Origin of the sequence: Pseudomonas sp. RL_5y_Pfl2_73, from assembly GCF_963970515.1 — a bacterium.
GTDB lineage: Bacteria > Pseudomonadota > Gammaproteobacteria > Pseudomonadales > Pseudomonadaceae > Aquipseudomonas.
The window spans coordinates 282,081-338,606 of record NZ_CAXAPD010000001.1 but is presented as its reverse complement, the minus strand read 5'-3'; the positions used below and the strand labels follow the sequence as shown (position 1 = coordinate 338,606).

The following is a 56,526-nucleotide window of genomic DNA, read 5'->3' as shown; positions in this document are numbered from 1 at the left end:
GGTTTCGCCGCGGATCAACACGTTGACCGGCAGTGCCGCCAAGTCCAGCACCTGGCGCCGCAGGTTTTGCAGCGCGCGGGAAACCCCCAGCAGCGTGCCATCGAGGCGGGCGCGGGCGTCGGCCTGTTCATGCAGACGACGGTTTTCCAGGACCAGGGTGCGCTTGTCCAAAGCCCGGCGCAGGCTGCCGAGCAGGGCCTCGGGGCTGAAGGGTTTCTCCAGGAAATCGTAGGCGCCGTCGCGCATGGCTTCCACGGCCATCGGTACGTCGCCGTGGCCGGTCAATAGAATCACCGGCAGGTCGGGATCGCGGCGGCGCACTTCGGCCAGCAGATCCAGGCCGCTGAGGCCGGGCATGCGCACATCGCTGAGGATCACCCCGGGGAAATGCTCCGGCAATCGGGCCAGACATTCGTCGGCGCGGCTGAACAACTGCACCTGGAACCCCGACAGGCTCAGCCACTGCTCGACGGCACTGCGAATGCTGCCTTCGTCATCCACGACCATGACTGAATCAAGCATGCAGTTGCGCCTCCTGATCGATGGGCAAGGTCACGCAGAATACCGCGCCGTGCTCATGGTTGTCCGCCGTCAGCCGTCCACCGGATTCATGGATGATGGCGAACGAAACCGCCAGCCCCAGGCCCAGGCCGTCGCCTACCGCCTTGGTGGTGAAAAACGGATCGAACACCTGGGCCAGATGCTCCTCGGCGATCCCGGTGCCGCTGTCGCTGATGGTCAGGCGCCACAATTGATCATCGGCCTCCAGGCGCACTTCCAGGCGCTTGATGGGGGTGTCGGCCGTGGCGTCGAGAGCGTTGCGCAGCAGGTTGATCAACACCTGTTCGAGTCGAATCGCATCGCCGCGCACCCATGCCGGTCGCGTCAGGTGCAGCACGGTACTGATCTGCTCGTCGCGCAGGCGCGTGTCCAGCAGTTGCAGCGCCTGGTCCACCACCGCCGCCAAGTCCAGACGTTCGCGCAGGCCGCTGGGGCTTTTGCGGGCAAACGTCTTCAGGTGACCGGTGAGGGCGGCCATGCGGGTCAGCATGTCGTCCAGCGGCTTGAGGGCCTTGTAGGCGTCATCGACCCGACCGTGATCGAGCAGCAAGCGTAGAGTCGCCAATTGCATACGCTGGGCGGTCAAGGGCTGGTTGATTTCATGGGCCAGGGCCGCCGACATCTGCCCCAGAGCCGCCAGCTTGGCCGATTGCACCAGCCCGTCCTGGGCTGTGTGCAGGTCCCGGGTACGTTCTTCGACCAACCGTTCAAGCTCTTCGCGACTGCGCTGGCGCAACTTTGCCAGGCGCCAGCGCTGGTTGAGAAACAGCAACAGGAACACCAGCGCCAGCCACGACCCGGCGGCCGCGAACCCAGCGTTGCGACGGTCTTCGAAGGCGATCTGCGGCCGACGCAGCAAGTGCAGCGTCCAGCCTTCGGCGGTCAGTGGCAAGGACTCCCACAAGTAGTCCGCCGAGCCATCAGGCGTCTCGACCCGGGCCAGATGGCTATTGTCGTCAAAGCGTCGCCGGGGCTCATAGGTCAGCGGTTGCAACGGTTGTTTGTCGTATTGACGGGTGGCCTTGAGTTCGGCACGGTCGCTGTCGCTCAGCGGCTGCAAGTGGCGATAACGCCAACCCGGGCGGTTGGCGATGAAGATGATGCCCCGGGCATCGCTGACCAGCAGGGTGTCGTTGCCCTGGCGCCATTCGCGCTCCAGCTCCGGAAACTCCAGCTTTACCACCATCGCGCCGAGGAACTCGCCGTTGTCATCGGTTACGGCGCTGGAGAGAAAATACCCCGGGATGCCGCTGGTCACGCCCACCGCATAAAAACGTCCGGTGCCCTGGGTGCGGGTCTGGAGGAAATAGGGCCGAAAGCCATAGTTGTGCCCGACATAGCTGCTGGGCAGGCGCCAGTTGCTGGCCGCGACGGCCAAGCCTGTGTGGTCGAGCAATTCCAAGGTGGATGACTGGGCGGCGCCATTGATCTGTTCCAGCTTGCGGTTCAACGCATCCTGCTGCGCCGCGCTGACCGGCCCCTTGAGGGCCGAGCGCAATTGCGGGTCCAGCGCCAGCACGGCAGGCAGGGCGCGGTAGCGTTCGATCAGGGTGTGCAGCGAAGTGGCATACAGCGCCAATTGCTGGTTGGCACGGCTGGCCTCTTCTTCCAGCGCCGCACGTTCGGCATGGCGCACGGCGAGGGTGGCGGCAACCGCGGCGCCGGTGAGGATCAGCAGGGTGTACAACGACAGACGCAAGGTACGGGAAGTCGGCAGCATGCTGGCGTAAACCAGTGGAAAGTCGGGCGGGCACGATAGCATGGCGGTTGCGTCAAGCCATCATGTACTTCGAGCCTGCCGCAGATCCTGTGGGAGCGAGCCTGCTCCCACAGGTTTGGCTGTGGCATCACTGTATAAAAAAAGGCCAGTGAGCTTGTCGCCCACCGGCCTTTTTTACCGCGCCAAAATGCCTGTTACTGCACTTCGACCGCCAGGCTGTCACTGATCTTCTTCTGCCAGATGGCGGGACCTGTGATGTGCACCGACTCGCCTTGGCTATCGACCGCAACGGTCACCGGCATGTCCTTGACCTCGAACTCGTAGATCGCTTCCATCCCCAGTTCGGCGAACGCCAGGACCTTGGATTTCTTGATCGCCTGGGCCACCAGGTAAGCGGCGCCGCCGACGGCCATCAGGTAGACCGCCTTGTTGTCCTTGATCGCTTCGATAGCGGTCGGGCCGCGCTCGGATTTGCCGATCATGCCCAACAGGCCGGTTTGCTCGAGGATCTGGCGGGTGAACTTGTCCATCCGCGTGGCGGTGGTCGGGCCGGCTGGGCCGACGACTTCGTCGCCTACCGGGTCGACTGGGCCGACGTAGTAGATGAAGCGGCCCTTGAGGTCCACTGGCAAGGTTTCACCCTTGTTCAGCATTTCCACCATGCGCTTGTGCGCCGCATCACGACCGGTGAGCATCTTGCCGTTGAGCAGCACGGTTTCACCCGGTTTCCAGCTCTGCACGTCTTCCGGGGTCAGGGTGTCGAGGTTGACGCGACGGGCCGATGGGCCGGCTTCCCAGACGATTTCCGGGTAGGCGTCCAACGGCGGCGCTTCCAGCGACGCCGGACCGCTGCCGTCGAGCACGAAGTGGGCGTGACGGGTGGCGGCGCAGTTGGGGATCATGCAGACCGGCAGGGAGGCGGCGTGGGTCGGGTAGTCCATGATCTTCACGTCGAGCACGGTGGTCAGGCCACCCAGGCCCTGGGCGCCGATGCCCAGTTGGTTGACCTTCTCGAACAGCTCCAGGCGCATCTCTTCGATACGGTTCTGCGGGCCGCGGGCCTTGAGCTCGTGGATGTCGATGGATTCCATCAACACTTCCTTGGCCATGACCGCGGCTTTCTCGGCGGTGCCACCGATGCCGATGCCGAGCATGCCCGGTGGGCACCAGCCGGCACCCATGGTCGGAACGGTTTTCAGCACCCAGTCAACGATGGAGTCGGACGGGTTGAGCATGGCCATCTTCGACTTGTTCTCGGAGCCGCCGCCCTTGGCCGCCACGTCCACTTCCACGGTGTTGCCCGGGACGATGGAGTAGTGGATGACCGCCGGGGTGTTGTCCTTGGTGTTTTTACGTGCGCCTGCCGGGTCGGCGAGGATGGAGGCACGCAGGACGTTTTCCGGCAGGTTGTAGGCGCGACGCACGCCCTCGTTGATCATGTCGTCCAGGCCCATGGTCGCGCCATCCCAACGCACGTCCATGCCCACGCGCACGAACACGGTCACGATGCCGGTGTCCTGGCAGATCGGCCGATGGCCGGTGGCGCACATGCGCGAGTTGATCAGGATCTGCGCCATGGAGTCACGGGCCGCCGGCGATTCTTCGCGCAGGTAGGCTTCGTGCATCGCCTGGATGAAATCCACGGGGTGGTAGTAGGAAATGAACTGCAAAGCGTCGGCAACGCTCTGTATCAGGTCATTTTGCTTGATCACGGTCATGAGTCGCGCTCCTCTCTAAAGACGGGAACATTCAATAAGGTGCCGGCCGCTTGGGTGCATCGGTCGACGGGCGGCACCTCTATAAGGCACGCCGGGCATGCTGGCGCGACGCTAAAAAGGCGCGGCAGTATATCGCAGGCCGACCCCCTGTGGGAGCGAGCTTGCTCGCGATAGCGATGTGAGCTTGTGGGCGCACGGTTTGCCCGCGATGAAAATAACGCGCTCTCCCAGGAAATCGAGGCGTCTGCATCGCGAGCAAGCTTTGCTTTCACAGCCCAGCAGGGCGGTGTACAGGCCATGTGTAAGGCATCAAACAACTGCGTCAATCTGGGCCATTGCTTTGACGCCATTTTTCTGCTCCAGAATTGAATGGTCATTTGTCCTACACGCCACTAAAGTGGCGTCTGGCCTGTAGCGTAGGACGCCTCCTGTCAGTTTCCTTTCCCATGGTGAGTCAACGATTGACCCATAACGCCATTCAACGTCTTTTGCTGAAACGCTTCGCTTTGGCGGCCGCGACGTACGCGCTGGCACTGGTTTTGTTGTGGCTGGCATTTTTCAGTGGTCATTACCTCGATTCGTTGCGCGATGTCATCATCGGCAGCGTGTTGGTGGTGCTGTGCCAGGCCGGCCTGTTCGCGCTGTTTATCACCGACCGTAACCTGCGCTTCGCCGACCCGAGCCTCACCGAAGCGCAGGTGTTGATCGGCCTGGGTTGGCAGACCTGGATGATGGCGCACCTGGACCAGGCTCGGGGCGTGTTCCTGGTGTTTTACGTATTGATCCTGCTGTTCGGGCTGTTTCACCTGTCACGCCGGGCCTTCGTGCGCTGCGCGGCGCTGGTGTTCATCAGCTTCACCGCTATTACCCTGTGGGACGGCTACTTCTTCAGGCTTCCCGATCCCACCCTGGCTGGATTGCAGGTGGCCGTGCTGTTTCTCGTGCTGGTGTGGCTGGTGTTTTACGCCCGCTACGTCCAGATATCACGTCAGCGCATGCGCCAGCGGCGGTTTGCCTTGCAGGCGCACCAGGAAACCTTGCGCGGGATGATGCGCCAGCTCGAAGACCTGGTGGCCACCGATGAGCTGACCGGGTTGTTCAATCGCCGGCACTTCCTGCGCCTCGCTTCGCGTGAACTCAACACCCTCAGGCCCGGCATCGCCCATGGCCTGGCCCTGATCGACCTCGACCATTTCAAACGCATCAACGACCTGCACGGCCACGCTGCTGGTGATCAGGTGCTGCAGGCATTTGCCGCGGTCGCCACGGCGTGCCTGCGCGAGGGCGATGTATTGGCCCGTTATGGCGGCGAGGAATTCGTCATGCTGCTGCCCGCCTGCGATCCCCAGCGCCTGACGGCCTGCTGCGAGCGGCTGCGGCTGGCGTTCACCGAAGTCGAGCTGATCGGCCTGCAGGTCGGCACCCTCAGCTTGTCGGCGGGCTTGACGATGCTGGAAATGGGCGACGACCTGGACAACGCGTTGCAGCGTGCCGACCAGGCCCTGTACCGTGCCAAGCGAGACGGCCGCAACCGTTGCGCCGCCGCCTGGGAGAGCGTCGATGCCTGAACTGACAGTCGCCGGTCGGCAATGGACGGTGGCGGCGGGCAGTAATCTGCTGGACGCGTTGAACGGTGCCGGTGTGGCGGTGCCCTACAGTTGTCGCGCCGGTAGCTGCCACGCCTGCCTGGTGCAGTGTGTGGGCGGCGATGTGCGCGACAGTCGTCCCGATGCCTTGAACCCAGTGCAACGCGACCAGGGTTGGCGGCTGGCCTGCCAATGCCAGGTGGTCGAGGATGTGCAGATCCACACCTTCGACCCGCAACGCGACGGCCAGGCCGCTCATGTGGCGGCGGTGGATTGGCTCGGTGGCGAGGTGCTGCGCCTGCGCATCACCCCCGAGCGGTCGCTGCGGTATCAGGCCGGGCAGCACCTGGTGCTGTGGGCCGGCGACGTGGCCCGGCCCTATTCCCTGGCGAGCCTGCCGGAGGAGGACCGTTTCCTGGAGTTCCACCTCGATTGCCGCGAGCCCGGCCAATTCATTGATGCCGCCCGGCAGATGAAGGCCAGTGATCCGATCCGCCTGGGCGAGTTGCGCGGCGGTGCCCTGCATTACGACCCCGACTGGCACGACAGGCCGCTGTGGCTGTTCGCGGCCGGCACTGGCCTGGCGCCGTTGTTTGGCTTGCTGCGCGAAGCTTTGCGTCAGCATCACCAAGGTGCGATTCGCCTTATTCACGTGGCCCATGATGCGACCGGGCATTACCTGGCCAAACCCCTGGCGGCGCTGGCAGCCAAGCATAAAAACCTCAGCGTGGAGCTGCTGACCGCCGTCGAGGCACCGTCCGCCTTGGCGCAACTGCGGCTTGTTTCGCGGCAAACCCAAGCCTTACTCTGCGGCCATCCCGACCGGGTCGAGGCCTTTGCCAAGCGCTTGTACCTGGCCGGCTTGCCGCGCAATCAACTGCTGGCCGACGTTTTCCTGCCCCGTGGTTGAGCGTTTCCAGGCCGGGAACAGTTGCGCAAGGTGATTGAAGAAGTGGGCTGGCAGTTCACCCAGCGCTTGCGCTCGCCCGAGGCGCCACATTTCTGGCAGGCAAAAACCAAAAAGCCCCGCCATTCACATGGCAGGGCTTTTGTTTTTCAGCTCGGTCACTCAGACCATCGGGTCGCCCACATGCAGGATCTTCATCCCGTTGGTACCGCCGATGGTGTGGTAGCTGTCGCCTTTGGTCAAGATGACCCAGTCGCCGGTCTGCACCACGCCACGCTTGACCAGTTCATCCACCGCCGCCTGGCTGACTTCGCCCGGTTGCAGGGCGGCTGGGTCGAACGGCACGGTGTAGACGCCACGGAACATCGATGCGCGGGCCTGGGTTTCACGGTGCGGGGAGAACGCGTAGATCGGCACCGAGGAGCGGATGCGCGACATGATCAGCGGCGTGTAGCCACTTTCGGTCAGGGCGATGATCGCCTTCACGCCCGGGAAGTGGTTGGCGGTGTACATCGTCGCCAGGGCGATGCTTTCGTCGCAGCGCTCGAAGGTCTTGCCGATGCGGTGGCTGGAGGTCTTGCTGGTCGGGTGCTTTTCAGCGCCGATGCAGATGCGTGCCATGGCCTGTACCGCTTCGAGCGGGTAGAGGCCGGCGGCGCTTTCGGCCGAAAGCATCACGGCGTCGGTGTAGTCGAGTACGGCGTTGGCTACGTCGGACACTTCGGCGCGGGTCGGCATCGGGTTCTGGATCATCGACTCCATCATCTGGGTCGCGACAATCACGGCTTTATTGTGGCGGCGTGCGTGCAGAATGATCTTCTTCTGGATACCCACCAGCTCGGCGTCGCCAATTTCCACGCCCAGGTCACCACGGGCCACCATCACGGCGTCGGACGCCTTGATCAGGCCATCAAGGGTTTCGTCGTTGGCCACGGCTTCGGCGCGTTCGATCTTGGCCACCAGCCAGGCCGTACCGCCGGCTTCGTCGCGCAGTTGACGGGCGTATTCCATGTCGGCGGCGTCACGGGGGAAGGACACGGCGAGGTAGTCGACTTCCATTTCCGCGGCCAGCTTGATGTCGGCTTTGTCTTTTTCGGTCAGGGCCGGTGCGGTCAGGCCACCACCGCGTCGGTTGATGCCTTTGTGGTCCGACAACGGGCCACCGATGGTCACGACGCAGTTCAGTTCAGTGGCGGTGGCGGTCTCGACGCGCATCACCACGCGACCGTCGTCGAGCAGCAGTTCGTCGCCGACGCCGCAGTCCTTGACCAGGTCCGGGTAGTCGATGCCGACCACTTGCTGGTTGCCTTCGGTCAGCGGATGGCTGGTGGAGAAGGTGAAGGCGTCACCGATCTTCAGCTCGATGCGCTTGTTGGCGAATTTGGCGATACGGATCTTCGGGCCTTGCAGGTCACCCAGCAGGGCCACGAAGCGGCCGTGCTTGGCGGCGAGGTCGCGCACCAGCTTGGCACGAGCCTTGTGCTCGTCGGGGGTGCCGTGGGAGAAATTCAGGCGGGCAACGTCCAGGCCAGCCAGAATCAGCTGTTCGAGAACTTCCGGCGAATTACTGGCCGGGCCAAGGGTAGCGACGATTTTGGTGCGACGGACGGACATGCAAGACTCCTCAAGTTCAAGCGCCAGCGAAGGCTACTATGCTCTTTGGGTGTAGTCATTGTTCATATGCACTACTTTTTCGTTTGTTTTTCGAAATGAACATTCCTGAAAATTTTTGCGCCTTGTGAAAGGGTGCCCCCCTTTGCAATGTGAACTCATCCTGTAGGAGCTGCCGAGTGCAACGAGGCTGCGATCTTTCCCCAGACAATTGAGTTTCAAGCGAAAGATCAAAAGATCGTCCGAACGCGGCCCGAGCCTTCGGCATCTCCTACAGATTTTCCCACCCAGGTCGATACAGAGCTCAAGACAGGAGAACCTCCCATGCGATTCGTGCTTTTTGTTGCCCTGGCCCTGAGCGTCACGGGCTGTACCCGTTGGTCGATGAACCATCACATGAACCTGGCCTACAAGGCCTATGACCGCGGCAATTGCGAGCAGGTCATGCTCGAACTGTCCCAGGTCGACCGCGCCAGCCGTGCCCGCCGCTATATACAGCCGGAAGTCTCGATGCTGCGCGGCCAGTGCCTGGAACGGCAGAAGCTGTTTATCGATGCGGCGCAAACCTACCAGTTCATCATCACCCAATACCCCAACAGCGAATACGCTTTCCGCGCCCGTGCCCGGCTCGAGACCCTGCAGAGCCTGGGCCATTACCCTACCCGTAGCGCCTCGGCGATCCGTCCTACTGCGTCTTGACCCCTCCCCCCGGCCAGGCGTCATCCCTGGCCACCGCTTCTATCTGTCTTGTTTATGAAATTTAATTCATGAGGCTGGTCGTCATTCCACCTTGGGCTATATTTGTACAAGTCGTAGTTAGAGCTAGATCTCTACTTTCTAGAAGCACCTGAGACCGGCAGAAACAGGCTCAAGACGATTGACAGCGTCTGGCACCGGTATTGGGGAGAGCGGGCTCGTTTGGGTTCGTTCCGAAGTGATCGGTAGGCCCGGTATGTGGCCGCTAAGAAAGCGATACAAGACATGTACAAGGAACGCCGAATCGAACGGCATCAGTTGCCGTATTTTCTCAGAGTGTTCAACGGTATCAACGACAGGCCCATCGGCTTTTTGGGCAATGTTTCTGACAATGGGCTGATGCTGATCAGCCCGTTGCCGTTGATGATCGGTGCGGATTTTGACCTGCACCTGAAAATCCCCGCCGACGAAGGGCCACAGCAAAACATCAAGTTGAAAGCCAGGTGCCTGTGGTGTCATGAAGATGTGACCCCGCAGCATTTCGACGCCGGTTTCAGCCTGCTGTGGGCACCACCGGACTACGGGGAGCTGGTGAGCGCGTTGCGGCAGTATTTCAGTTTTTATCCGTTGTCGGCCTCGGCCTGAGCGCCCATTTGATTGTTGTTGGGGCACCACTTGTGGGAGCGAGCCTGCTCGCGATGGCGATTTCAAGTACGCCATCGCGAGCAGGCTCGCTCCCACAGGTTGCGCATTAACTACTAGATATTATTCAGTCGCCTGCACTTGCGCAGCCTTCAGCGCTGAACCCTCGCTTCGTTATCCAGCATCCTCTCCAGCAACAACACCCCCATCTCGCCCATCTCGCCCATCTGGTGAATCGCCAGCGCCAGGTTGCGCGGGGCGCCTTCCAGGTCTTCCGATAGATCCAGGATCAGCGTGCTCACCGAACAGAAGGTTTCGTAGGTGTGCGCGAGCATGCCTTCGGGGTCGGCGTCGGGGGCGACGATGAAGTAATCCGGTTGTGTGTAAGGTTTTTTGTCGGGTTGGCCGTGGTTGGGCTTGAGGTAGTAGTCGAGGGCTCTTTGAGCCGCTTCGTCGAGCTTTTCGGGGTCGGGGGTTTCGTGGGGTGGATTTGGGGTCGGCTTGATCATTTACTGCTCCTTTAGAAATGGAGCCGTCACTTTTTCGCGACTAAACGAAGGGGGTGGCGGCTGTACGCAGGTTAGTCGACCGGGAGGAGTAGCAAAACCGGCGCGCCCGAGAGCGCCCTGCGTACAGTCACCATCAAGTGCAGGGATAGGGAGGCCTGACTGGATGACGCTTGTGCACACGCTACTACTGCCCGGGCGACTAAACCCGATCGCTGGGTATCAGCGACGCGAATCAAGTTACGGGGCAAGGCCAAGGTGCACAAGCCGGCGGATTCTGGCGGATCTGTAGTCCGTTGCGCAAGGCGCTGTAGTTAATCGGACTTTTGCTGGCTCGCTGTAGGACCAATGCGGTCCCGCATGACCGGACGGGCGCTCCAGTGCGAAGCGCTCCCCAAAAGGGGGGGCTGCGCAGCCCGGCGGGAGCAAGCTCCCTCGCCACGCGTTCATCGTTTTTCTTAAGGGATCAGCTTCAGGCGGTCCCGGCCTTTTTCCAGGCCAGGTATTGGCTCACCAGGTCCGCGCCCAACTCACTGGGGCGCGAATCCAGGGTTGGCACACCATGGGCGGCCAGTTGCTTGTGCAGCTCGGCCCGTGCGTTCAAATAGTCCACCGTCCCGCAGTAAGCCAAGGCTTGCGGCAGGGTTTGCACCGGCGTCTGGCGCAACCGGTCTAGGGCCTCTTCCCGCAGGCTGGCCACCAGCACCCGATGCTGCTGGCCCAACCGTTTGACGGCCGCGAGCAGATCCGCGTCGTCCTCATCCCGCAAGTTGGTCACCAGCACCACCAGGGCCCGGCGTTTTTGCCGGGCCAACAATTGAGTGACGGCGGCCTGGTAATCGGCGGGGCGTTGGCTGCTGTCGAGGTCGTACACGGTGTTGAGCAGGACGTTGAGCTGGCCGGTGCCTTTGACTGGGGCAAGGTAGCGGTTTTGCTCGCTGGCGAAGGTACTCAAGCCCACGGCATCGCCCTGGCGCAGGGCGGTGTAGCTGAGCAGCAGGCACGCATTGAGGGCGTGGTCGAAATGCGCCAGCTCGCCGTCCTGGCTGCGCATGCGCCGGCCGCAGTCGAGCATAAAGATGATCTGCTGGTCGCGCTCGTCTTCGTATTCCCGGGCAATCGGCGTGCGATGGCGGGCCGTGGCTTTCCAGTCGATCTGGCGCAGGCTGTCGCCCTCGCGAAATTCGCGCAGTTGATGGAATTCCTGCCCCTGGCCACGGCGTTGACGCTGGCGGATGCCGAGTTGGCTGAGCCAGTTGTCCACCGCCAGCAGTTGACCGTCGTAGAGCCTGGCGAAATCCGGGTAGACGCGGGTGTGGTCGACGGCGTCCAGCAGGCGTTTGTCGGCCCACAGGCCCAGCGGGCTTGGCAGGTTGGTTTCGCAGTGGGCGAAGGTGAAATGACCGCGCTTGAGCGGGCGCAGGCGGTAGCCGACCTGGCTGCGCTGGCCGGGTTGCAGTTCGACCGACAGCGGCAGGTTTTCGAAGTCCAGGCCGTCGGGTACATGGTCGAAAAGCTGCACGTGCAGCGGTTGGGCAAAGTCATGGCTGATGTCCAAGCGGATTTCACCCCAGCGGCCCAGGGCCAGGCTGCCGGGCATTTGCCGTTGCACCCGGGGCGAGGGCAGGCGCCGGACGCGCACCGCGTCGAGCAGCGCCAGGGCCAGCACAGCCAGCAGCAACCCCCAGTTGATCGACAGCAGCGTCGATGGCACCGCCATGCCCAAGGCCCGTAGCGCGCCGAGCACGATGCTCACGGCCAGCAGCACGGCGAGCCAGGTCAGCAGCAGGCGTGAGGGTTTCATGGGTGCATTTCCATGACAGGGCAGCAACCCATTGTGGTGAGGGGATTTATGTGGGAGCAAAGCTTGCTCGCGAAACAGGCACCTCGATTTCTGCGAGAGCGCCTCGCTTTCATCGCGGGCAAGCTTTGCTCCCCCATAGATTCCCTTGCCATCACAGGTATCTGCGGCATGGTGTTACTCACAGCCGCGGCGCCGGCACTTGATCGAGCAGTTGCTCCAGCACCTGGTCCACCGACAGCCCTTCGATGTCCAGTTCCGGCGCCAGACGTACGCGATGGCGCAGCACGGCCAGGGCGCAGCCCTTGATGTCATCCGGTACCACGAACTCGCCTGCGCGCAACAACGCCCGCGCCCGGGCGCAACGTACCAGTGCGATCGAGGCGCGAGGCCCGGCGCCGAGGGTCAAGCCCGGCCAGCTACGGGTGGTGCGGGCCAGGCGCACGGCGTAATCGAGTACCTGGTCGTCCATCGGCAGGTCGCTTGCGATGCGTTGCAGCGCTTGCACGTCCTTGGCCTGCAACACCACGCGCAGCGGCTGTACGTCGAGCATGTCGGCGCGGGTCGAGCGGCTGACCTGACGCACCATGTCCAGTTCCTGGTCGGCGTCCGGGTAGTCCATGCGTACCTTGAGCATGAAGCGGTCGAGCTCGGCCTCCGGCAGCGGGTAGGTGCCTTCCTGTTCGATGGGGTTCTGGGTGGCGAGCACCATGAACGGCTGGCTAATGGGCAATGCGCGGCCTTCGAGGGTGACCTGGCGTTCCTGCATGGCTTCGAGCAGCGCGGCCTGGGTCTTGGCCGGCGCGCGGTTGATCTCGTCGGCCAGCAGCAGGTTGGTGAACACCGGGCCCTTGCGCAGCTTGAACTGCTCGGTCTGCAAGTCGTACACCGCGTGCCCAGTAACATCGCTGGGCATCAGGTCCGGGGTGAACTGGATGCGCGCGAACTCGCCGTTGAAACACCGGGCCAAGGCCCGCACTAGCAAGGTCTTGCCCAGCCCGGGAACGCCTTCGAGCAGCACGTGCCCGCCGGCGATCAGTGCCGTGAGCACATCGTCGATCACGCTGGCCTGGCCGACCACCGCCTTGCGTAGCTCGGTGCGGATGGCCTGGGCCAACTGACTGGCGCGCTGGCGCTGTTGGGCGGCGTGGGCCTGGCCGTCGACAGGTTCGTTTTGTTCAGTCGTCAATTCTGGCGTTCTCCTAACGGTTAAATCCTATGACTAGCGACATGATGTCGTTACATGATCTGGCGCTTTCATGCCTTGCAGTGCTGGGCGGTGACAACTGAGTCGCCGGCACACCTTAGCCCATCTGGAAATGCAGGTTTGGAAAGATCAACCCGGCGAAGCGTGCCGGTAAACCCGCTTCCACCGTGCGGGATCTGGGGGTATTGCTGACCACGATTCCCGCTTCGATCAAGCGGCCCAGTTCTTCTGTCGCAAGTCGGTCCTTCAGGCCTGTGAACACCTTGAACTCCGCACGCGGCATAGCCCCTTGGGTGAGAAGCGCCAACACAGCCGCTGCACTGGTGGGCCGGAGGCCGACCCGGCGAAGCTCAGGATCGGTTGAAAACACATGAACAACCTGCTCGCGCAGCTTGGCCGGGTTTAGCGAGGTGGTCATGTACTCGATCTGGTCGTGGCAGACATCGAGCATGAATTCAATGAAGTTGAAGTAGTGACGCTGTGAGAGTTGGCCGCGCCCGTCGTAGTCACCTTCGCGAGGGCGATCAGCCAAGGCCAGGAAGCGATAGTACTCATCTTGCCTGCGCGCCAGGCCACGAGACAGTGACCAGAGGAAAGGTTTTAGCCCGAGATGAACCAGTTGCAGGTGGGTGAGCATCCGAATCACTCGACCATTGCCGTCAAGGAAGGGGTGAACAAGCGCCACTCGATGATGGCCTGCCAGGGCAGCAATCAATTGGCGCCGCGGATCCCTGATTCGTCCGTAGTGCAACTGCAGATGCTCAAGCATGGGCAATACAGCGGCAGCTGCTGGAGCGATATGCGCGCCAGCCTGGACCTGCTCGTTCTCTTCGGCCCGCAGCCTGCCGGGCTCCATCATGCGACCATCGCCCAGGGTCAATTCCTGCTTGGAGGCGTCCTTGAACAGTCGACGATGGATGGCCGCGATCAACTTGGGATCGAACAGGGCGGAGAAACTGTCCGTTGGCCGCATGCGCAGCAGCCGTTCCGTCACCTCCTGCTGCGTCATGTGTTGCACGGCCAGCTCTTTGAGCTCTTTTCTTTCCCGCTTTGGTGTCGTGCGAGCAGCCTGGAGGTCGGCGATTTCGGTCCGATGCCCTTCGATCAGGTTCGAATAGTAGGTATTGGTGATGCGTAACAGGCCCGCCAGTTGCCTGGATGTCTCGTCGGCCAGCCGTCCGGCCAGAAAGGCTGCCTTGCGTGGCAACTGATCTGCGGCCTGAATGATCGAGTCGGGCAGATTTTCTGGCAGTACGGGGTCAAGGTACGTTTTCGAAGTGATCATCGTTTTGCTTCCAGCGAACACAAACGGCTATTTCTTGGTTATGCCTGCGGAAATTTCTGCGGAAAATAAAGCGGCCTATAACGCTTGTTATTACTAGCTGTAGCGATACCGTACGATAGGGTATCTCGAGTCTTTTTGCGGATTTTTCTGCGAAAAAAATCTATAAGGCATTCCTAAGAGTTTGCAAATGGGCGACCTGGCGGCAGAACTCGGCGCTGGAGAGGCGCTGTTTCGGCCGTGGGCTCAATGCCTGGCTGATGGCCCGCGTGGGTTGCCGGGTCAGGCGGGCGAGTACCTGCCATTGTTCGGCGACGGCCAGTTGTTCGAAACCTGGGTGAAGCTGGCGTGCCCGGCGCACCACGTCTTGCTGCAAGGCATGCAACAGGTGCTGCTGGCCGTTGTGGCGCAGGTGGAAACCGGCGCTGGCCTGCACGTGCTCTTCCAACTGGCGCCGCGCCTGGGAGGCGGGTAGTTGCAGCGGGCCATGACGCACCGCCGAACGCCAGAACCACAGGGCGATCAAGGCCAGCAATGCCACCAATGCCTGGGGAAAATAGCGCAGCAACAGGGTCAGCAGGTCGTCGTGGTCGGTGTTGAACAACAGTGTGACGTCCGTGTCGGCGCTCAGATACCAGAGCAGCCAGGCGTTGTCGTACTGGTCGATGGCGTCGTTCTTCCACAGCTCGGCGTCGGTGATCACGGTGATCGAACCCAGGCCGAGGTTCAATTGCATCATGTGGGTCGCGAGCGCGCTGTTGGCCCAGGCCTGCGCCAGGTTATGCGGGTCTTCGAGGTGAAAGTCGGTGTCGAAGCCGACATAGGCGGGCGCTTGCTCATCCTCCAGGTAAAGCTTGGTCAGTTCCGGGTAACGGTCCTTGATCAGTTCGGGCGCGGGCTCCTTGAGGTCCTTGCTCAGAAATTGGCGCAGGCGCACGCGGTCGAGCAGCAGGTCGCCGCTGCTGCCGGTGCTGTCGTCCCACAAGGCTTCGGCCACGAAGAGCAAGCGCCCGCCGGCCCGGGTCCAGTTCATCAATTGCTCGACTTCCCGTGGCGTCATGTGGGTTCGTTCGCCCAGTAACAGCAGGCTGTGCTGGCGAGGCTCCAGGGTGGGCAGCACATTCAGGCTGTTGGCGTGCTCGACGGCGATGCCCTGCTGGCGCAGGAAATGCTCGGCGGCCAGGTAAGGATTGGCCTGGGCTTCAGGGGAGGGACCGTGCTCGATGACCTCTTCATAGGGCTCGGCCTTGGTGTAGAGGTAGAGGCCGAATGCGCACACCAGCGCGGCCAGCACGGCGCCGATCAGCCACCCCGCGTGCCGGCTCATCGAGACGCTCCTGGACCGAACAGCTGGCGCCAGCCGTCACACAGTTCCTGTTGCAGGTGTGTCGGCGGGGGGCGATGTCCATAGGCAATGTTTTGCCAATGCAAGGTCAGGCTTTTGCTGAAGCCCAGCAGGTTGTCCTGCTTGAGCTGTTCGACGCGTTGCAGCACCTGGCCTTCGGTGTCGGCCGGTTTCAAGGGGATCTTGAAGTCATGATGCAACCGGCTGAGCAGCGCCCGGTACAGCAGACCCAGGGCTTCACGGGGCTGAGTGGCCCATAGTTGTTCAACGCTGGCGGCGACGTCGGCGGGCAGGCTCTCTTCGCGAATATCCAGGCCAAAACTGCGCGCAGGTACGGCGCGTTCCACCGGCAGGCGCTGCCTCGGTCGGCGATTGACCAGGGTCTTGAGTCTTTCACGGTAGCGCCAGGCCAGCCAGACGATCGCCGCCACCAGGCAGGCCCACAGCACCACCTGGATCAACGTGGCGGCGATGTCGAAGCGTTGGCTGCCGAGCCATTTGAGCAATGGCTTGAGCCAGCTCGGTTTGGTCTCGGCTTCGCTCTCGGGGGATTTGGCCGTTTCTTTGCTGAAACGATAACGGGTGACGGTCTCGGGGTTCTTGAACGGCGGGGTGTCGAGGATTGCCTTGATACCGTCCCGGGAGGCTTGGCTGGTGAGGGGCTGCTTGAGCAGCCGCGGGCTGTCGGGGCCGCCGCTGTCCTCGGCGGCAAACGCCGGGGGCGCCAGCGGCAGCAGCATCAGGGCCAGCAGCATCAACGCCGGGGCCACGCCGCTCAGGCGTTGGCGCAGGCGTCGGAATACCAGTTCGATGTCCCACGCCTCGAGGATCGTGCGCCGGTTCAGGTAGAGGCTGAAGCCGCAGGCGACATACACCGGCTCCCATAAGATCAGCAGCAGTGGGTACAGGAAGTTGACCAGGTGTTCGAACCACAACCAGTCGTGCTCGGCCGCTGACACCAGCGTTTCCCAATCCCATTGCAGTTCGACTTGTTGCGGCACGAACAGATAGAAAAGGGCCAACAGGCCGAACCACAAGGCGGTTTCCAGGTGCACGCCGATGATGGTCAACCATTGCGCCGCGCCGCGGTTGCGTTGCTGCAATACCCGCAAGCGCTGCGCCCGCGCCTCACCGCTAAGCCCCTCGAGTTGCACCACGGGCATCAGGAAGCTGCGGCTCAGGCTCAGCCTGCGCCAGGTCAGGCTGGCCAGCAACTGCGGCTTGAGCAGCGCCGGCCACTGGCGTAACGCCTGCCGCAAGGTGGGGGTTTCGCCAAACAGTGCCTTGGACAGAATGTACAGCGGCAGCCGGTCGAAGGCCGGCTTCAACCACCAGAACAGCATCACCACCAGTGACGGTGAGTCCCACAGCAGCAGGGTCAGCAACAGGTACACCGGCAATGTGCTGATCGCCCAACTGGTCATCAGCAGGCGTCGATGCCGCTGGCTCATCAACACCCCAAGGTCCATGGCTTCCCAGGTGGTGCGTGGGCGGATGACGACGGTGGCGTCACTCAGGCGCATGGCGGCCCCGTCCGGCAAGCGACAGATAGCTGATCACCAACAGCCACAACAAGGCACCCACGGTGTATTTGGTGGCGGGTGTCACGGCGCTGGAAGACCAGTAGGCCTCGATGAACGCGGCAATGAGCAGGAGCAGCATCACACCGCCGATCATCAGCACGCTTTTGCCCGCCGCGAGCCGCAAGGCCTCGCCTCGGGTCAGGCGTCCCGGCGCAATCAAGGCCCAGCCCAGTTGCAGGCCCGCGGCCCCAGCCAGGGCGATGGCGGTGAGTTCGAAGGCGCCGTGGCCAATCACGAACGACCAGAACGTTCCCCCAGAGCCGATCTGGGTCAGGTGCCCGGCCACGGCGCCAATGGTCAGGCCATTGAAAAACAGGAAAAACGCGCTCCCCAGGCCAAACATCAAGCCACTGGCAAAGGTCTGAAAGGCAATGCCGATGTTGTGCATGATGTAGTAACCGAACATGACCCAGTCTTCGCTGGCGGCCCGCTCGATCGAGCGCCCCAGGTGTCCGGACGTCGGGTCATACATGCTGCGGATCTGGCTGATTTCGTCGGCGCCGAGCACGCTGTAGACCAGTTCCGGGAACAGATAGACCAGCAGCCCGATGCCCACCAGGCTGCCCAGGAACATCAGGCTGGCGGCCAGTACGAATCGCCATTGTTCACGGACCAGTCGGGGAAAACCGACCAGGATAAAGGCCGAGAGGCTGGCCGAGGGGCGGCTGCGGTCCCGGTAGAGTTGCTGGTGACCGCGCAGCGCCAGTTGTTGCAGGGTGTCGACCAGCAAGCTGCTGTAGCCCCGGGCCTGGGCCAGTGCCAGGTGATGGCAAAGCCGTCGGTAGGTCGCAGGGAAGTCGCTGCTCTGGGGGACGTTGCGGCTGCGCTCCAGTTGGTCGAGTTGCAGGGACAGGTGCGCCCATTCCCCTTGGTGACGGTTTTCGAACAGGCTTTGCTTCATGTTGGCCCCAGCAGACCGCGGGCGAGGCCATTGAGTTCGGCCGCGGCGTTTGGCACCTGGACGTTCAGCGGCGCGGCCAGGATGGCAGCCAGTTCGTTGACCCGCGCCGGGGAAAGTTCTGCCTGGCGTTCGGCGAAGCCCAGCACGGCACGTTGTTCATGCAGGCTCAGGGTGAAAGGTGTTCGTATGGGCGGTGCCATTGGCAAGGCGGGGCGTTTGACTGGCTGTTCGCGATACACCACCAGCGTGCCGGCCGCGAGGTCGCCCAGGCGCTTGAACGCCGGATGCTGCAGGCAACTGATGGCTCCGAAGGTGTAGCCGAAGGGCAGCATGTCGACGAAACGCAGCAGGTTTCGGATCAACGACGCCGACCAGTCGATAGGCCGGCCATCGTCCTGCACCACGCGCAGCCCCATGATCTGCTTGCCGGGAGAGCGCCCCTGATTGAGTACCTCGAACAGCACCATGTACCACCAACTGACGACAAACAGCAGGATGGACCCCAGGCCCATCCCCAGTTCGCCGAAAAACGCCAGGGCCAGGAAGAAAAGCCCCAGGATCAACCCGCGTATGCCCAGATCGATGGCGAATGCGATTGCACGCGGCATCAGTCCCGCCGGGCGCAGCGGCAGGTCGATGCCTTCGGGCGTTTCAACCTGATAGCGCGTGTCCAGGGGCGTGGGCAGCGTCGCGTTCCTTTGCAGTGCTGGTGTCTCGAGCATGGGCAACCTGTGATGGGCCAGACCGAATGTTCAATCTCGGTCCCGATGCTAGCAGTCTTCGCGCGGGCAAACGATACAACTGTGTGGCGCATTCATGGATTGCAACAGGATTGATGCAACAGGATTGAGAGCGTGGGCCGGGCATTGCCTTCGCGGACACCGGAGTTCGACTATGGGGGCGGACTTGCTCGCGAAAGCGGTGGGACAGTTTGCATCGAGGTCGAATGTAGCGCGGTCTTCGCGAGCAAGCCCGCTCCCACATGGGCTCTCGGGTGTTTACAGATCCAATATCCACCCCCGCATTGGCATTCAAAAGTTACAGGACGGCTGGTCGCAGGTGGGTTCGAGCGCCTAGACTTCGCCTGTCTTCAGTTCAGGAACAGCCCGTGACTTCCATTTTCTGGTACGACTACGAAACCACCGGCATCAACCCGCGTTGCGACCGGCCCTTGCAGGTGGCGGGTATCCGTACCGATTTCGAACTTAATGAAATCGACGAACCGGTGAACCTGTATTGCCGGCCGAGCGATGACATCCTGCCTCATCCGGCGGCCTGTGCAATTACTGGCATTACTCCGACATGCCTGGCCGAAAAAGGCTTGAGCGAAGCCGATTTCATGACCCGTGTCCACGGCCACCTGGGCGCGCCCGGTACCTGTGGCGCCGGCTATAACACCCTGCGCTTCGACGATGAAATGACCCGTTACAGCCTCTATCGGAATTTCTTCGACCCGTACGCACGCGAATGGCAGGGCGGCAATAGTCGTTGGGATTTGATCGACCTGGTGCGTGCGGCCTATGCGCTGCGCCCGCAAGGCATTGTCTGGCCGCAAGAGGACGGTCGCGTGACCCTCAAGCTCGAGCGCCTGACTGCCGCCAACGGCATCGACCATGGCCAGGCCCACGATGCGTTGTCGGACGTGCGCGCGACCATCGCCTTGGCCCGCCTGATCCGTCAGCAGCAGCCCCGGCTCTACGACTGGCTGTTCCAGTTGCGCAGTAAACAGAAGGTGATGGACCAGATCCGCCTGTTGCAGCCCATGGTGCATATTTCCGGTCGCTTCTCGGCGGCGCGCAACTACGTCGGCGTGGTCTTGCCGCTGGCCTGGCACCCGAAAAACCGCAACGCCCTGATCGTCTGCGACCTGCACCTGGACCCCCAGGGGCTGCTGGACGACGATGCGCAAAGCCTGCGCCAGCGTTTGTATACCCGCCGTGAAGAATTGCCCGAAGGTGAGCTGCCGGTGCCGCTCAAACTTATCCATATCAACAAATGCCCGGTGATCGCGCCATTGTCGGTGCTGCGTGCCGAGGACCTGCAGCGACTGGAACTGGACATGGAGGGCTATCAGCAACGGGCATTGCGGCTAACTGACGCACAGAAAGTTTGGCAGGATAAACTTCAGGTTATTTATGGTCGGGAGGATTTCACCGCCAGCGAGGATCCCGAGCAACAGTTATACGCGGGTTTCCTGGGGGATCGCGATCGACGTTTATGTGAACAAGTCCGCATGGCTGACCCTGCGCAATTGGCTCAAGAACGCTGGCCTTTCGATGATGAGCGTTTGCCAGAACTATTGTTCCGATATCGCGCGCGCAACTTTCCAGATACGTTGAATCCTGAAGAGCAGGGGCGTTGGAGACTTTTCTGTCAGCAACGGCTGTCATCCCCAGAGTGGGGCGCGCCTAATACCTTGGAAAGTTTTGATGCGGCGATGGGGGAGTGGATGGTCCTGTCAACGCCAGTGCAGCAAGAAGTACTCATGGAGTGGCAGGGTTACAGCCAGCAATTGCGCAACCGTTTAAGTCTGGAGCCGCAATGAACTGAAAAGATGACAGGCATAAAAAAACGCCAGCAATCGCTGGCGTTTTTTTGTTCGCAAAGAAGCTTGCGCAGTGGTGAGGCTTAGCCCAGCAGGGTTGCCCAGCCTTCCACCACGTCACCGCCCCACTTGGCTTTCCACTCTTTCAGAGTTTTGTGGTTGCCACCTTTGGTTTCGATGACTTCGCCGTTGTGCGGGTTCTTGTATTGCTTAACTTTGCGAGCGCGTTTGGTGCCGGTAGTTTTCACGGCGCCACGTGGTGCTTTGCTCGACTTGGCTTCTGGATCCAGCAGGGCAATGATGTCGCGCAGCGATTTGGAGTATTCGCCCATCAGCGTGCGCAGTTTGCCTTCGAATTCAAGCTCGGTTTGCAGTTTGTCGTCTTGGGACAGGTTTTTCAGGCGAGCTTGCAGTTCTTTGATGGCTTCTTCTGTGGCGCGGTATTCATTGATCAAGGACATGTGGACTACCTTATGTAGGATGCGGGTGACAAGGACACAGTGCGGCAATAGTAATCAGACAGTTTCATCAAGTAAACATTTAACCGGTGTTTTATTTAATTAATTAGTGCTGTGCCACAAAAACGCCTGATGCAGTTAAATACCGTGACAGAGTCTTCACCGCTGTTCGCACGTATAGCCTGCTTTTGCGGGGCACGCCGGTCGTGGCTTGGGGCTGTCGTCGAGATTTGGCCTGTCATCGATACTGCAGTTTTGCCGCGCAATGGCTAGAATGGCCGCCTTTGCGAAGTTCTGGAGTTTCCCTAATGCGCACTTTTCGTCTGGTGATTGCTTGCCCGGACCGCGTCGGCATCGTTGCTAAAGTCAGTAACTTTCTGGCGGCCCATAATGGTTGGATCACCGAAGCAAGCCATCACTCGGACAATCAAAGTGGTTGGTTTTTCATGCGTCACGAAATTCGTGCCGACTCGCTGCCCTTCGGTATCGAAGCCTTTCGTGAAGCGTTCGCCCCCATTGCCGAAGCGTTCTCGATGGACTGGCGTATCACCGACACCGCGCAGAAAAAACGCGTGGTGCTGATGGCCAGTCGTGAGTCTCACTGCCTGGCCGACCTGTTGCACCGCTGGCACAGCGATGAGCTTGATTGCGATATTGCCTGTGTGATTTCCAACCATGACGACTTGCGCAGCATGGTGGAATGGCACGGCATCCCGTATTACCACGTACCGGTCGACCCCCAGGACAAACAGCCGGCGTTCGCCGAAGTCTCGCGACTGGTCAAGCAGCACGATGCTGAGGTGGTGGTACTGGCCCGCTACATGCAGATCCTGCCGCCGGCCTTGTGCCGCGAATACGCCCATAAGGTCATCAACATTCACCACAGTTTCCTGCCGTCGTTCGTGGGTGCCAAGCCGTACCATCAGGCGTCGATGCGCGGTGTGAAGCTGATTGGCGCTACCTGTCACTACGTGACCGAAGAACTGGATGCCGGCCCGATCATCGAGCAGGACGTGGTGCGCGTCAGCCACAGCGACAGCATCGAAGACATGGTGCGTTTGGGCCGTGACGTAGAGAAGATGGTGTTGGCCCGGGGGCTGCGTTATCACCTGGAAGATCGGGTGCTGGTGCATGGCAACAAGACGGTGGTGTTCTGACTGGATTTGGGCTCTTGCAGGCGCTGCCGAAGGCTGTGATCTTTCGATTTTAATCTTTCGCTCGAGACTCAAGCGGTAGGGGAAAGATCGCAGCCTCGCTTCGCTCGTCAGCGGCTACAGGCGCAGCCGAGCGGGAACAATCTCTGGCCACAATGATTCAGGCCACCTTCTTGCGGGAGCAGCATTGCGCCATGACCGATCCGTTGGACAAAGCCACCTCCAAGGCGCCAGCGACCCTGGGCGAGGGTTGCCTCAGCCGCTATGACCCAGATGCGTTGGGCCCGGAGGACGGCACTGAGTTTCCTGATGCCGCGCAATTGTGGGAGCAACTGCATTCCCAGGACGAGCCCGAACAGAAACCGTGATGTGTCAGGCCTGCCTGAGCCTGATCAGTTTCTTGAGCAACGGCCGCCCGACCATCAGGAAGAACACCGGCCCACCGGCCACCAGATAAAAGTAATAGGTCACCGCCCGCCAGATCAGAATTGCCGCCGCTGCGGTGGATTTGCCCACCATGGGGGCCAGCAGCGCCGTAGAGGTCAATTCGGCCGCCCCGGCGCCGCCCGGCAGCAGGCTGAACTGCCCCGCACTCAGGGACAGCATCTGGACCAGGAAACTCCAGGCCCACTGCAAGTCTGCCCCCAGCCCCTTCAATACCAGGTACAACACGCTGTAGCGCAGCACCCAATGCAGGCAGGTCAGGCCGAAGACCTGGAACAGTGTCTGTCGTGGCAACTTCAAGGTGTCGGTGAATGCTGCCAGAAAGCTCAATATCTTGCGGGCCCAGCGTCGACGGGTGACGGCTTTTACGCGCAGGTGGTGCAGCAGGCGAGCGCCCAGTAGAATCAATCGGCGGTGATACCGGGCCACCAGCACGCAGCCGAACAGCCCGCCAAACAATGAAATCGCGCTTAACGCCAGCATCCATTCCATGCGCTGGCTGAGATTCTGGAACAGCGCGTAAAACACGATGCCCACCAAAGCGCAGAGGAAGAACAGCAAGTCGCTCAACTGATCCATGGCGAATACCGCGCTGCCATGGGCCGGGCGCACGCCGTTGCGTGCCAGCAGGGCCATCAGCGTCAGCGGGCCGCCACTACCACCGGGCGTCGCGCACATGGCGAACTCGCTGGACATCACCACGCCGATGCTTTTGAGCCTGCCGATGCGCCCACTGTGTTCCCCCAGCAGTAGGCGCAAGCGCACGGCGTTCAAACCCCAGCACAGCACGATCATGCCGAGCATGGCCAGCAGTAGCGACACGGGAAAGCGCTGCACCCGTGACCACATTTCCCCGCCACCGACCAGTAGCGGCACCAGTAGTGCCGTGAGCAGGGCGACGCCCAGCCAGATCAGCCGTTTCATGCGGCGCTGCTGAGTTGCAGCCCCTGGGTCGCCAGCCAGCCGACTTTGGTCATTGGCACGCGACCGTCGTTGAGCAGGCGTTCGAGGGTGCGCAGCCAATAGTCCCGGGAAAAGGTATGGCGCATGTCCACCGGGTGCAGGCCCAGGCGAATCACCGGGGCCTGGCGCCAGCGCTGTTCGCGTTGGTCGCTGATGACTTTCGACAGGCCGCGGCGCCAGGCGCTGCGGGCGCTCCAGACCAGCCCTGGCGCGTCGATGGCGGTGAAGTCGGGCAAGCGATAAAGGTGTTGGGTATCACTGGTGTAGCTCAGGGGCAACTGGCGCAAGGCCTGGCGCGTGCCTTCGCTCATCAGCCAGGCGGGGGCGACGAAACCCTCCAGCGGCCAGTGGTAGCGTTCAAAGGTTTCGATACCGGCACGCAGGCGGGCGAGGGCGGCGGCCTTGGACAGGTTGTAGAACTCGCCCTCGTGGGTATAGACCCGGCGCATGAACCAGTCCTTGGGGTGGCGGGCGACAGGGCCATCGTCGCAATGGTAGTAGCCATGCAGCACCAGTTCGTCGCCGCGCTCGACCCGGTTGTCAAGCTGGCGCCGAAAGCCGGGGTGAGCCTCCAAGGCATTGTTGCGATGAAAGTCTGGCACTACCAACCAGGTCATTGGCACTGGGCCGAGGGCGTCGACGGCGTCGACGAACGGTTGGTAGTCGGGCCAGGTTTGCGGTGCCACGTCGTGCAGCACCAGGAGCACGTTGGGTGAGTGATTCATCGACACCGACCTCGCTTCAACCATTGGCCAGCAGTGGCATCTGCTCGCCGAGTACGGCGTAGTAGTGCCCCAGCAAGCTGTTGACCACGGTATTCCAGGCGTAATGACGCTCCACGTGCCGGCGTGCCAATCCCCCCCGGCGTTGACAGCCTTCGTAAAACAGTTGGCGCACGGCATTGGCCATGGCCTGTGGGTTGTTGGGTGTGCACAGCAGGCCGCAGTCTTCGTCGACGATTTCGGTGAAGGCCCCCGCTGCCACCGCCACCACGGGAATGCCGCTGGCCATGGCCTCGAGGATCACCAGGCCGAAGGTCTCTTGGTCGCCAGCGTGCAGCAGGGCATCGGCGCTGGCCATGAGTCGGGCGACTTGCGATGCCGGACAGAATTCATCGACCACCGTGACGTTGCTCGGCACCACGGCGGGCATGGACGAGCCCACCAACAGCAGGTGGTAGCGTTCGCCCAGGCGTTTCATGCATTTGAGCAGCACCGGCAGGTTTTTTTCCTTGGAGCCGCGACCGGCAAAAATCAGCAGGCGCGTGTCTTCGGCGATGCCCAGCTCGGCGCGCAACTCCGGGTCACGGGCGGCCGGGTTGAAGGTTTGCAGGTCGACGCCCAACGGTTGCACGTAGACGTTCTTGACCCCCAGTCCGGTGAGTTTGTCGGCCATGACCTGGCTCGGTGCCAGGACCCGGTCGAAATTGCCGTACAACTTGCTGACATAGGCTTCGATGTTGGGGGTGAACCAGTTGCCCATGCGATTGCTCACCAACAGCGGCAGGTCGGAGTGATAGAAACCGATGACGGGGACGTCGAGTTGGCGACGGGCGTCCAGCGCGGCCCAGGCCGTGAGGTAAGGGTCGCCGACCTCGATCAGGTCCGGTTGCAGGTCGCGCAGGACATTGCGCCAGGGCGCCAGGCGAAGGGGAAAGCGATAGCCCTTGCCGAACGGCAGCGCAGGGGCCGGAACCTGGTAGATCCCATCGTGCTCGCTCAAATGCGCGCCGGGAATCAGCAGGCTGTGGCGAATACCGGGTCGATTACCCAGGCGCCGGTGCTTGGCATCCAGATAAGTGCGCACGCCACCGCTGGCAGGGGCGTAGAACATGGTTATGTCCGCTATATGCACGATGAACGTCCCTCCGGTCAGTGTTCTCCTGTGTTGACCTTTAGTAAGAATAGATGTTCGGTTGGGGTTGTGGGGGTGGAGTGTCAGTGGAGTATTGCCGGGTTTGACAGGGCCTCATCGCGAGCAAGCTATTATTCCTGGCGCCGGGGCCTTAATGCGCCAGGCATGCTTTTATATAAGCGTGCAAAATGGCGTCATATCGCAAACACCACAGGTGACCACATGCCTGACTCATCGCAACTCGTTATCGGGGCTGACCTTAGCGGCCAACCCATTGCCCAGGCCATGCGCCTGGCGAACCGTCATGGTCTGGTGGCGGGTGCCACCGGTACCGGCAAGACCGTCACTTTGCAACGCCTGGCCGAAATGTTCAGCGATGCCGGCGTGGCGGTGTTCGCGGCGGACATCAAGGGTGACCTGTGCGGCCTCGGCGCCGCCGGCCACCCCCAGGGCAAGATCGCCGAGCGCATCGCCGGCATGCCTTGGCTCAATCACAAGCCCCAGGCTTATCCGGTGACCTTGTGGGATATCCACGGCCAGTCCGGTCATCCACTGCGCACCACCCTGAGTGAAATGGGCCCGTTGTTGATCGGCAGTCTGCTGGAATTGACGGACAGCCAGCAGTCGGCGCTCTACGCCGCGTTCAAGGTGGCTGATCGCGAAGGCCTGTTGCTGCTGGACCTCAAGGACCTGAAGGCGCTGCTCAACCACCTCAAGGATAACCCTGAGTTGCTGAGGGACGATGCGGCCTTGATGACCACCGGTTCCAGCCAGGCGTTGTTGCGACGTTTGTCCACCCTGGAACAGCAGGGGGCGGAGGCGTTGTTCGGCGAGCCGGCCTTGCAGCTCGAAGACATCCTGCAACCGGCCAGTGATGGCCGTGGTCGCATTCATTTACTTGACGCCACTCGTCTGGTTCATGAAGCGCCGAAGGTCTACGCGACGTTCCTGCTGTGGCTGTTGGCCGAGCTGTTCGAACAGTTGCCTGAGCGCGGTGATGCAGAGAAACCGCTGCTGGCACTGTTCTTCGATGAGGCGCATTTGCTCTTCGCCGACACGCCCAAGGCCTTGCAGGAACGCCTCGAGCAAGTGGTACGGCTGATTCGTTCCAAGGGCGTGGGGGTGTATTTCGTGACCCAGTCGCCGGGCGACTTGCCGGACGCTGTGCTGGCGCAGTTGGGCTTGCGCATCCAGCACGGACTGCGGGCCTTTACCACCAAGGAGCAGAAATCCCTGCGGGCGGTGGCCGACGGTTTCCGACCCAACCCACAGTTCGATGCCCTGGCGGTGCTGACCGAACTCGGCATCGGTGAAGCCCTGGTGGGCACCTTGCAGGAAAAAGGCACGCCGCAAGTGGTCCAGCGCGTGCTGGTGGCACCACCGCAATCGCGCATCGGACCACTGAGCGAAGCCGAGCGCGCCGGGTTGATCGCAAGTTCACCGTTGCAAGGGCGCTACGACAAACCCATTGACCGCGAATCGGCCTATGAAGTGCTGATGGACCGCAAAGGGCTGGAGCCGCAGGCTGAAGTGGCACCGAGCAAGCCGGCGGCTGAAGCGCCAAGCTTCACCGAAAAGGCCGGGGAATTGCTCGGCACCGCGGCCGGTCAGGCGCTTAAATCGGCCATGCGCCAGGCGGCCAATCAGTTGGGGCGGCAACTGGTGCGTGGGTTGATGGGGTCGTTGCTCGGTGGCAGCAAGCGTCGGTAGTTAGAGCCGGCTCGCCGCCTTCGCGAGCGGGCTCGCACACAAGGGCTTGGCGTCGTACACGAAAGAGGTGTTCGCTGCAGATCCAGTGTGGGGGCGAGCTTACTCGCGATAGCGATTGAACAGGCGCCGAAAATCTCAGCCCTTGGGCCTGGCATGTGCCGCCAACCGCTCCAGCGCCGCCCGCAGGTTGGGATCGCTGATGCCGTCGGCGGTGGCTTGAATGGTCTCGGCGGCGTCGGTAGACAAGTCCAGCGTGTGCCCCTTGGCGCCGACCTGGACGGTGGGTGGTTGTACCTTGAACAGGATCCGCGTCAGGTTGGCGAATTCTTCGAACGCCTGGAGCTGGCGCAGCAGGCGTTTTTGCTGGTAGCGCAGACGCGTCGCCCAGTGGCCGTCGGTGACGATCAGTAACAAGTTGCCTTCGCGCCAGGACGCCACGTGGCAATGCTCGCGCGCGGCCGGTTGCAACTGGCTGTCCAGCAGGCGTTGCAGGTGACCCAGGCGTCTGGCGTGGCCGAAGATGGCTTTCAGCGGCTTGGCTTCGCGCAGCAGAACGGCGGGTGCCTTGGCTGGAAGAGGGCGAAAGGCCATGAATGAATACCGCAAGTGACAGAGGCGCCATGGTAGCAGAAAGCGCCGGATGCGCCTCGACCCTCTCGCCCAGCGGCTTTTTGGTTGCACAATCAATGAGTAACTTCTGCGCCGGGTGGGTTGAAGTTCGCGCAAAAGCCCTTATTTTAAGCGAGCCCCGTCACAGCGCTGTGCCAGCATCGTGGAATAACGCCACTTTCCTCTCCATCGTTTCCGGGTAGAATGCTCGTTCGCATGCGGCCATGAGGGCTGCACGGGCGACTCACGGGGCCGCCCTCCATCCCTTTAGTGTGGAAGATCCTGCCGATATGTTTGCGCCTTTGTTAAAGAAACTTTTTGGAAGCAAGAACGAGCGTGAAGTCAAACGCATGCTCAAGACGGTACAGACTGTCAATGCCTTCGAAGAGCAAATGGTGGCCCTTTCGGACGATCAGTTACGCGCCAAGACTGCCGAATTCAAGGACCGCATTGCCAAGGGGGAAACCCTCGATCAGCTCCTGCCCGAAGCCTTCGCGGTCGCCCGTGAAGCCGGCAAGCGGATCATGGGCATGCGCCACTTTGACGTTCAGTTGATCGGCGGCATGACCTTGCACGAAGGCAAGATCGCCGAAATGCGTACCGGTGAGGGCAAGACTCTCGTGGCTACCTTGGGCGTGTACCTCAACGCGCTGTCCGGCAAGGGCGTACACGTGGTGACGGTCAACGATTACCTGGCCCGCCGCGACGCCAACTGGATGCGCCCGCTCTACGAATTCCTCGGCCTGAGCGTCGGCGTCGTCACGCCGTTCCAGCCGCCGGAAGAGAAGCGCGCCGCCTACGCCGCCGACATCACCTACGGCACCAACAACGAATTCGGTTTCGATTACCTGCGCGACAACATGGCGTTCAGCATGGAAGAAAAATTCCAGCGTGAACTCAACTTTGCCGTGATCGACGAAGTCGACTCCATCCTCATCGATGAAGCCCGTACCCCGCTGATCATTTCCGGTCAAGCCGAGGACAGCTCCAAGCTGTACATCGAGATCAACAAGCTGATCCCGCAGCTCAAGTTGCACGTCGAGGAAGTCGAAGGCGAAGTGACCCAGGCTGGGCACTACACCGTTGACGAGAAGACCCGTCAGGTCGAGCTCAACGAAGCGGGTCACCAGTTCGTCGAGGAAATGCTCACCCGCGTCGGCTTGCTGGCCGAAGGCGAGAGCTTGTACTCGGCCCACAACCTGGGCCTGCTGACCCACGTTTATGCTGGCCTGCGTGCGCACAAGCTGTTCCAACGCAACGTCGAGTACATCGTGCAGGACGGCCAGGTCGTATTGGTGGACGAACACACCGGCCGTACCATGCCGGGCCGTCGCCTGTCCGAAGGCCTGCACCAGGCCATCGAAGCCAAGGAAGGCCTGAATATCCAGGCCGAGAGCCAGACTCTGGCCTCGACCACCTTCCAGAACTATTTCCGCCTGTACAACAAGCTGTCCGGCATGACCGGTACCGCGGACACCGAAGCGTTCGAGTTCCACCAGATCTACGGCCTGCAAGTGATGGTGATTCCACCGAACAAGCCGCTGGCCCGTAAAGACTACAACGACCTGGTGTTCCTGACTGCCGATGAGAAATACGCGGCGATCATCAACGACATCAAGGAATGCATGACCCAGGGCCGTCCGATCCTGGTGGGTACCGCCACCATTGAGACCTCCGAGCACATGTCCGCCCTGCTCAACAAGGAAGGCATCGAGCACAAGGTCCTCAACGCCAAGTTCCACGAGAAGGAAGCCGAGATCATCGCCCAGGCCGGTCGCCCGGGTGCGCTGACCATCGCCACCAACATGGCTGGCCGTGGTACCGACATCCTGCTGGGCGGCAACTGGGAAGTGGAAGTCGCCAGCCTGGAGAGCCCGACCCCAGAGCAGATCGCGCAGATCAAGGCCGACTGGCAGAAACGTCACCAGCAGGTACTCGAGTCTGGCGGTTTGCAGGTGATCGCTTCCGAGCGTCACGAGTCGCGCCGTATCGACAACCAGTTGCGTGGCCGTGCCGGTCGCCAGGGCGACGCCGGTTCCAGCCGTTTCTACCTGTCCCTGGAAGACAGCCTGATGCGTATCTTCGCCTCTGACCGGGTGAAGAACTTCATGAAGGCCCTGGGCATGCAACCGGGCGAGGCGATCGAGCACCGGATGGTGACCAACGCCATCGAGAAAGCCCAACGCAAGGTCGAAGGCCGCAACTTCGATATCCGTAAGCAATTGCTCGAGTTCGACGACGTCAACAACGAACAGCGTAAAGTGATCTATCACATGCGTAACAGTTTGTTGGCCGCCGACAACATCGGTGAAACCATCGCCGATTTCCGCCAGGACGTGCTCAACGCCACCATCAGCGCCCACATCCCGCCGCAATCGTTGCCGGAGCAGTGGGACGTCGCCGGCCTGGAGGCCGCTCTGCAGAGCGACTTCGGCGTGGCATTGCCGATCCAGCAATGGCTCGACGAAGACGATCACCTGTATGAAGAAACCTTGCGCGAGAAACTGCTGGCCGAACTGATCGCCGCCTATAACGAGAAGGAAGACCAGGCCGGCGCCGAGGCGCTGCGCTCCTTCGAGAAGCAGATTGTGCTGCGAGTGCTGGACGACTTGTGGAAAGACCACCTGTCGACCATGGATCACTTGCGTCACGGTATCCATTTGCGCGGCTACGCCCAGAAGAACCCGAAGCAGGAGTACAAGCGCGAGTCCTACACGCTGTTCTCCGAATTGCTCGACTCGATCAAGCGCGACTCGATCCGTGTGCTGTCCCACGTTCAGGTCCGCCGCGAAGACCCGGCCGAGGAGGAAGCCCGCCTGCGTCAGGAAGCCGAAGCCCTGGCCGCGCGCATGCAGTTCGAACACGCCCAAGTCTCTGGCCTGGAAGCGGATGCCGAAGAGGGCGTCGATGTAGATGTCGCCCTGGCGGCCGCACCCGTGCGCAACGAGCCGAAGCTGGGCCGCAACGAACTGTGCTATTGCGGTTCGGGCAAGAAATACAAGCATTGCCACGGGCAGATCCAATAAACCCGTTTCATCGCTGAACGACCCGCGCCGCGACCGGTTAGTGGCCTGTGTGGCCAGTGCTGTTAGTCAACTTCTGCATCCGGAGTTGACTAACCGCACTGGCCACACAGGCCACCTTCCGTCGCGGCGTTTTGCCATTTTGATTCGCCGTTCCGATGAGGGCGGCGTCGATTTATCTACTAAGGAGCGCATTCATGGCTGTTGGTCTTGGTCCGTTGCCAACGTTGCACCCGGTTGCCGGTTTTGAACTCGGTATTGCTTCGGCGGGCATCAAGCGCCCCGGGCGCAAGGACGTCGTGGTCATGCGTTGCGCCGAAGGCTCGACGGTGGCAGGCGTCTTTACGCTCAACGCCTTTTGCGCAGCGCCGGTCATCTTGGCCAAGCAACGTGTGCAGGGGGCGGTACGTTACCTGCTGACCAACACCGGTAACGCCAATGCCGGCACTGGCGCGCCAGGCCTGGCCGCCGCCGAGCGCACCTGCGCCAAGCTGGCGGAACTGACAGGTGTAGAGGCCAACCAAGTACTGCCGTATTCCACCGGCGTGATCGGCGAGCCACTGCCGGTCGAGAAGATCGAAGGCGCGTTGCAGGCCGCCCTCGACGATCTGTCGGAAAACAACTGGGCTGCCGCCGCCACCGGCATCATGACCACTGACACGTTGCCCAAGGGCGCGAGCCGCCAGTTCGAGCATGATGGCGTGACCGTCACCGTGACCGGTATCAGCAAAGGCGCCGGCATGATCCGCCCGAACATGGCGACCATGCTCGGCTACATCGCCACCGACGCCAAAGTCTCGCGCCAAGTGCTGCAAGACCTGATGCTCGACGGTGCCAACAAGTCGTTCAACCGCATCACCATCGACGGCGACACGTCCACCAACGACTGCTGCATGTTGATCGCCACCGGCAAGGCCAACCTGCCGCAGATCACCGAGGCCAGCGGCCCGATGTTCGCCGCTTTGAAGCAGGCTGTTTACGAAGTGTGCATGGACGTGGCTCAGGCCATCGTGCGTGACGGCGAAGGTGCGACCAAGTTCGTGACCGTGCAGGTCAACGGCGGTGGCAATCACCAGGAATGCCTGGATGTTGGCTACACCGTGGCCCACTCGCCGCTGATCAAGACCGCACTGTTTGCCTCCGACCCGAACTGGGGCCGGATCCTTGCCGCCGTTGGCCGTGCCGGTGTGCCTGAGTTGGACGTGAGCAAGATCGATGTGTTCCTCGGTGACGTCTGCATCGCCAGCCAAGGTGCCCGCGCTGCGACCTACACCGAAGCCCAGGGCGCGGCAGTGATGCAACAGGAAGAAATCAGCATCCGTATCGAACTGGGGCGTGGGGATTGCAGCGAAACCATCTGGACGACCGATTTGTCCCACGAGTACGTCAAGATCAACGCTGAGTACCGGACTTAAACCGAGCAAGCCCGCTCCCACAGGGGATTGGTGGTGTGAGCACTTTCTCAGTCACCCAGCAAATCTCCTGTGGGAACGGACTTGCGCTCGCGAAGGCGCCAGAACAGACAACCTCAGAACCATAAGAAAGGAGTCCACATGAGCCTGCACCTGATCATCGGCGACAAAGATCTCTCTTCCTGGTCCCTGCGCGGCGCGCTGGCCCTGGCGCTGACCGGCGCGAAGTACACCGAAGAGCTGGTCAGGCTTGACCAACCCGACACCCGCGAGAAGCTGCTCAAGTATTCGGCCACGGCCAAGGTCCCGTTGCTCAAGACCGAGTTTGGCGTGATCGCCGATTCCCTGGCGATTGCCGAATACCTGGCTGAACAGTTTCCGGATGCCAGTCTCTGGCCCAAGGATGTAGCCGCCCGGGCCCAGGCACGGTCGGCCTGTGCACAAATGCACAGCGGCTTTTTCGCCATCCGCAGCAACATGCCCTTTGACCTGCTACGCGATGCACCGTTGTCGCCCATGCCGGCTGACGTCCAGGTGGAAATCGAGCGGATGTTGGCGCTGTGGGCCGAATGCCGTGCCGCGGCGACCGAAACCGGTCCCTACCTGTTTGGCCGCGCGAGCCTGGCCGACGCATTTTTTGCCCCTGTTGCCGTGCGCTTGCGCACTTTCCAGGTGAAACTGTCGGAGGTCGATGAGGCCTACGTCGAAACCCTTTATCAATGGCCGGCGTTCAAGGCGTGGCAACAAGCTGGCCTGGAGGACACTGCGCGGTGAAACGAGTCCATGTGGCGGCAGCGGTCATCCGCGATGCCGCCGGTAGAATCCTGATCGCCCGACGGGCCGACACCCAGCACCAGGGCGGCTTGTGGGAGTTTCCTGGCGGTAAGGTCGAGGCCGACGAATCCGTCGAAACCGCCCTGGCCCGCGAACTTCACGAAGAGCTGGGCATTGTCGTCGACGCCGCTCGGCCGTTGATCAAGGTGCGTCACGATTACCCGGACAAACAGGTACTGCTGGATGTCTGGGAAGTCTCGGCGTTCACCGGCGAGCCCCACGGCGCCGAAGGTCAGCCGTTGGCCTGGGTGACGGCACGTGATCTGACGAACCATGAATTTCCGGCGGCCAATCAGCCGATCGTTGCGGCGGCTCGTTTGCCGGGTGAATACCTGATCACCCCTGAAGGCCTTGAGGCGCCGGCCTTGCTGCGCGGCATGCAGAAGGCGATTGCCGGCGGGATCAAGTTGGTCCAGCTACGTGCCCCCAACGGTTACGACCCGCAATACCGCGATCTGGCGGTGGATGCGGCGGGGCTGTGTGCCGGCAAGGCCCAGCTGATGCTCAAGGGGCCGTTCGAATGGCTGGGGGATTTCCCTTCCGCTGGCTGGCACATCACCGCCGCGCAATTGCGCAAGCATGCAGCGGCCGGTCGACCGTTCGGCAAAGACCGCTGGTTGGCGGCCTCCTGCCATAACGCCGAAGAACTGACCCTGGCGCAGCAGATGGACGTGGATTTCGTGACACTCTCGCCGGTGCAACCGACCCAGACCCATCCCGACGCACAGCCGTTGGGGTGGGTAGAGGCAGCGCGGTTGATCGAGGGCTTCGATAGGCCGGTTTACCTATTGGGTGGGGTCGGGCCTGGCGAGCGGCAAAAAGCCTGGGAGGCCGGGGCGCAGGGTGTGGCGGGGATTCGGGCGTTTTGGCCTGAAGCTTGAAAATGGGGTGCACCAGCTGACGCCATCGCGAGCAGACTCGCTCCCACAGGGGGAGTGTGTGGCATCAATAGTGATCACACCGCAGCCTACTGTGGGAGCGAGCCTGCTCGCGATGGCGACCTGACAGGCAATACAGTTATCTGATCAATCCGCGGGCTTGGCCGCCGCCACCCATAGCACTTCCGCCACCCCCTGCCGCCGGGCAATGACCCGCGCGGCCACGAACAGCAGATCCGACAATCGATTGATATAGGCCAGCCCCGGCCCGGCCAGCGGTTCCATGGCGTTCAATTGCTGGCAACGCCGCTCGGCGCTGCGGGCCAGGCTGCGGCAGACATGGGCCTGGGCGATCAGCGTCGAGCCACCGGGCAGGATGAAGTTTTCCAGGGGGCCCAATTCCTCGTTCCACCCATCGATCGCCGCTTCCAGCCGCTCGATTTCCGCGACGTTCAAGGCCTGATAAGCCGGCATCGCCAGTTCCCCGCCGAGGTCGAACAGACGGTGCTGACAAGGCCCCAGCACGTCACTGACCTCCTTTAGCCCCGGATGTCGGGCCGTCTCAGTGGCGAGCCCGGCCAGCAATAAACCCAGCTGGCTATTCAGCGTATCCACTTCGCCGATGGCTTCGACCCGTGGGTGGTCCTTCGCCACGCGGCGACCATCGCCCAACCCGGTTTCACCTTTGTCGCCGGTGCGGGTGTAAATCTTCGACAGGCGAAAACCCATGCTCAGCGCTCCAGTTGTTTGTTTTCCTGCGGCACCATCGAAGTGCTCGCCAGGGGCAGGCGCAAGGTGAAGCAGGTGCCTTGACCCGGCGCCGACTGCACTTCCATCTGGCCCTTGTGGTTGTTGGTGATGATGAAATACGAGACCGAAAGCCCAAGGCCCGTGCCCTGGCCGATCTCCTTTGTGGTGAAGAAAGGCTCGAAGGTGCGTTTGCGCACGTTCTCGCTCATGCCGATGCCGTTGTCCTCGACCTGGATTTCCGCCCACGGTGGATTCAACCGCGTGCGCAGGATAATGCGCCCCGGTTCGCTGTCGTCCTGGCGTTGGTGGATCGCCTGGGCGGCGTTTTTCAGCAGGTTGAGCAGCACCTGTTCCAGCTCGTTGGCCGTGCCAGGCACCGGGCCCAGGTTCGGGTCGAACTGACGAGTGATCGCCTGGCCCTTGAAGTCGAAACCGATTGCCAGGTCGAAGTCGTTGCCGGCGATATCCACCGCTTGGTCGATCAGCGCCGGCAGGTCGCAAGGCGCCATCTGTCGGGTGCTGCGACGGCTGAAGCTGAGCATGTGGGTGACGATTTTCGCTGCCCGGGCGCCGGCCTGCTGGATGCCGTCGAGCAGCAGCGGAATCTCCCGGCTCTGCAGGTAACGATTGACCACCGGCAGGTCGATACCCAGTTGCTCGGCCTGTTCGAGGTTCTTGGGCAGATCCGGCGACAGGCGTCGGCGGATGTTCTGCACGTTGTGCAGGATCGCGCCCAGGGGGTTGTTGATTTCATGGGCCATGCCCGCCGCGAGGCCGCCGACCGAAAGCATTTTCTCCGATTGCACCATCATTTCTTCCAGCGACAGGCGCTGGGTGATGTCGTCGATCCGGATGACCACGCCACGTCCGGTGCCCCCCATCAGTGGGTAGAAGGTGAGGGCGTAATGCCGGGCTTCGTCGTCCTTGGTCCAGGTGACGCGTTCGATCTTGGCCACCGTGTGTTGCTCGACGGTCTGCTTGAGCTGGGGCAGATAGGGTTTGAGCGGTTCGAAGGCGAGGAAAATCGGCTGGTTCAGCGCCTCGTCCAGCCGGGTGCCGGAGAGAGCGCTGGCTTCCTGGTTCCATTGGGTGACGTAGAGTTGCTCGTCGAGGGCGATCAGCGCCGACGGCATGGAGTCGATGATGCTGTTGAGGTAGTTCTGAAAGCCGGTGAGCTTTTTCTCGATCTTGCTGCGCACCTGGACTTCCAGCTCCAGCTTGCGATTGGTATGACGGGTTTCTTCCGCCAGGCCCTGGGCCTGGTCGTAGGCGGCCTGGGAGTCGTCCCGTGCACGTTTGAGTTGCTGCTCCCGGGCTTCGATCCGCGACAACATGGTATTGAACGCCTCGGCCAGGCTGCCGATCTCGTCGTGGTTGCCGCGTGCGGCACGCAGGGCATAGTTCTCTTCACGGGTGACTTGGCGTGACAGTTCTTCAAGTTGATGGATCGGCTGGGTGATCAGGCGCTTGATCTGGCGGGCAATGATCAGCCACAGCAACACGCTGAAAATCAGGATGCCGAGGCTGGCGGTCAGGGTGCCGGTGTAGAACGCGGTCGGCAACTCGCTGCTGGCCACCAGTAGCAGATGGCCGGGCGCCGTGCCGGGACGGGGCAGGGTAATGACTTGGTTGCTGCGAAATTCGCCCGCCTGCCAGGCTTGTATGTTGCGGTATTGGTCCGGCAGCTTGAGCTTTTCGCCCTGTTGCAGTTGTGCCAGGCGTTCGCCCTGGCCGTCGTACAGTGCCGCCGCCCGTAGCGGTGCGTAGCTGTTGAGCTCATCGAGCAGGCGTTGGGCACTTTGTGGCGAACGCAGGGCGTCGGAGATCAGGCTCGGATTGGCCACCAGCCGGCCAATGGTCTGCAGGGCCTGGGGCGCCATGCTTTCCTGGGAGATATAGTAGGCGGCGCTGATAAAGGTCAGGTTGGCCACCAGCAGGACGGTGGTCAGCAACACCAACAGGGCGGCCAGCAGTTTCTGGCCGACCGGGAGGTTTTCAAGGTGCTGGCGCAATGGCATCAGACTCGTCGCTAAAAAGGAACACGAGGGCCAGCGTAGCCGCTGCTCAGTCGCTGGGCAATCCGAGGTTGTGCAAGTGGACAATCAGTCGCTGACGCAGTTGTTCCAGGTGCGGCACGGTCAGCTCATGGCGTTGGGCGATCTTGCAGGCATAACCGAGCAAGTAGCTGATTTCAGTGCGGCGCCGATTGGCGACATCCTGGTACATCGAGGAGTAATTGGCGGCCGTGGCCTGGATCACCCGTTCGACTTCCGGCTGCAAATCTTCGGCCGCCGCGGGCTGGCCGCAACGTTTGAGCAGGTCGGTGAGCTCCGCGCACAGGGTCGCCACTTCGCAGCGGTGTTCCTGCAAACCGCCGTTCTTGCAGTGATGCAGCACGGTCAGCGGGTTGATTGCGCAGTTGAGCGCCAGCTTGCGCCAGAGCCGGGTGAGGATGTCGGCACTCCATTCGTGGGGAATGCCGGCAGCGGTCAGGTCGTCGAGCCAGAACGGCGCCACTGGGTGAGCTGCGTCGCCCAGCCAGGTGTAGCCGTGGCCGGCGAACACCACGCGCCAGTCACCGTCGCGGAACGCGCCTTCGGTGCTGGAGGCGCTGACGCATCGGGCTTGGGGCACGCAATTGGCCACCGCGTCCTGGCTGCCGAGGCCGTTCTGCAGCAGGATCAGTTCCGATTCGGCGTCCAGGCGGTGGGCCACCGAGGCCACGGCGGCTTCCGCGTCGTAGGCTTTGCAGGCCAACAACAGGCGCCTGATCGGCGCCTGGCTGTCCGCCGTTTCGCCGGGTATGGGGTAACACTGCGCCTGGCCCTGTTCCACCAGCGTCAGGCCGCCGGCGCTGCGGTAGGCCTGCAAGCGGGCTTCGTTGCGCAGCACCAGCCGCACCGGCAACCCGGCCCGGGCCAGGCGCGTGGCCCACAACGTGCCGAGACTGCCGGCCCCCAGGACATGCCAGGTGGTGGGCATCAGTTTTTTACTCGGATTGGCGCAGGCATCTGAGGGCTCGCAGTGTCGACAGGAAAAGAGCCGTTATAATGAGCCCGATTTTAACCACAAGCCAAGCGCGCGCCGTTGATACTGGCGCGCCTTTTATTTGGAGAACACTACATGCCGTCATTCGACGTGGTATCCGAACTGGACAAACACGAAGTCACCAACGCGGTTGAAAACGCCGTCAAGGAACTCGACCGTCGTTATGACCTCAAGGGCAAGGGCAGTTTCGAGTTCAAGGAAAAAGACCTGACCGTGAACCTGACCGCCGAGGCCGATTTCCAGCTCGAGGCGATGATCGAGATCCTCAAGCTGGCGCTGGTCAAGCGCAAGATCGACGTGCAGTGCCTTGAGGTCAAGGACGCCTATGCCTCCGGCAAGCTGATGAAACAGGAAGCCGTGCTCAAGGAAGGTATCGACAAGGAACTGGCGAAGAAGATCGTGGCTCATATCAAGGACGCCAAGCTCAAGGTGCAAGCCGCCATCCAAGGCGAGCAGGTGAGGGTCACCGGCAAAAAGCGTGACGACTTGCAGGAAGCCATTGCGGCCCTGCGCGGCAAGGAATTCGGCATGCCGCTGCAATTCAATAATTTCCGCGACTGATACTTCGGTTGTATGGAAATTCTGTGACGGGGGGCTTGTGTAGGAGCTGCCGAAGGCTGCGATCTTTTGATCTTTTGATTGTTCGCTTGAGACTCAAGTGTCTGGGGGAGGATCGCAGCCTCGTTGCACTCGACAGCTCCTACACAGCTCCTACAGGGCTTCTATATGGGGCTTCTACGCAGCTCCCAGGTTTCTTCGTCAGAGATGCCGCGTGCAACAGAAATAAGGAGAGTTAGATGGACTTGAATGCTGAAGTGGACAACCTGGTCAGGGCTTCCCAGGCCTGGGTCCCCATGATCATGGAATACGGCAGCCGCGTGCTGCTGGCGGTCATCACCCTGGCCATTGGCTGGTGGTTGATCAACAAAGTGACACGCAAACTGGGCGCGCTGCTGGCCCTGCGTAACGCCGACCTGGCACTGCAAGGGTTTATCAGTACCTTGGCCAACGTCATCCTGAAAATATTGCTGATGGTCAGCGTCGCTTCGATGATCGGTGTGGAAACCACCTCGTTCGTCGCCGCCATCGGTGCCGCCGGCCTGGCGATTGGCCTGGCCTTGCAGGGCAGCCTGGCGAACTTCGCCGGCGGCGTGCTGATCCTGCTGTTCCGTCCGTTCCGCATCGGTGACTGGATCGAAGCCCAGGGTGTGGCCGGTACGGTGGACAGCATCCAGATCTTCCACACCGTGATTCGCACCGGTGATAACAAAACCGTCATCGTGCCCAACGGCAATCTCTCGAACGGCATCATCACCAACACCAATCGCCAGCCGACCCGCAAGGTGGTGTTTGATGTCGGCGTGGATTACCAGGCCGACCTGCAAAAAGCCCGGGAAGTGTTGCTGGCGCTGGCCAAGGATGAGCGTGTGCTGGCTGATCCGGCCCCGCAAGCGGTGATTTCTACCTTGGGTGACAGCTCTATCACGGTGTCACTGCGGATATGGGTCAAGACGGCTGATTATTGGGATGTCATGTTCATGCTCAATGAGCAGGCGCGGGATTGCTTGAAAGAGGTCGGTATTGATATTCCGTTTCCACAGCGCGTGATTCGGGTGGTTCAGGAAGGGGCGGCGCAGTAACGATTTGAATATAACCTGGCATTGGGATCAGGTTGTATTTAGTTAGCTTGCTAAATAAGCGCTTGTGTAAAGACTGAAATTCAGTCGAAAAAAAACCGCTCACCTGGATCAGGTGAGCGGTTTTTGTTTGTTACGGTGCAGCTATCGAATTAGCACTGAATTACAAGATGCTCAGTGGGTATTCGACGATGAAGCGGAAGTCGTTGACGTTACCACCATCATAGGCATTGTTCGAACGAGCGATTGCGCTACGAATGCGGAGGGACAGGTCTTTCGCTGGGCCGCTTTGCAGAACGTACTTGGTCTCGAAGTCGAACTCATGTTCCTTACCTTCACCGGAAGCAGTGGTGATGTTGTCGCCTTTGATGTAGCGAGTCATGAAGCTCAGGCCAGGAACGCCGTAGGACTTCATGTTCAGGTCGTAGCGAGCTTGCCAGGAGCGCTCGTCTTCACCGTTGAAGTCGGAGTATTGGACGGAGTTGGCGAGGAAGATAGTACCACCGCCGTCTACGCCATACTTATAGCCGCTATCACCCGAGGAGCGTTGGTGCGCCAAGGTAAACTTGTGAGCGCCGACGCTATAGGCTGCCGCGAGGGACCAGATGCGGTTGTCAACGTCACCGTCCAGTTCCTGACCTTGGCTTTTGCTGTCATAGCCGTTGAAGTCGAAGTTCAGGGACTGATCTTCGCTGATCGGCATGGTGTAGTTCAGGTTCAGGTACTTTTTCTTGTAGTAGTCTTCGATGTCGGAAGCAGCTACACCGGCTACAAAGTTGTCGGTGAACTGGTAGGTTGCACCGGCAATGTCAGCCGACTTCAAACCGAGGCTGTCGCGGCCCATGTGGTTCTGCGCACGCATGGAAGTGAAGCGACCGGCGCTCAATTCGAGACCTTTGATTTCCTTGCTGGTGATCAAAGTACCGGTGGCGACTTCTGGCAGCAGACGGCTGTCGTCTGTGGAGAAGACTGGGCTGGCAACGTACTGGTTGCCGTACTTCAGAACAGTGTCGGAGAAACGGAATTTGACCGCGCCGCCAACGTTGGATTGGGTGTCTTCCGGATGACCTTCGCTATCCTTGCCGAACATGCCGTTACCGGTACGACCGGCGCCGCTGTCCAGTTTGATCATGCCATTGGCCAGCGCGTCCAGACCAAAACCAATGGTGCCTTGGGTAAAGCCCGACTCGTAAACAGCCTGTACACCCAGGCCTGTTTCTTCGCGATAACCTTTTTCACGAGTTTTGTTAGGTGTGGACTGGCCGTTGGATTCACCGTGTTTGAAATCACGGTTCATGTACAGCATACGACTTTTGACATTCAGGCTCTGATCTTCAAAAAAGCCCTTGGATTCTTCCTGGGAAGAGGCCACTGCGAACTGCGAAACGCTGGCCGATACAGCCAGTGCGATCATGCTCCACTTCATCACGCGCATCGTGATTTGCTCCTTTGGTTTTTAGAAGAGTACTGCCGTCCCACCTGTTTTTTTATCTGGGCGGCTCTTTCTTTTTGTGTCGGCGCAAACTTATATCACGCCGACATTATTGGCGATACTTGCCCATTCAACCTTTCAGCTTCTTTACGACCATGTCGCCAATGGCTCGATCCATGTCGCATTTCAGCTATTCCGACGCAACCGTATTCACAACTCTAAGGTTGTTTTTCTTTTTCCGGCATCGGTGTAAAGAGTCCGTCATTACCGCGTTTGAAGCTCCTGTGGGCAGCCTTGCCACTTTAATTTGTGTGTCGGCAGGTGCTCGCTTCCGGCGGGCCCTTCGGACAGTGTGGGGATGAATGCAACAAGCATGCTCAAACCCGGATTTCGTTTACATTTTTTTCACATTCTACCGATTGACGCGGTGAAACCTCATGAAACCGGGCTCCAAAGGCCTTGTTTTAAATAGGGTTGACTCCCGTGTGCTGCTCGTGTTCAGCACCGACAAACGTGGCGAGACAACCAAAAATGTTACCGGTTCACCCTACCCAGTGAGTAAATCACGGATGCTTTGTGCACTGAAGCGTAGACGTGCTGTGCTGTTTTGGTGCAAAAAATTTTTAAGCTGTACGAAAAATTTACAGCCTCGATGCTGTGCCTGTGCCCTGGAACGGTCCTGTCGAGACCCTATCGGGGTGCTTGCGCTGTGTTGGTGCGCCAGCTTGCACGGGTTGATGCCGGGTGTTGAAAAAAACATTCGAAGTCGAGCATCAGGACAGTACGCAGTGATCGATCCGGCGTTCGCGGGTATGCTGCGCCTCTGAGTCCGATGCAGGCCTGCGGGCCGCTAAACCGGGCAGAACCGATAACGAGCGAGGAGTACGCGCGGTGTTCGCTTTAGATCCACGACTGCAACAAGACACATTGCCCATCGGTGATTTCCCGTTGTGCCGGTTGCTCTTGTCCAACGATTCGAACTACCCGTGGTTCATTCTCGTACCGCGGCGGGAAGATATCAGCGAATTGTTTCAATTGGATGACGCTGATCAGCAGCAGCTGTGGAAAGAAACCACGGCGCTGGCCGAAACCCTCAAGGATTCGTTCGATGCCGACAAGATGAACGTTGCAACCCTGGGTAACGTCGTCAGTCAATTGCACATGCATGTCATCGTGCGTAGGCGTGATGATGCCGCCTGGCCTGCGCCGGTCTGGGGCAAGCACCCGGCGCAGCCTTATAATGCAGGGCAGGTCGCGGCGATTCGTGAACGGTTGCGAGTGGCCTTGACCGATGATTTCAAGTTTCTGGAGGGCTGAATCATGAACCTTGAAGACCGCGTGACCGATCTGGAAAGCCGCTTGGCGTTTCAGGATGACACCATCCAGGCATTGAATGATGTACTTGTGGAGCAACAGCGGGTCGTCGAGCGTCTGCAGCTGCAGATGGCGGCGTTGCTCAAGCGCCAGGAAGAAATGGCCGGGCAGTTCGAGTCGTTCGAAGAAGAGGCACCGCCTCCTCACTACTGATTGAGCCCGACTCCCGTTTGACGGGCAATAAAAAACCGCGAGCAGCCAGGCTGCATCGCGGTTTTTTTACGCTTGGATCAGCGGCGCGGCAGCGCGGCGATCACATCTTCGGCCTGCAGGCCCTTGTCGCGGTTCATCACGGAGAACTCCACGCGCTGGCCTTCCACCAGGACGCGATGGCCTTCGCCACGAATGGCCCGGAAATGCACGAAAATGTCATCGCCGGAGTCGCGGGAGATGAAGCCGAACCCTTTGGAGGTGTTGAACCACTTCACCGTGCCGGTATCGCGGTTGGACATGTCGTAGTTCTGCGCAGCGGCGGCCGGCGCCGACTTCTTGTAGAAGCTGACGGCCAGGTGCAGTGCCACGGCGAGCAGTGCTGCACCCAGGCTGAACACAATGGCCGGTTGACCACCGATTTGCGGCATAGGCGCCAGCAGGGCCAGGGTTTGCAGGGCAACGGCCAGCACCAGCAGGACGCTGACCAGGTTTTGCAGTTGGTGACGTGGACCTTTGTTCCAGTAAGGGATGACGGGTGCAAGGGTCAGGTTGAGCAGGCCGAAAAAGGCCAGGTACAGTGCATCGGGGTGTTGCAGGTAAGGTGTGGCTTCGGAACCCAGGCTAGGGATGAAGGACAGCAGCAGGGCAGCTGCGCCCATTAGCAAGTGGACGATTTTCAACATTTTGATTGGCTCACGGTTAAGACAGATCACTAAGGAAGAGCTGGTCGGGGGCGGTTCGCTTCGAAACAATGAGAGGCGTTGGACACGTACCCGAATCAGCCTATGCGCCACACCCGGGAAAATAAGCGTAGCGACACACTGCCTATTTAACAGCAAAGCCCCGGCCTTCTCAAACTCGTTACGGGCGCGTACCGCGCTGTTCGTCGGCCAGAAAAGACCAGCCGCTGCTTGAAGGTGCCAGGCAAACGGCGTTGATTCCTACGGGGCGTCGGAACCGCTCGCTGTCCTGGCTTGTCGGTTCAGGAGGGCTGGCGATCTGTCGCAGGCCATAGGCGGCCAAAACCACTAGAGTTTGGGGCGTTGTCGAATTCATCACCGTCAGGAGATCAACCAACATGGCAATTGATATCGGTATCAGTGAAGAAGACCGCAAGTCCATCGTCGACGGGCTTTCGCGCCTGCTGTCGGACACCTATGTGCTGTATCTCAAGACCCACAATTTCCACTGGAACGTCACAGGGCCCATGTTTCGGACCCTGCACCTGATGTTCGAGGAGCAATACAATGAGCTGGCCCTGGCGGTGGATCTGATTGCCGAGCGAATTCGTGCCCTGGGTTTCCCGGCCCCAGGGGCCTACTCGGTGTACGCGCGCTTGTCTTCTATTAAGGAAGAGGAAGGGGTGCCGGGTGCCGAAGACATGATCCGGCAGCTGGTCGAGGGTCAGGAAGCGGTAACGCGTACGGCCCGTGGCATCTTTCCTTTATTGGACAAGGTCAGCGATGAGCCCACCGCCGACTTGCTGACCCAGCGCATGCAGGTTCACGAAAAGACCGCGTGGATGCTGCGCGCGTTGCTGGAGGGACAGTGACCCCTTAGGCAGGTGCTGACGTGGAGTGGGCAGCATTCCCAGCGAGCGGCGTGTAGGACGGCGTAATTCGTCGCCTGCCTGCTGTTGGCTTGTCCTACGTCCATGGTCATAAAGTCGTCTGGAACTGGCGATGCCGTTGAGCTTCCATAGAGCCACAGATGGATTGTTCCAACTGAGAGGCTCGTATGGCAAAGGAGTGTCAACGGTATGATTCAAGGAAAAGAACCGGGGGAGGGGGGGCATGGGCGTTTCCAGCCCATCAGCGTCGATCCGTTCGTCAGGGGGTTCGATATGCAGTTGGTGCGTCCCCTGGCCCGGTCCATTCGTCTGAACGGGTTCGCCACCTGTCTGCGGCTGGAACAGGTCTATTGGGATATCCTCGGCGACATGGCCCAGCTCAACAGCTGCTCCATCAGTACGTTGCTGTCCCATGTCGACAGGGAAGTGCACCTGCGCCATGGCGGGGTGCGCAATTTTAGCGCGCTGGTGCGTGTGGTTTGCGTGGTGCACAGTTTGAAGGAGGCGGGAATGGATCATGGTGCGGCGTAGGCGCTGCCCAAGGCTGCGATCTTTTGATCTTGATCTTGATTTCGCTTGCGACTCAGGTGTCTGGGGCAAGATCGCAGCCTCGTTGCACTCGTCAGCTCCTACACGCGGTCTTACGGCTGCACAGGCCGCATTTAATGGATATAATCCCGCTCTTTGCCGCAAAGCCTCGCCTTTGCGCGAGTAACCTGATCGCCGAGACAACCCCATGCCGATGTACGACTATCAATGTGCTTCCTGTGGTCATCAGATGGAAGCCATTCAAAAGATCAGCGCGGCACCGCTGGTCGACTGCCCTGCCTGTCAGGCGCCAGAACTGAAAAAGATGCTGTCCATGCCTGGTTTCCGCCTCGGTGGCACAGGCTGGTATGAAACCGACTTCAAGACCGGCGCCAAGAAGAATTTGGCCGGTGGCGACAAAGCTGATTGAGTTGAACACGCGCGAGTGCTTGCACGGGCAGGTCCTCCAACCGAATTTCGAATTACGAGAAGTGAAACCACTACCATGATGCGCAGCCATTATTGCGGCCAACTGAACGAAAGCCTGGAAGGCCAGGAAGTTACTCTTTGCGGATGGGTCCATCGTCGCCGTGACCATGGCGGGGTGATTTTCCTCGATATCCGTGATCGTGAAGGCCTGGCCCAGGTGGTGTTCGATCCGGACCGCGCTGAAACTTTCGCCGCCGCCGACCGCGTGCGCAGCGAATATGTGGTCAAGGTCACCGGCAAGGTGCGCCTGCGTCCGGCCGGCGCCGGCAACGCCAACATGACATCTGGCATGATCGAAGTGCTGGGCTACGAGCTGGAAGTGCTCAACGAATCGGAAACCCCGCCGTTTCCACTCAACGAATACTCCGATGTGGGCGAAGAAACCCGCCTGCGTTACCGCTTCATCGACCTGCGTCGCCCGGAAATGGCCGAGAAGCTGCGCCTGCGTTCGCGCATGACCACCAGCATCCGTCGTTATCTGGACGAGAACGGCTTCCTCGATGTCGAGACGCCGATCCTGACCCGTGCCACGCCGGAAGGCGCCCGCGACTACCTGGTGCCGAGCCGTACCCACCCCGGCAGCTTCTTTGCCCTGCCGCAATCGCCGCAGCTGTTCAAGCAACTGCTGATGGTGGCCGGTTTCGACCGCTACTACCAGATCGCCAAGTGCTTCCGCGACGAAGACCTGCGTGCCGACCGTCAGCCTGAGTTCACTCAGATCGATATCGAGACCAGCTTCCTCGACGAAAAAGATATCATGGGCCTGACCGAAGGCATGATCCGCAACCTGTTCAAGGAAGTGCTGGGTCTGGAATTCGGCGAGTTCCCGCACATGACCTTCGAAGAGGCCATGCGCCGCTACGGTTCCGACAAGCCAGACCTGCGTAACCCGTTGGAGCTGGTGGACGTGGCTGACCAGCTCAAGGACGTCGAGTTCAAGGTGTTCAGCGGCCCGGCCAACGACCCGAAATGCCGCATTGCGGCCCTGCGCGTTCCTGGCGGGGCCAGCATGCCGCGCAAGCAGATCGACGACTACACCAAGTTCGTCGGCATCTACGGCGCCAAGGGGCTGGCCTACATCAAGGTCAACGAGCGCGCCGCGGGTGTTGATGGCCTGCAATCGCCGATCGTGAAAAACATCCCTGAGGCCAGCCTCAATGTGATCCTCGATCGCGTGGGCGCGGTTGACGGCGACATCGTGTTCTTCGGCGCCGACAAGGCCAAGATCGTCAGCGAGGCCTTGGGCGCGCTGCGCATCAAGCTGGGTCACGACCTGAAGCTGCTGACCTGCGAGTGGGCACCAATGTGGGTCGTTGACTTCCCGATGTTCGAAGAAAACGACGACGGCAGCTTCTCCGCGCTGCACCACCCGTTCACCGCGCCGAAGTGCTCGCCGCAAGAGTTGGAGGCCAACCCGGCCACCGCTCTGTCGCGCGCTTACGACATGGTCCTGAACGGCACCGAGCTGGGCGGTGGTTCGATCCGTATCCATCGCAAGGAAATGCAACAGGCGGTGTTCCGCTTGCTGGGCATCGACGAAGCCGAGCAGGAAGAGAAGTTCGGCTTCCTGCTTGACGCCCTGAAATACGGTGCACCGCCCCACGGTGGCCTGGCCTTCGGCCTGGACCGCCTGGTGATGCTGATGACGGGCGCCCAGTCGATCCGTGAAGTGATCGCGTTCCCGAAAACCCAGAGCGCGGCCGATGTCATGACCCAGGCGCCGGGTGTGGTGGATGCCAAGGCGCTGCGCGAGTTGCACATCCGTCTGCGTGAACAGCCAAAGGCTGAGTAAGGCTGGCACCTGAGAGGGCGCATCTTCGGATGCGCCTTTTCATTGGGGTCGATATTTCTGGTTGCCGGCGGTTGCGCAAGCGCACGGCGGGCAATGTTTCAAAGAAAAACCGGAGCGAGTTATGGCAGGTCATTCCAAGTGGGCGAACATCAAGCACCGCAAAGAACGTCAGGATGCCAAGAGAGGCAAGATTTTCACCAAGTGGATCCGTGAGCTGACGGTCGCGGCCCGCCAGGGTGGCGGCGACCCAGGTTCCAACCCGCGCTTGCGCCTGGCCCTGGACAAGGCGCTGGGTGCCAACATGAGCCGTGACATCATCGACCGGGCGATCGCCCGTGGCGCAGGTGCGACCGAGGCTGACAACGTTGAAGAGCTGACCTACGAAGGTTATGGCCCGGGAGGCGTGGCGGTGATGGTCGAATGCATGACCGACAACCGCAACCGTACTGCCGCCGCCGTGCGTCACGCGTTCAGCAAGTGCGGCGGCAACCTGGGCACGGACGGCTCGGTGGCCTATCTGTTCGAGCGCAAGGGGCAAATCAGCTTCGCGCCGGGCCTCGATGAAGATGCCCTGACGGAGGCGGCGCTGGAGGCCGACGCTGATGACGTGGTCGGTCATGAAGACGGTTCGTTCGACGTGTTCACGTCGTTCGCCAGCTTCTATGCCGTGCGCAACGCTCTGGAAGCGGCCGGTTTCAAGCCCGCCGACGCAGAAATCGTCATGCAGCCAACGACCAGTGCCGAACTGGACCTGGAAGGCGCCGAGAAGGTGCTCAAGCTGATCGACATGCTGGAAGACCTGGATGACGTGCAGAACGTTTATTCCAACGCCGATATTCCGGAGTCGGTGGCTGAACAGTTGGGCTGACGGGCGAAATGCTGCACTGAAGTGTGTTTGAGATCATCGTGGCGAAGGAGCCAGCTCCCGCTTGAACCTGTAGGAGCTGGCGAAGCCTGCGATCTTTTGATCTTGATCTTGATCTTTCGCTTGAGATTCAAGTGTCTGGGGAAAGATCGCAGCCTCGTTGCACTCGACAGCTCCTACACCGACAGCTCCTACACAGCGCCTAAACGGGGTCTACACAGCTTCTGCGTAGCTCGGCGGGAGCTGGCTCTCTCGCCACGGATTCACTGCAAGCCTTTGATGAGCTGTATCCTCTTGTAACCCGCATTACCTTTCGCAGGTGTTATGACTTTAATCCTTGGTATTGACCCCGGTTCGCGCATCACCGGCTACGGTGTGGTTCGCGATACCGGGCGCGGCTGTGTGTACGTCGCCTCTGGTTGCATTCGCACCGGTGCGGGTGAGCTGCACGAGCGTTTGCAGATCGTTTATCGCGGTGTACGCGAAGTCATCCAGACCTACGGACCGGTCACCATGGGCATCGAACGGGTCTTCATGGCGCGCAACGCCGATTCGGCCCTGAAGCTGGGGCAGGCCCGGGGCGCGGCCATTGTGGCGGGCGCCGAGGAAAACCTGGAGATCGCCGAGTACACCGCGACCCAGGTCAAGCAGGCGGTCGTCGGCACCGGGGCGGCGAACAAGGAGCAGGTGCAAATGATGGTGATGCATCTGTTGAAACTGGTCAGCAAGCCGCAGATCGATGCCTCCGACGCCCTGGCCATCGCCATTTGCCATGCCCATACCCGTTCCAGTCTGTTGCCTCACGGCCTGGGAACCGCACGCAGTCGTGGCGGGCGCCTGCGTCTCTGATAGCATCAGCGCTTCATTCATGAGCCCGAGTAAGTTGTGCCTGTGTCGTCGGCCTTTATGCTCGTGTCGATATTCGCCAGCCAGCGGCTGGCCAACACCCAAGGATCTGAAACGTGATTGGACGCTTGCGCGGCACCCTGGCTGAAAAACAGCCGCCGCACCTGATTCTGGATGTAAACGGCCTGGGCTACGAGCTGGAGGTGCCCATGACCACGTTGTATCGCTTGCCGTCGGTCGGCGAGCCGCTGACCCTGCATACCCATTTGGTCGTGCGCGAGGATGCGCAGTTACTCTATGGCTTCGTTGGCAAGCGCGAGCGGGACTTCTTTCGCGAGCTGATCCGTCTCAATGGCGTCGGCCCGAAACTGGCCCTGGCCTTGATGTCGAGCCTGGAAGTCGATGAATTGGTGCGTTGTGTGCAGTCCCAGGACACCTCGGCCTTGACCAAGGTGCCGGGTGTGGGCAAGAAAACCGCCGAGCGCCTGCTGGTCGAACTCAAGGACCGCTTCAAGGCCTGGGAGGCGGTGCCGGCCATGTTCGCCCTGGTGCCGAACCAGCCGGACGCGCCTGAGTCTGCGGCCGGCGCCGAAAACGATGCGGTCACTGCACTGATCTCCCTGGGCTACAAGCCGCAGGAAGCCAGCAAGGCGATTTCCGCCATCAAGGAAAAAGGCCTGAGCACTGAAGACATGATTCGTCGTGCCCTGAAGGGAATGATTTAAGTGATTGAAGCTGATCGTCTGATCGCCGCCACGGGCGCGCCCCGTGACCGCGAGGAAATCCAGGACCGGGCGATTCGTCCTGTCAGCCTGGCCGACTACATCGGTCAAGCGACCGTGCGCGAGCAGATGGAGTTGTTTATCCAGGCCGCCCGTGGGCGCAGCGAGTCCCTGGACCACACTTTGATCTTCGGCCCGCCGGGCCTGGGCAAGACCACCCTGGCCAACATCATTGCCCAGGAAATGGGTGTCTCGATCAAGAGCACGTCGGGGCCGGTCCTCGAAAGGCCGGGGGACCTGGCGGCACTGCTGACCAACCTAGAGCCCCATGACGTGCTTTTCATCGACGAAATCCATCGACTGTCGCCGATCGTCGAGGAAGTGCTGTATCCGGCCATGGAAGATTTTCAACTCGACATCATGATCGGTGAAGGGCCGGCCGCACGCTCCATCAAGCTCGACCTGCCGCCCTTCACCCTGGTGGGTGCCACCACCCGCGCGGGCATGCTGACGAACCCGTTGCGGGACCGTTTCGGTATCGTCCAGCGCCTGGAGTTCTACAACAACGCCGATCTGGCGACGATTGTCAGCCGCTCGGCGGGCATCCTCGGGTTGCCGCTGGACCCGGACGGTGCGTATGAGATCGCCCGTCGTGCCCGGGGTACGCCGCGGATCGCCAACCGTCTGCTGCGCCGGGTCCGGGATTTTGCCGAAGTCCGGGCCAAGGGCCATATCACCAAGCCGATTGCCGACCTGGCGTTGAATCTGCTGGACATCGACGAGCGTGGTTTCGATCACCAGGACCGGCGCCTGCTGCTGACCATGATCGAGAAGTTCGACGGTGGCCCGGTGGGCGTGGACAGCCTGGCCGCGGCCATCAGCGAAGAGCGTCACACCATTGAAGATGTGCTGGAACCGTACCTGATCCAGCAGGGCTACATCATGCGTACCCCTCGCGGGCGCGTGGTGACCCGTCATGCTTATTTGCATTTTGGCTTAAACATCCCGACACGAATGGGTGAAATGCCGGTGGTAGACGAGTTTCTCGATGCCGTGGACGATTGAGCGAGCTCTGTTCGCCGACTTTTTTCCAGTTCGTGCTGTCCCAGACGACGCCTGGAGCGTCAATGCGTTCGAGAATGAAAAAAACAGTTGCCTGGCTGATTGGCAACCTGAGGAGTAAGCACTAGAGTATGCGCGCGCAAAACGGGCTGGAGTCGTTCGCACATCGCTGTCGCGTTTATTACGAGGACACCGATGCTGGCGGCATCGTTTACTACGTCAATTACCTCAAGTTTATGGAACGGGCTCGAACCGAACGGCTGCGGGAACTGGGTTTTGCCCAATCCGCGCTGGCAGGGGAGGACCTGTTATTTGTCGTGCATTCCAGCGAAGCGCGTTACCACGCGCCGGCGCGATTGGACGACGAGCTTCTGGTCAGTGCCGATGTCATCGAATTAAACCGTGTCAGCCTGCGTTTCAAGCAGCAGGTCAGGCGGGCGACGGATAACGTGCTGCTCTGTGAAGGGCAGTTTTTGGTGGCCTGTGTGCGCACCCATAGTTTGAAACCCCGGGCCATTCCCGAAACTCTACGTGCGGCCTTTGCCGGCGTGAGCGGCGCGGGTACACACTCAGAGCAGGAGATAAAGCGTGGAAGCTAACGTCGTCGACCATACCTCCATGTGGAGCTTGGTCAGCAATGCCAGCGTCGTGGTGCAGTTGGTAATGCTGATCCTGGTAGCCGCATCGGTGACCTCATGGATCATGATTTTTCAGCGCAGCAACATGCTGCGCGCCGGTCGCCGTGCCCTGGAGAGCTTTGAAGAGCGCTTCTGGTCCGGCATCGACTTGTCCAAGCTCTACCGTCAGGCCGGGAGCAACCCGGACCCGGATTCGGGCGTGGAACAGATCTTCCGTGCCGGCTTCAAGGAATTCTCCCGTCTGCGCCAGCAGCCAGGCGTTGACCCGGAAGCGGTGATGGAAGGCGTGGCCCGCGCCATGCGCGTGGCCATCTCCCGCGAGGAAGAAAAACTCGAACAGGGTCTGTCGTTCCTCGCCACCGTTGGTTCGGTCAGCCCGTACATCGGCCTGTTCGGTACCGTATGGGGGATCATGAACTCCTTCCGCGGCCTGGCCTCTGCCCAACAAGCGACCCTGGCCACCGTGGCCCCGGGTATCGCCGAGGCGTTGATCGCCACCGCCATCGGCCTGTTCGCGGCCATTCCGGCCGTGATCGCCTACAACCGCTTCGCTGCTCGCAGCGAAACGCTGACCGGCCGCTACTACACCTTCGCCGATGAATTCCAGGCGATCCTGCACCGCAAAGTGCACACCAGCGAAGAATAAGCAGGTATTTCCCAATGGCTTTAATCGCTCGAGCCCGAAAAAAGCGCAAGCCGGTTGCCGAGATGAACGTGGTGCCCTACATCGACGTGATGTTGGTACTGCTGGTCATCTTCATGGTGACCGCGCCGATGCTCAATCAGGGCGTGAAGGTCGATCTGCCCAAGGTTTCCAGCGAAGCCTTGCCGCAGGACAACAACACCCAGGTACTGACCATTTCGATCAAGGCTGACAAGACCTACTACTGGAACCTTGGCAGCGAAGTCGATACCGAGAAGCAGCAGGACCGGGCCATGACCTTGCCGCAGATGACCGACGCGGTGACCAAGATCATTCGTGTCGGCAACGATGCCGGCAAGCGTACCCAGGTCTTCATTCGCGGCGACAAGACCGTCGACTACGGTGCTGTGATGGGCGCCATGGGCGGTCTGCAGAAAGCCGGGGTCGGTAATGTTGGCTTGATCACCGAGGCCCCCTGATGCAGCAACAGCGAGAGCCGTCCGCCTCGGAAAGCTACTTCTGGCCCAGTGTCATGGCAATCGGCCTGCATGTGCTGGTGTTCGGCATGCTGTTCGTCAGTTTTGCCATGACTCCGGAGCTGCCGCCGGCCAAGCCGATCGTGCAGGCGACGTTGTACCAGCTCAAGTCGAAAAGCCAGGCGACCACCCAGACCAACCAGAAGCTCGCCGGTGAGGCGAAGAAATCTGCTGCGCGCCAGACCGAAGTCGAGCAGATGGAGCAGAAGAAGGTCGAGCAGGAAGCGATAAAGGCCGCGGAACAAAAGAAAGAGGAAGCGGCTCAAAAGGCCGAGCAAGCCAAGAAGGCCGATGAGGCGAAGAAGGCCGACGAAGCGAAAAAGGTTGATGAAGCCAGGAAGGCCGACGAAGCGAAGAAAGCCGCCGAGGCCAAAAAGGTAGAAGAGAAACAATTGGCTGATATAGCCAAGAAGAAGGCCGAAGAAGAAGCCAAGAAAGCCGCTGAAGAAGAGGCCAAGAAAGCGGCCGCTGAAGCAGCGAAGAAAAAGATCGTCGAGGACGCGAAGAAGAAAGCGGCCCAAGACGCCAAGAAGAAAGCTGAAGCTGCAGAGGCGAAAAAGAAAGTCGCCGAAGACGCGAAGAAGAAAGCCGCCGCCGACGCCGCCAAGAAAAAGGCCCAGGACGCAGCGCGTAAATCCGCCGAAGACAAAAAGGCCCAGGCCTTGGCAGATTTGCTTTCCGACACGCCGCAGCGCCAGCAGGCCTTGGCCGATGAGCAGGGCGATGAAGTCGCCGGCAGCTACGATGATTTGATTCGCGCCCGAGCGGCAGAAGGCTGGGCTCGTCCACCTTCGGCGCGCAAAGGCATGACGGTAGTATTGCAGATCGGCATGTTGCCCGACGGTACGGTTACCTCGGTCAACGTCGCCAAGTCCAGTGGTGACGGCCCGTTCGACGCTTCGGCGGTCGCAGCGGTCAAGAACATTGGGCGATTGACGGAAATGCAAGGAATGAAGCCGAGCGACTTTGCTCCCTATCGTTCATTCAAGATGACATTCACACCTGAGGATCTAGCCTTGTGAGAAACCTTCTTCGATCAATGCTGGTCGTTATCTGCTGCTTGGCAGGGATAGCGGTAGCAGAGGAAAAGAACATCCTGGTCACCAGCGGCAGCGACCGGGCGACCCCGATCGCCGTCGTACCGTTCGGCTGGCAGGGCGGTAGCGTCCTGCCGGACGACATGGCGGAAGTCATCGGCAACGACCTGCGCAACTCGGGTTACTACGCGCCGATTCCGAAGCAGAACATGATCAGCCTTCCGACCCAGGCCAGCGAAATCATCTACCGCGACTGGAAAGCCCTGGGCGCCCAGTACCTCATGGTCGGCAGCATCGTGCCGGCCGGCGGTCGCCTGCAGGTGCAGTACACCCTGTTCAACGTCGCCACCGAACAGCAAGTGCTGACCGGCAGCGTGTCGGGCAGTGTCGATCAGTTGCGCGACATGGCGCACTACATCGCTGACCAGTCGTTCGAGAAGCTCACCGGCATCAAGGGCGCGTTCTCTACGCGCATGCTCTATGTGACGGCCGAACGCTTCTCTCAGAACAACACCCGCTACACCCTGCAGCGCTCCGACTATGACGGCGCGCGTGCGGTGACCTTGCTGCAATCGCGCGAGCCGATCCTGTCGCCGCGCTTCGCCCCCGATGGCAAGCGCATCGCCTATGTCTCGTTCGAGCAGAAGCGTCCACGCATTTTCGTGCAGCACATCGACACCGGTCGTCGTGAGCAGATCACCAACTTCGAAGGCCTGAACGGCGCGCCAGCCTGGTCGCCGGACGGATCGCGCCTGGCGTTTGTGCTGTCCAAGGACGGTAATCCGGACATCTACGTGATGAACCTGGCTTCGCGTTCGATCTCTCGCGTCACCAAGGGCCCGGGCATCAACACTGAGCCGTTCTGGGGCAAGGATGGCTCGACCATCTACTTCACCTCTGACCGTGGCGGCAAGCCACAGATCTACAAGACCAGTGCCGGTGGTGGCGGTGCCGAACGCGTGACGTTCGTCGGTAACTACAACGCCAACCCTAAGCTGTCGGCGGACGAAAAGACCCTGGTGATGATCCATCGCCAGGATGGTTTCACCAATTTCAAGGTGGCGGCCCAGGATTTGCAACGCGGTAGCGTAAAAATCCTCACTGATAGCACTCTGGACGAGTCACCCACTGTTGCGCCCAACGGCACCATGGTAATCTACGCCACCCGCCAGCAGGGCCGGGGAGTCTTGATGCTCGTGTCCATTAATGGACGCGTAAGGCTCCCGCTTCCTACCGCTCAAGGCGAAGTCAGAGAACCGTCCTGGTCCCCTTACCTGAACTGACGCGGCGCTATACGTTTTACTTAACACACTGGGGTTCATTAGGAGTTTCACGATGGAAATGCTGAAGTTTGGTAAATTTGCTGCGCTGGCTCTGGCCATGGCTGTAGCTGTAGGTTGCTCGTCCAAAGGCGGCGACAATGCCGGTGAAGGCGCTGTTGATCCAAACGCTGGTTACGGCGCTAACACTGGTGCAGTTGACGGCTCCCTGAGCGAAGAAGCTGCTCTGCGCGCAATCACCACCTTCTACTTCGAATACGACAGCTCGGACCTGAAGCCAGAAGCCATGCGCGCTCTGGACGTTCACGCCAAAGACCTGAAGTCGAACGGCGCTCGTGTTGTTCTGGAAGGCAACACCGACGAACGTGGTACTCGTGAGTACAACATGGCACTGGGCGAGCGTCGTGCGAAAGCCGTTCAACGCTACCTGGTACTGCAAGGTGTTTCCCCAGCTCAGCTGGAACTGGTTTCCTACGGCGAAGAGCGTCCAGTTGCTACCGGCAACGACGAGCAGTCCTGGGCTCAAAACCGTCGCGTCGAACTGCGTAAGTAATTCGTCATGCGAACGTGCCGTCGTGCTGTAACTGTTCTGGCTCTCAGTCTCGCGCCGCTTGCGGTGTGGGCTGCGGTTCCTGTGGTTGATAACGATACTGGCTATAACAATAGCGGGAGCAGTTATCCGCCTGCAGGCTACGGTACGAACGGCGCCTATGCCGGGGGAGGGGTTTCGACCCCTGTCTCGGCACAGGGCGAGCTGTTCAACCAGCTCCAGCAAATGCAGGATCAGCTATCACGCCAACAAGGTGCGATTGAAGTTCTGCAAAATGAAGTATCGCGCATGAAGCAGGAAAGCCTGGAGCGATACCAGGATCTTGATCGGCGCATAGGATCCGGCGTTGCACCTGCCGCGACTCCTGAGAATTCTCCTGCCGGTGGCGATTTGAACGCCCCCGGTGCGGCTGCAGGCGCTTCAGCACCTGCCGCCAGTGGCGAGCCGGCTGATCCGGCGAAGGAAAAGCTCTACTACGATGCTGCCTTCGACCTGATCAAGGCCAAGGATTTCGACAAGGCCAGCCAGGCCTTTGCCGCGTTCCTGCGCAAATACCCAAACAGTCAGTACGCGGGCAATGCCCAATACTGGTTGGGTGAAGTGAACCTGGCCAAGGGCGATCTGCAAGGTGCCGGCCAGGCATTCGCCAAGGTTTCGCAACTGTATCCCAAGCACGCCAAGGTGCCGGATTCGCTGTACAAGCTGGCAGACGTGGAGCGCCGCCTCGGTCATACCGACAAGGTGAAGGGTATTCTGCAGCAGGTGGTGGCCCAATATCCGGGCACATCCGCTGCTCAATTGGCCCAGCGTGATCTGCAACGCATGTAGGTCGGCTTGACCTGTTTCGAAGAAACCCGCGCCTGTCGCGGGTTTTTTCGTTAGAATTCACGCCCTTTTATGAAACACGCTTTTTGGGATCTGCGCGCTGGCGGGGTTCCTTGAAGTGCCTGACGGAGGCGGACAGCCTGTTTAGCTGTTACGCCCGTGGCGACTATGCAAGACACATTGAGAATCACCGAAGTTTTTTACTCGTTGCAGGGTGAAACGCGAACGGCTGGGCTGCCCACGGTTTTTGTGCGCCTCACTGGCTGCCCATTGCGTTGCCAATACTGCGACAGTGCCTATGCTTTCAGCGGCGGCACCTTGCGAACCCTCGACGATATCCTGGAACAAGTGGCCAGTTATCGTCCGCGTTATGTCTGCGTCACGGGCGGCGAGCCATTGGCGCAACCCAGCGCCATCCCCTTGCTCAAGCAGTTGTGTGATGCCGGTTATGAGGTTTCGCTGGAAACCAGTGGCGCCCTGGACATCTCGGCCGTCGACCTGCGTGTCAGTCGCGTCGTGGACCTGAAGACCCCAGGCTCCAAGGAAGCGCATCGCAACCGTTATGAGAACATTCAACTGCTGACGCCCAACGATCAGGTCAAGTTCGTCATCTGTTCGCGGGAAGACTATGACTGGGCCGTGTCCAAGCTGATTCAATACGGCCTTGACCTGCGAGCCGGCGAAGTGCTGTTGTCGCCAAGTCATCACGATTTGAGCGCCCGCGAGCTGGCGGATTGGGTGGTGGCGGACAATCTGCCGGTGCGCCTGCAACTGCAACTGCATAAATATCTTTGGAACG

The 56,526-nt window shown here is 60.8% G+C and carries 54 protein-coding genes (2 of these 54 running past the window's edge); 32 read left to right on the top strand and 22 right to left on the bottom strand.

Annotated elements, in window-relative coordinates:
* The 3 genes from AACY42_RS01575 to AACY42_RS01565 all read right to left on the bottom strand — a co-directional run.
* Nucleotides 1–522: the beginning of a sigma-54-dependent transcriptional regulator gene (locus tag AACY42_RS01575; protein ID WP_339475632.1), read on the bottom strand. The gene continues 813 nt to the left of window position 1, outside the view; the window shows 522 of its 1,335 coding nt (coding positions 1–522); its start codon is at nt 520–522; its stop codon lies off the left edge, out of view.
* Complete coding sequence (locus tag AACY42_RS01570; protein WP_339475629.1) at nt 515–2,281, bottom strand: sensor histidine kinase; 1,767 nt, start codon at nt 2,279–2,281, stop codon at nt 515–517. The genes AACY42_RS01575 and AACY42_RS01570 overlap by 8 nt, the downstream gene beginning before the upstream one ends.
* Before the next feature lie 194 nt (nt 2,282–2,475).
* On the bottom strand, nt 2,476–3,999 hold the full coding sequence (locus tag AACY42_RS01565) for a fumarate hydratase (RefSeq protein ID WP_339475626.1): 1,524 nt from the start codon (nt 3,997–3,999) through the stop codon (nt 2,476–2,478).
* A 461-nt stretch (nt 4,000–4,460) separates the two neighbouring features.
* Between AACY42_RS01565 and AACY42_RS01560 the strand changes: the two genes are divergently transcribed.
* The gene (locus AACY42_RS01560) at nt 4,461–5,567 is read left to right on the top strand and encodes a GGDEF domain-containing protein (RefSeq protein WP_339475623.1); all 1,107 of its coding nucleotides are present in this window, start codon (nt 4,461–4,463) and stop codon (nt 5,565–5,567) included.
* Nucleotides 5,560–6,495, top strand: a complete 936-nt coding sequence (locus AACY42_RS01555) for an iron-sulfur-binding ferredoxin reductase (RefSeq protein WP_339475621.1) — start codon at nt 5,560–5,562, stop codon at nt 6,493–6,495. Before AACY42_RS01560 ends, AACY42_RS01555 begins: the two co-directional genes overlap by 8 nt.
* Nucleotides 6,496–6,654: 159 nt before the next feature.
* Here AACY42_RS01555 and pyk read toward each other — a convergent pair whose 3' ends face one another.
* On the bottom strand, nt 6,655–8,106 hold the full coding sequence (pyk, locus tag AACY42_RS01550) for a pyruvate kinase (RefSeq protein ID WP_339475618.1): 1,452 nt from the start codon (nt 8,104–8,106) through the stop codon (nt 6,655–6,657).
* A gap of 321 nt (nt 8,107–8,427) precedes the next feature.
* Between pyk and AACY42_RS01545 the strand changes: the two genes are divergently transcribed.
* Nucleotides 8,428–8,802: a tetratricopeptide repeat protein gene (locus AACY42_RS01545; protein WP_339475616.1), complete on the top strand. Its 375-nt coding sequence runs from the start codon at nt 8,428–8,430 to the stop codon at nt 8,800–8,802.
* 282 nt (nt 8,803–9,084) lie between these two features.
* The gene (locus tag AACY42_RS01540; RefSeq protein ID WP_339475613.1) at nt 9,085–9,444 is read left to right on the top strand and encodes a PilZ domain-containing protein; all 360 of its coding nucleotides are present in this window, start codon (nt 9,085–9,087) and stop codon (nt 9,442–9,444) included.
* A gap of 149 nt (nt 9,445–9,593) precedes the next feature.
* Here AACY42_RS01540 and AACY42_RS01535 read toward each other — a convergent pair whose 3' ends face one another.
* From AACY42_RS01535 to AACY42_RS01500, 8 genes are all read right to left on the bottom strand, one after another.
* Nucleotides 9,594–9,950, bottom strand: a complete 357-nt coding sequence (locus AACY42_RS01535) for a DUF6124 family protein (protein WP_339475611.1) — start codon at nt 9,948–9,950, stop codon at nt 9,594–9,596.
* 469 nt (nt 9,951–10,419) lie between these two features.
* Entirely contained in the window at nt 10,420–11,751 is a 1,332-nt protein-coding gene (locus tag AACY42_RS01530; protein ID WP_339475609.1) for a DUF58 domain-containing protein, read from the bottom strand.
* 178 nt (nt 11,752–11,929) lie between these two features.
* Complete coding sequence (locus AACY42_RS01525) at nt 11,930–12,937, bottom strand: AAA family ATPase (protein WP_339475607.1); 1,008 nt, start codon at nt 12,935–12,937, stop codon at nt 11,930–11,932.
* Nucleotides 12,938–13,052: 115 nt separating this feature from the next.
* Nucleotides 13,053–14,240, bottom strand: coding sequence for a Fic family protein (locus AACY42_RS01520; RefSeq protein WP_339475605.1), 1,188 nt, complete (start codon nt 14,238–14,240; stop codon nt 13,053–13,055).
* A 160-nt stretch (nt 14,241–14,400) separates the two neighbouring features.
* Nucleotides 14,401–15,564, bottom strand: coding sequence for a DUF4350 domain-containing protein (locus tag AACY42_RS01515; RefSeq protein ID WP_339475602.1), 1,164 nt, complete (start codon nt 15,562–15,564; stop codon nt 14,401–14,403).
* Nucleotides 15,561–17,105: a DUF4129 domain-containing protein gene (locus AACY42_RS01510; protein WP_339475600.1), complete on the bottom strand. Its 1,545-nt coding sequence runs from the start codon at nt 17,103–17,105 to the stop codon at nt 15,561–15,563. The genes AACY42_RS01515 and AACY42_RS01510 overlap by 4 nt, the downstream gene beginning before the upstream one ends.
* Complete coding sequence (locus tag AACY42_RS01505) at nt 17,092–18,066, bottom strand: stage II sporulation protein M (RefSeq protein WP_339475597.1); 975 nt, start codon at nt 18,064–18,066, stop codon at nt 17,092–17,094. Before AACY42_RS01505 ends, AACY42_RS01510 begins: the two co-directional genes overlap by 14 nt.
* Nucleotides 18,063–18,788, bottom strand: coding sequence for an RDD family protein (locus AACY42_RS01500; protein ID WP_339475594.1), 726 nt, complete (start codon nt 18,786–18,788; stop codon nt 18,063–18,065). The genes AACY42_RS01505 and AACY42_RS01500 overlap by 4 nt, the downstream gene beginning before the upstream one ends.
* A 386-nt stretch (nt 18,789–19,174) precedes the next feature.
* On the opposite strand from AACY42_RS01500, the gene sbcB reads away from it, so the two are divergent.
* Nucleotides 19,175–20,611 carry an exodeoxyribonuclease I gene (gene sbcB, locus AACY42_RS01495; protein WP_339475591.1) on the top strand — a complete coding sequence of 479 codons (1,437 nt, stop codon included), beginning with the start codon at nt 19,175–19,177 and terminating at the stop codon, nt 20,609–20,611.
* A gap of 83 nt (nt 20,612–20,694) precedes the next feature.
* Here sbcB and mvaT read toward each other — a convergent pair whose 3' ends face one another.
* Nucleotides 20,695–21,072 (bottom strand): histone-like nucleoid-structuring protein MvaT, encoded by a 378-nt coding sequence (gene mvaT / locus AACY42_RS01490; protein ID WP_003205091.1) that lies wholly within the window; start codon nt 21,070–21,072, stop codon nt 20,695–20,697.
* A 305-nt stretch (nt 21,073–21,377) separates the two neighbouring features.
* Between mvaT and purU the strand changes: the two genes are divergently transcribed.
* Together purU and AACY42_RS01480 are read left to right on the top strand one after the other, a co-directional pair.
* Nucleotides 21,378–22,226 carry a formyltetrahydrofolate deformylase gene (gene purU, locus AACY42_RS01485; protein ID WP_339475586.1) on the top strand — a complete coding sequence of 283 codons (849 nt, stop codon included), beginning with the start codon at nt 21,378–21,380 and terminating at the stop codon, nt 22,224–22,226.
* Between the two features lie 191 nt (nt 22,227–22,417).
* Entirely contained in the window at nt 22,418–22,591 is a 174-nt protein-coding gene (locus AACY42_RS01480) for a hypothetical protein (RefSeq protein WP_339475584.1), read from the top strand.
* Nucleotides 22,592–22,595: 4 nt separating this feature from the next.
* Here the strand turns inward: AACY42_RS01480 and AACY42_RS01475 are convergent, their stop codons facing one another.
* The 3 genes from AACY42_RS01475 to AACY42_RS01465 are packed head-to-tail and all read right to left on the bottom strand — an operon-like array spanning nt 22,596 to nt 25,463.
* The gene (locus AACY42_RS01475; RefSeq protein WP_339475582.1) at nt 22,596–23,591 is read right to left on the bottom strand and encodes a lysylphosphatidylglycerol synthase transmembrane domain-containing protein; all 996 of its coding nucleotides are present in this window, start codon (nt 23,589–23,591) and stop codon (nt 22,596–22,598) included.
* A complete protein-coding gene (locus AACY42_RS01470) occupies nt 23,588–24,355 on the bottom strand; it encodes a DUF2334 domain-containing protein (protein ID WP_339475579.1) in 768 nt (255 codons plus the stop codon). The genes AACY42_RS01475 and AACY42_RS01470 overlap by 4 nt, the downstream gene beginning before the upstream one ends.
* 16 nt (nt 24,356–24,371) lie before the next feature.
* Nucleotides 24,372–25,463, bottom strand: coding sequence for a glycosyltransferase family 4 protein (locus AACY42_RS01465; RefSeq protein ID WP_339475576.1), 1,092 nt, complete (start codon nt 25,461–25,463; stop codon nt 24,372–24,374).
* A 243-nt stretch (nt 25,464–25,706) separates the two neighbouring features.
* Here AACY42_RS01465 and AACY42_RS01460 point away from each other — a divergent pair, with 243 nt between their 5' ends.
* Nucleotides 25,707–27,194, top strand: a complete 1,488-nt coding sequence (locus AACY42_RS01460; RefSeq protein ID WP_339475573.1) for a helicase HerA-like domain-containing protein — start codon at nt 25,707–25,709, stop codon at nt 27,192–27,194.
* A 135-nt stretch (nt 27,195–27,329) separates the two neighbouring features.
* Here AACY42_RS01460 and AACY42_RS01455 read toward each other — a convergent pair whose 3' ends face one another.
* Nucleotides 27,330–27,785 (bottom strand): DUF721 domain-containing protein, encoded by a 456-nt coding sequence (locus AACY42_RS01455; RefSeq protein WP_339475570.1) that lies wholly within the window; start codon nt 27,783–27,785, stop codon nt 27,330–27,332.
* Nucleotides 27,786–28,093: 308 nt separating this feature from the next.
* On the opposite strand from AACY42_RS01455, the gene secA reads away from it, so the two are divergent.
* The 4 genes from secA to AACY42_RS01435 all read left to right on the top strand — a co-directional run bounded on the left by secA (nt 28,094) and on the right by AACY42_RS01435 (nt 33,953).
* Nucleotides 28,094–30,829: a preprotein translocase subunit SecA gene (secA, locus tag AACY42_RS01450; protein ID WP_339475567.1), complete on the top strand. Its 2,736-nt coding sequence runs from the start codon at nt 28,094–28,096 to the stop codon at nt 30,827–30,829.
* Nucleotides 30,830–31,023: 194 nt separating this feature from the next.
* The gene (gene argJ / locus AACY42_RS01445; RefSeq protein ID WP_339475565.1) at nt 31,024–32,241 is read left to right on the top strand and encodes a bifunctional glutamate N-acetyltransferase/amino-acid acetyltransferase ArgJ; all 1,218 of its coding nucleotides are present in this window, start codon (nt 31,024–31,026) and stop codon (nt 32,239–32,241) included.
* A gap of 138 nt (nt 32,242–32,379) precedes the next feature.
* The gene (locus tag AACY42_RS01440; RefSeq protein ID WP_339475563.1) at nt 32,380–33,012 is read left to right on the top strand and encodes a glutathione S-transferase family protein; all 633 of its coding nucleotides are present in this window, start codon (nt 32,380–32,382) and stop codon (nt 33,010–33,012) included.
* Nucleotides 33,009–33,953 (top strand): Nudix family hydrolase, encoded by a 945-nt coding sequence (locus AACY42_RS01435; protein WP_339475561.1) that lies wholly within the window; start codon nt 33,009–33,011, stop codon nt 33,951–33,953. The genes AACY42_RS01440 and AACY42_RS01435 overlap by 4 nt, the downstream gene beginning before the upstream one ends.
* 144 nt (nt 33,954–34,097) lie before the next feature.
* Here AACY42_RS01435 and AACY42_RS01430 read toward each other — a convergent pair whose 3' ends face one another.
* From AACY42_RS01430 to AACY42_RS01420, 3 genes are read right to left on the bottom strand one after another with little or no spacing between them, the layout of a single operon-like run.
* Complete coding sequence (locus AACY42_RS01430; RefSeq protein ID WP_339475559.1) at nt 34,098–34,679, bottom strand: cob(I)yrinic acid a,c-diamide adenosyltransferase; 582 nt, start codon at nt 34,677–34,679, stop codon at nt 34,098–34,100.
* A gap of 2 nt (nt 34,680–34,681) precedes the next feature.
* A complete protein-coding gene (locus tag AACY42_RS01425) occupies nt 34,682–36,718 on the bottom strand; it encodes a sensor histidine kinase (protein ID WP_339475558.1) in 2,037 nt (678 codons plus the stop codon).
* A gap of 46 nt (nt 36,719–36,764) precedes the next feature.
* Entirely contained in the window at nt 36,765–37,682 is a 918-nt protein-coding gene (locus AACY42_RS01420) for a putative 2-dehydropantoate 2-reductase (protein WP_339475557.1), read from the bottom strand.
* A 141-nt stretch (nt 37,683–37,823) separates the two neighbouring features.
* Here AACY42_RS01420 and AACY42_RS01415 point away from each other — a divergent pair, with 141 nt between their 5' ends.
* Both AACY42_RS01415 and AACY42_RS01410 read left to right on the top strand, forming a co-directional pair.
* A complete protein-coding gene (locus AACY42_RS01415; RefSeq protein WP_003205057.1) occupies nt 37,824–38,309 on the top strand; it encodes a YajQ family cyclic di-GMP-binding protein in 486 nt (161 codons plus the stop codon).
* 236 nt (nt 38,310–38,545) lie between these two features.
* Nucleotides 38,546–39,388: a mechanosensitive ion channel family protein gene (locus AACY42_RS01410; RefSeq protein WP_339475555.1), complete on the top strand. Its 843-nt coding sequence runs from the start codon at nt 38,546–38,548 to the stop codon at nt 39,386–39,388.
* Nucleotides 39,389–39,548: 160 nt separating this feature from the next.
* On the opposite strand, the gene AACY42_RS01405 is transcribed toward AACY42_RS01410, so the two are convergent.
* Nucleotides 39,549–40,820, bottom strand: a complete 1,272-nt coding sequence (locus AACY42_RS01405; protein ID WP_339475553.1) for an OprD family porin — start codon at nt 40,818–40,820, stop codon at nt 39,549–39,551.
* An 888-nt stretch (nt 40,821–41,708) separates the two neighbouring features.
* On the opposite strand from AACY42_RS01405, the gene AACY42_RS01400 reads away from it, so the two are divergent.
* Both AACY42_RS01400 and AACY42_RS01395 read left to right on the top strand, forming a co-directional pair.
* On the top strand, nt 41,709–42,134 hold the full coding sequence (locus AACY42_RS01400; RefSeq protein ID WP_116641427.1) for an HIT family protein: 426 nt from the start codon (nt 41,709–41,711) through the stop codon (nt 42,132–42,134).
* Between the two features lie 3 nt (nt 42,135–42,137).
* A complete protein-coding gene (locus tag AACY42_RS01395; RefSeq protein WP_042728752.1) occupies nt 42,138–42,344 on the top strand; it encodes a SlyX family protein in 207 nt (68 codons plus the stop codon).
* Nucleotides 42,345–42,421: 77 nt separating this feature from the next.
* Here the strand turns inward: AACY42_RS01395 and AACY42_RS01390 are convergent, their stop codons facing one another.
* A complete protein-coding gene (locus AACY42_RS01390) occupies nt 42,422–43,027 on the bottom strand; it encodes a cold-shock protein (RefSeq protein ID WP_058542617.1) in 606 nt (201 codons plus the stop codon).
* A gap of 395 nt (nt 43,028–43,422) precedes the next feature.
* On the opposite strand from AACY42_RS01390, the gene AACY42_RS01385 reads away from it, so the two are divergent.
* The 16 genes from AACY42_RS01385 to queE all read left to right on the top strand — a co-directional run.
* The gene (locus AACY42_RS01385) at nt 43,423–43,896 is read left to right on the top strand and encodes a Dps family protein (RefSeq protein ID WP_014339923.1); all 474 of its coding nucleotides are present in this window, start codon (nt 43,423–43,425) and stop codon (nt 43,894–43,896) included.
* A gap of 207 nt (nt 43,897–44,103) precedes the next feature.
* A complete protein-coding gene (locus AACY42_RS01380) occupies nt 44,104–44,445 on the top strand; it encodes a ribbon-helix-helix domain-containing protein (protein WP_058542616.1) in 342 nt (113 codons plus the stop codon).
* A 205-nt stretch (nt 44,446–44,650) separates the two neighbouring features.
* Nucleotides 44,651–44,872, top strand: a complete 222-nt coding sequence (locus AACY42_RS01375) for an FmdB family zinc ribbon protein (RefSeq protein WP_003178589.1) — start codon at nt 44,651–44,653, stop codon at nt 44,870–44,872.
* A gap of 75 nt (nt 44,873–44,947) precedes the next feature.
* Nucleotides 44,948–46,723, top strand: coding sequence for an aspartate--tRNA ligase (gene aspS / locus AACY42_RS01370; RefSeq protein WP_339475548.1), 1,776 nt, complete (start codon nt 44,948–44,950; stop codon nt 46,721–46,723).
* 121 nt (nt 46,724–46,844) lie between these two features.
* Entirely contained in the window at nt 46,845–47,591 is a 747-nt protein-coding gene (locus tag AACY42_RS01365; protein WP_039591693.1) for a YebC/PmpR family DNA-binding transcriptional regulator, read from the top strand.
* A 321-nt stretch (nt 47,592–47,912) separates the two neighbouring features.
* A complete protein-coding gene (ruvC, locus tag AACY42_RS01360; RefSeq protein ID WP_014339919.1) occupies nt 47,913–48,437 on the top strand; it encodes a crossover junction endodeoxyribonuclease RuvC in 525 nt (174 codons plus the stop codon).
* 113 nt (nt 48,438–48,550) lie between these two features.
* Nucleotides 48,551–49,159, top strand: a complete 609-nt coding sequence (gene ruvA / locus AACY42_RS01355; protein WP_339475539.1) for a Holliday junction branch migration protein RuvA — start codon at nt 48,551–48,553, stop codon at nt 49,157–49,159.
* The gene (gene ruvB, locus AACY42_RS01350; RefSeq protein WP_339475537.1) at nt 49,160–50,221 is read left to right on the top strand and encodes a Holliday junction branch migration DNA helicase RuvB; all 1,062 of its coding nucleotides are present in this window, start codon (nt 49,160–49,162) and stop codon (nt 50,219–50,221) included.
* A 128-nt stretch (nt 50,222–50,349) separates the two neighbouring features.
* Nucleotides 50,350–50,817, top strand: a complete 468-nt coding sequence (ybgC, locus tag AACY42_RS01345; RefSeq protein WP_123415693.1) for a tol-pal system-associated acyl-CoA thioesterase — start codon at nt 50,350–50,352, stop codon at nt 50,815–50,817.
* Complete coding sequence (gene tolQ, locus AACY42_RS01340; RefSeq protein ID WP_339475530.1) at nt 50,807–51,502, top strand: protein TolQ; 696 nt, start codon at nt 50,807–50,809, stop codon at nt 51,500–51,502. Before ybgC ends, tolQ begins: the two co-directional genes overlap by 11 nt.
* Nucleotides 51,503–51,525: 23 nt before the next feature.
* A complete protein-coding gene (gene tolR, locus AACY42_RS01335; protein ID WP_161798348.1) occupies nt 51,526–51,978 on the top strand; it encodes a protein TolR in 453 nt (150 codons plus the stop codon).
* Complete coding sequence (gene tolA, locus AACY42_RS01330) at nt 51,978–53,057, top strand: cell envelope integrity protein TolA (protein ID WP_339475527.1); 1,080 nt, start codon at nt 51,978–51,980, stop codon at nt 53,055–53,057. Before tolR ends, tolA begins: the two co-directional genes overlap by 1 nt.
* Nucleotides 53,054–54,355 carry a Tol-Pal system beta propeller repeat protein TolB gene (gene tolB / locus AACY42_RS01325; RefSeq protein ID WP_445261530.1) on the top strand — a complete coding sequence of 434 codons (1,302 nt, stop codon included), beginning with the start codon at nt 53,054–53,056 and terminating at the stop codon, nt 54,353–54,355. Before tolA ends, tolB begins: the two co-directional genes overlap by 4 nt.
* Nucleotides 54,356–54,407: 52 nt before the next feature.
* Nucleotides 54,408–54,905: a peptidoglycan-associated lipoprotein Pal gene (pal, locus tag AACY42_RS01320; protein ID WP_003205029.1), complete on the top strand. Its 498-nt coding sequence runs from the start codon at nt 54,408–54,410 to the stop codon at nt 54,903–54,905.
* A gap of 6 nt (nt 54,906–54,911) precedes the next feature.
* On the top strand, nt 54,912–55,730 hold the full coding sequence (gene ybgF / locus AACY42_RS01315; protein WP_339475524.1) for a tol-pal system protein YbgF: 819 nt from the start codon (nt 54,912–54,914) through the stop codon (nt 55,728–55,730).
* Nucleotides 55,731–55,895: 165 nt separating this feature from the next.
* A protein-coding gene (queE, locus tag AACY42_RS01310) for a 7-carboxy-7-deazaguanine synthase QueE (RefSeq protein ID WP_339475523.1) crosses the window boundary here: on the top strand, nt 55,896–56,526 show its 5' portion. The gene runs 17 nt beyond the window's last position; 631 of the gene's 648 nt are visible here — the first part of the coding sequence; the start codon lies at nt 55,896–55,898; its stop codon lies beyond the right edge, outside the window.

Bases quoted from the DNA above. Each gene is read 5' to 3' on its own strand.
- AACY42_RS01570 (WP_339475629.1), bottom strand. From the start codon at position 2,281: ATGCTGCCGACTTCCCGTACCTTGCGTCTGTCGTTGTACACCCTGCTG.
- AACY42_RS01565 (WP_339475626.1), bottom strand. From the start codon at position 3,999: ATGACCGTGATCAAGCAAAATGACCTGATACAGAGCGTTGCCGACGCT.
- AACY42_RS01555 (WP_339475621.1), top strand. From the start codon at position 5,560: ATGCCTGAACTGACAGTCGCCGGTCGGCAATGGACGGTGGCGGCGGGC.
- pyk (WP_339475618.1), bottom strand. From the start codon at position 8,106: ATGTCCGTCCGTCGCACCAAAATCGTCGCTACCCTTGGCCCGGCCAGT.
- AACY42_RS01545 (WP_339475616.1), top strand. From the start codon at position 8,428: ATGCGATTCGTGCTTTTTGTTGCCCTGGCCCTGAGCGTCACGGGCTGT.
- AACY42_RS01540 (WP_339475613.1), top strand. From the start codon at position 9,085: ATGTACAAGGAACGCCGAATCGAACGGCATCAGTTGCCGTATTTTCTC.
- AACY42_RS01535 (WP_339475611.1), bottom strand. From the start codon at position 9,950: ATGATCAAGCCGACCCCAAATCCACCCCACGAAACCCCCGACCCCGAA.
- AACY42_RS01530 (WP_339475609.1), bottom strand. From the start codon at position 11,751: ATGAAACCCTCACGCCTGCTGCTGACCTGGCTCGCCGTGCTGCTGGCC.
- AACY42_RS01520 (WP_339475605.1), bottom strand. From the start codon at position 14,240: ATGATCACTTCGAAAACGTACCTTGACCCCGTACTGCCAGAAAATCTG.
- AACY42_RS01515 (WP_339475602.1), bottom strand. From the start codon at position 15,564: ATGAGCCGGCACGCGGGGTGGCTGATCGGCGCCGTGCTGGCCGCGCTG.
- AACY42_RS01510 (WP_339475600.1), bottom strand. From the start codon at position 17,105: ATGCGCCTGAGTGACGCCACCGTCGTCATCCGCCCACGCACCACCTGG.
- AACY42_RS01505 (WP_339475597.1), bottom strand. From the start codon at position 18,066: ATGAAGCAAAGCCTGTTCGAAAACCGTCACCAAGGGGAATGGGCGCAC.
- AACY42_RS01500 (WP_339475594.1), bottom strand. From the start codon at position 18,788: ATGCTCGAGACACCAGCACTGCAAAGGAACGCGACGCTGCCCACGCCC.
- mvaT (WP_003205091.1), bottom strand. From the start codon at position 21,072: ATGTCCTTGATCAATGAATACCGCGCCACAGAAGAAGCCATCAAAGAA.
- purU (WP_339475586.1), top strand. From the start codon at position 21,378: ATGCGCACTTTTCGTCTGGTGATTGCTTGCCCGGACCGCGTCGGCATC.
- AACY42_RS01480 (WP_339475584.1), top strand. From the start codon at position 22,418: ATGACCGATCCGTTGGACAAAGCCACCTCCAAGGCGCCAGCGACCCTG.
- AACY42_RS01475 (WP_339475582.1), bottom strand. From the start codon at position 23,591: ATGAAACGGCTGATCTGGCTGGGCGTCGCCCTGCTCACGGCACTACTG.
- AACY42_RS01470 (WP_339475579.1), bottom strand. From the start codon at position 24,355: ATGAATCACTCACCCAACGTGCTCCTGGTGCTGCACGACGTGGCACCG.
- AACY42_RS01465 (WP_339475576.1), bottom strand. From the start codon at position 25,463: ATGTTCTACGCCCCTGCCAGCGGTGGCGTGCGCACTTATCTGGATGCC.
- AACY42_RS01460 (WP_339475573.1), top strand. From the start codon at position 25,707: ATGCCTGACTCATCGCAACTCGTTATCGGGGCTGACCTTAGCGGCCAA.
- AACY42_RS01455 (WP_339475570.1), bottom strand. From the start codon at position 27,785: ATGGCCTTTCGCCCTCTTCCAGCCAAGGCACCCGCCGTTCTGCTGCGC.
- secA (WP_339475567.1), top strand. From the start codon at position 28,094: ATGTTTGCGCCTTTGTTAAAGAAACTTTTTGGAAGCAAGAACGAGCGT.
- argJ (WP_339475565.1), top strand. From the start codon at position 31,024: ATGGCTGTTGGTCTTGGTCCGTTGCCAACGTTGCACCCGGTTGCCGGT.
- AACY42_RS01440 (WP_339475563.1), top strand. From the start codon at position 32,380: ATGAGCCTGCACCTGATCATCGGCGACAAAGATCTCTCTTCCTGGTCC.
- AACY42_RS01430 (WP_339475559.1), bottom strand. From the start codon at position 34,679: ATGGGTTTTCGCCTGTCGAAGATTTACACCCGCACCGGCGACAAAGGT.
- AACY42_RS01425 (WP_339475558.1), bottom strand. From the start codon at position 36,718: ATGCCATTGCGCCAGCACCTTGAAAACCTCCCGGTCGGCCAGAAACTG.
- AACY42_RS01420 (WP_339475557.1), bottom strand. From the start codon at position 37,682: ATGCCCACCACCTGGCATGTCCTGGGGGCCGGCAGTCTCGGCACGTTG.
- AACY42_RS01415 (WP_003205057.1), top strand. From the start codon at position 37,824: ATGCCGTCATTCGACGTGGTATCCGAACTGGACAAACACGAAGTCACC.
- AACY42_RS01410 (WP_339475555.1), top strand. From the start codon at position 38,546: ATGGACTTGAATGCTGAAGTGGACAACCTGGTCAGGGCTTCCCAGGCC.
- AACY42_RS01405 (WP_339475553.1), bottom strand. From the start codon at position 40,820: ATGCGCGTGATGAAGTGGAGCATGATCGCACTGGCTGTATCGGCCAGC.
- AACY42_RS01395 (WP_042728752.1), top strand. From the start codon at position 42,138: ATGAACCTTGAAGACCGCGTGACCGATCTGGAAAGCCGCTTGGCGTTT.
- AACY42_RS01390 (WP_058542617.1), bottom strand. From the start codon at position 43,027: ATGTTGAAAATCGTCCACTTGCTAATGGGCGCAGCTGCCCTGCTGCTG.
- AACY42_RS01385 (WP_014339923.1), top strand. From the start codon at position 43,423: ATGGCAATTGATATCGGTATCAGTGAAGAAGACCGCAAGTCCATCGTC.
- AACY42_RS01380 (WP_058542616.1), top strand. From the start codon at position 44,104: ATGATTCAAGGAAAAGAACCGGGGGAGGGGGGGCATGGGCGTTTCCAG.
- AACY42_RS01375 (WP_003178589.1), top strand. From the start codon at position 44,651: ATGCCGATGTACGACTATCAATGTGCTTCCTGTGGTCATCAGATGGAA.
- aspS (WP_339475548.1), top strand. From the start codon at position 44,948: ATGATGCGCAGCCATTATTGCGGCCAACTGAACGAAAGCCTGGAAGGC.
- AACY42_RS01365 (WP_039591693.1), top strand. From the start codon at position 46,845: ATGGCAGGTCATTCCAAGTGGGCGAACATCAAGCACCGCAAAGAACGT.
- ruvC (WP_014339919.1), top strand. From the start codon at position 47,913: ATGACTTTAATCCTTGGTATTGACCCCGGTTCGCGCATCACCGGCTAC.
- ybgC (WP_123415693.1), top strand. From the start codon at position 50,350: ATGCGCGCGCAAAACGGGCTGGAGTCGTTCGCACATCGCTGTCGCGTT.
- tolA (WP_339475527.1), top strand. From the start codon at position 51,978: ATGCAGCAACAGCGAGAGCCGTCCGCCTCGGAAAGCTACTTCTGGCCC.
- pal (WP_003205029.1), top strand. From the start codon at position 54,408: ATGGAAATGCTGAAGTTTGGTAAATTTGCTGCGCTGGCTCTGGCCATG.
- ybgF (WP_339475524.1), top strand. From the start codon at position 54,912: ATGCGAACGTGCCGTCGTGCTGTAACTGTTCTGGCTCTCAGTCTCGCG.